Source organism: Pseudomonas sp. MONT-RG-20F-20-E-7-02 (genome assembly GCF_022662395.1).
Lineage (GTDB): Bacteria > Pseudomonadota > Gammaproteobacteria > Pseudomonadales > Pseudomonadaceae > Aquipseudomonas.
This window is the reverse complement of the sequence record NZ_JAKNQN010000004.1, coordinates 285,312-342,982: the sequence shown is the minus strand read 5'-3', so window position 1 is coordinate 342,982 and position 57,671 is coordinate 285,312. Positions and strand designations below refer to the sequence as shown.

Here is a 57,671-nt window from a genome sequence, read left to right as displayed (position 1 = left end):
GCCATGAACCTCCCAGCCCGAGGCCAGCAATTGGCTAGCCAGCCGACTACCCACATCGCCGCAACCGGCAATCACAACAGAAGGCGCAGACATCATAAAACTCCATTCTTAAAGGCGCAGATTAGCCGCCGAAGAGGACCAGCGACCAGCAAAAGGACAAATTAAGTAACTGTATTACTTTTGTTAACAAGAATTACTTGCAATAATAACCGCCCACTTGTCCTCGACCCATCAGGGTCTGGCAGGACAATCACTCATTTTTTTCTCTCAGGTCCGGCCAGCATGACACGTAATACAAACCCCGCTTCGCCAACCAAGCCTCACAGCCCATCCCGCGCCTGGCGTGCGATTGCTGCGTTGCTGTTCAGCGTAATGCTGGCACCGACCGCTGCGTTCGCTGACGCTACTGCCCCAGCCGCTCCGGCTGCCGCCGAGCACAATGCAGCAACTCCCGCTGCGCCTGCTGCCGCGCCCGTCGCTACCGACCCGGCCCAAGCTGCAACGCCAGCACCTGCCGACGACTCCGGCGTGGTGTTGGAAGAAGACAACAGCCTGGGCATGGCCCATGACCTGTCGCCATGGGGCATGTACCAGAATGCTGACGTGGTGGTGAAAGCCGTGATGATCGGCCTGGCCATCGCCTCGATCATCACCTGGACTATCTGGATCGCCAAGGGCTTCGAACTGCTGGGCGCCAAGCGTCGCCTGCGCACTGAAATCGTCCACCTGAAAAAAGCCACCACCCTCAAGGAAGCCAGCGACACTGCGACCAAGAAGGGCACCCTGGCCAACCTGCTGGTACACGACGCGCTGGAAGAAATGCGCCTGTCGGTCAACACCCGCGAGAAAGAAGGCATCAAGGAACGTGTCAGCTTCCGCCTGGAGCGCCTGGTTGCGGCCTGCGGCCGTAACATGAGCAGCGGCACCGGCGTACTCGCCACTATCGGTTCCACCGCGCCGTTCGTCGGTCTGTTCGGCACCGTGTGGGGCATCATGAACAGCTTCATCGGCATCGCCAAAACCCAGACCACCAACCTCGCCGTCGTTGCCCCAGGCATCGCCGAAGCCCTGCTGGCAACCGCCCTGGGCCTGGTTGCCGCCATTCCTGCGGTGGTGATCTACAACGTCTTCGCCCGTTCGATTGCCGGCTACAAGGCTCAGGTATCGGACGCGTCGGCAGAAGTCCTGCTGCTGGTCAGCCGCGACCTCGATCACCTGCCTACCGAGCGCAGCTCGCAACCGCACATGGTGAAAGTGGGGTAATCGGCCATGGGCCTGCATTTGAATCAAGGCGACGACGACCTCGTCGAGAACCACGAAATCAACGTCACGCCGTTTATCGACGTGATGCTGGTGCTGCTGATCATCTTCATGGTGGCGGCACCGCTGGCGACCGTGGACATCAAGGTCGACCTGCCCGCGTCCAGCGCCAAGCCTGCGCCGCGGCCAGAAAAACCGATCTTCCTCAGCGTCAAGGCGGACCAACGCCTGTTCCTGGGCGAAGAAGAAGTCAAAGCTGAAACCCTGGGGCCGGTGCTCGATGCCAAGACCCAAGGCAAGAAAGACACGACGATCTTCTTCCAGGCCGATAAAGGCGTGGACTACGGCGACCTGATGAGCGTGATGGATGCCTTGCGGGCAGCCGGCTACCTCAAGGTCGGCCTGGTCGGACTTGAGACGGCAGCCAAGAAATGATCACGACGCGCCACAAACTGACGCGTTATGGCACCAGCCTCGCCGTCGTGCTGGGCGTGCATGCCGTCGCGATCATCATCGCGCTTCAATGGTCCGCGCCGCACCAGGTGACGTTGCCACCGGCCGCCATGGTCATCGACCTGGCGCCGCTGCCGGCACCGCCGCCTCCGGCGCCGCCAAAGGTGGTCACGCCGCCGCAGCCGCCTGCCCCGGTGGAAGAGCTGCCCCTGCCGAAACTGGCCGAGGCACCCAAGCCAACGATCCAGGTGCCCAAGCCGGTCAAGCCCAAGCCCAAACCTCAGCCGCCAAAGCCTGTGGAGAAGAAGCCCGAGCCGCCCAAGGAAAAACCTTCCGAGGACCCGCCGAGCGAAACCCCGCAGACCAACGCACCAGCAGAAAAATCCGCCCAACCGGTGCCCGGCCCATCGCCAGCACAGGTCGCGGCCAAAGCATCCTGGGAAGGCACGCTGCTGGCGCACTTGCAGAAGTACAAAAAGTACCCGCCAGGCGCCCAACAGCGTGGCAAGGAAGGCTTGAACCGCCTGCGCTTTGTGGTCGATGCCGAAGGCAACGTGCTGTCCTACGAGCTGGTGGGCCGCTCCGGCAACGCCGACCTGGACCGTGCAACCCTGGACATGATTCGTCGTGCCCAGCCACTGCCCAAGCCACCGGCCGACATGTTGAAAGGCGGCAGCGTCGAAATCGTCGCGCCATTCGTTTACAACATCGAGAAGCGCCGCCGCTAAGCGGCAAACGGGAGCCGGCTCGTGTAGCAGCTGGCTTGCCTGCGATAGCATCACCACGGTCTGATGGATAGACCGAGGTGTCCGTATCGCGGGCAAACCCGCTCCCACATTTGATTTAATTGCCTCTAAAAACCCATCTTTCAGCTAAATCCTCCGCACTCCCCGCTCAATCCCCACCAAAGTTCTGATAACGTGCGTCTATCGATTGCAGCCGGTATGCTTGGCTCGCAACCTCATGGACGCCCGCTATGACTCTTACAGAATTACGCTACATCGTGACCCTCGCCCAAGAGCAGCACTTCGGCCACGCGGCCGAGCGTTGCCACGTCAGCCAGCCGACGCTGTCGGTGGGTGTGAAAAAGCTTGAAGACGAACTCGGTGTGCTGATTTTCGAGCGCAGCAAGAGCGCCGTGCGCCTCACGCCAGTGGGCGAAGGCATTGTCGCCCAGGCCCAAAAGGTGCTGGAACAAGCCCAAAGCATTCGCGAGCTGGCCCAGGCCGGCAAGAACCAGCTGACCGCACCGCTCAAAGTCGGCGCCATCTACACCGTTGGCCCGTACCTGTTCCCGCACTTGATTCCGCAACTGCACCGCGTCGCGCCGCAGATGCCGCTGTATATCGAAGAAAACTTCACCCACGTGCTGCGCGACAAACTGCGCAACGGTGAGCTGGACGCGATCATCATTGCCCTGCCGTTCAACGAGGCGGACGTGCTGACCCTGCCGCTCTACGACGAGCCGTTCTACGTATTGATGCCGGCCTCCCACCCGTGGACGCAGAAAGACACCATCGACGCCGGCCTGCTCAACGACAAGAGCCTGCTGCTGCTCGGCGAAGGCCACTGCTTCCGCGATCAGGTACTCGAAGCCTGCCCGACGCTGACCAAGGGCAACGACGGCGCCAAGCACACCACCGTGGAATCCAGCTCCCTGGAAACCATTCGCCATATGGTGGCTTCCGGCCTGGGTATTTCGATCCTGCCGCTGTCGGCCGTGGACAGCCATCACTACGCCCCCGGCGTGATCGAAGTGCGCCCACTCACGCCACCGGTGCCGTTCCGCACCGTGGCCATCGCCTGGCGCGCCAGCTTCCCACGCCCGAAAGCCATTGAAATCCTGGCCGACTCGATCCGCCTGTGTTCGGTGGCCAAGCCGCCTGCTGCGAGCTAAGTAAACGTATGACCGAGTTGTCGCAGGTGTCGGTAACCGCACTCAAGGGTGTCGGTGAGGCCATGGCCGAGAAATTGGCCAAGGTCGGCCTGGAGAACCTCCAGGACGTGCTGTTTCACCTGCCCCTGCGTTATCAGGACCGCACCCGCGTAGTGCCCATCGGCCATTTGCGCCCTGGGCAAGACGCGGTGGTCGAAGGCACCGTCAGTGGCGCTGACGTAGTGATGGGCAAGCGCCGCAGCCTGGTCGTGCGCCTGCAGGACGGCACCGGCGGCCTGAGCCTGCGCTTCTATCATTTCAGCAACGCACAAAAGGAAGGCCTCAAGCGCGGCACTCGCGTGCGTTGCTACGGTGAGGCCCGGCCTGGCGCGTCGGGCCTGGAGATTTACCACCCGGAATACCGCGCCATTACCGGCGACGAGCCGCCGCCGGTGGACACGACCCTCACGCCGATCTACCCACTGACCGAAGGCCTGACCCAACAACGCCTGCGCCAATTGTGCATGCAGACCCTGACGATGCTCGGCCCGAAAAGCCTGCCCGACTGGCTGCCGGTGGAGCTGGCCCGCGACTACCAACTGGCGCCGCTGGACGATGCAATCCGCTACTTGCATCACCCGCCCGCCGACGCCGATGTCGACGAACTCGCGCTGGGTCATCACTGGGCGCAGCATCGCCTGGCCTTCGAAGAACTGCTGACGCATCAACTGTCCCAACAGCGCCTGCGCGAAAGCATGCGCTCCCTGCGCGCGCCGGCAATGCCCAAGGCCACGCGCCTGCCTGCGCAATACCTGGCCAACCTCGGCTTCGCGCCGACCGGCGCCCAGCAGCGGGTTGGCAATGAAATCGCCTATGACCTGAGCCAGCACGAACCGATGCTGCGCCTGATCCAGGGCGACGTGGGCGCGGGCAAGACTGTGGTCGCCGCCCTCGCCGCCTTGCAAGCGCTGGAAGCCGGCTACCAAGTGGCGCTGATGGCGCCCACCGAAATTCTTGCCGAACAGCACTTCATCACCTTCAAGCGCTGGCTCGAACCCTTGGGCCTGGAAGTGGCGTGGCTGGCCGGCAAGCTCAAGGGCAAGGTCCGCGCGGCAGCGCTGGAACAAATCGCCGGTGGCGCACCGATGGTGGTCGGCACCCACGCACTGTTCCAGGACGAAGTGCAGTTCAAAAACCTCGCACTCGTGATCATCGACGAACAGCACCGTTTCGGCGTGCAGCAACGTTTGGCCCTGCGCCAGAAAGGCGTGGGCGGCCGGATGAATCCGCACCAGTTGATCATGACCGCCACGCCGATCCCGCGCACCCTGGCGATGAGCGCCTATGCCGACCTCGATACCTCGATCCTCGATGAACTGCCGCCCGGCCGTACCCCGGTCAACACCGTGCTGGTCACCGACACCCGCCGCGTGGAAGTGATCGAGCGCGTGCGTGGCGCCTGCGCAGAAGGCCGCCAGGCGTACTGGGTGTGCACGCTGATTGAAGAGTCCGAAGAGCTGACCTGCCAGGCCGCCGAAACCACCTTTGAAGACCTCACCAGTGCGCTGGGTGAGCTCAAGGTAGGGCTGATCCACGGCCGCATGAAGCCGGCAGAAAAAGCCGCCGTCATGGCCGAGTTCAAGGCCGGCAACCTGCAGCTGCTGGTGGCCACCACGGTGATCGAGGTCGGCGTGGACGTGCCGAATGCCAGCCTGATGATTATCGAAAACCCCGAGCGCCTGGGCCTCGCCCAGCTGCACCAATTGCGCGGCCGCGTCGGCCGGGGCAGTGCCGCCAGCCACTGCGTGCTGCTCTATCATCCGCCGCTGTCACAGATTGGCCGTCAGCGCCTGGGCATCATGCGTGAAACCAACGACGGCTTTGTCATCGCCGAAAAAGACCTGGAGCTGCGCGGCCCCGGCGAAATGCTCGGCACTCGCCAGACCGGGCTGCTGCAGTTCAAGGTTGCCGACCTGATGCGCGACGCCGACCTGTTGCCCGCCGTGCGTGACGCGGCGCAAGCACTGCTCGAGCGCTGGCCGGAACATGTCAGCCCGTTACTGGATCGCTGGCTACGGCATGGGCAGCAATACGGCCAAGTGTGACGCCTGACTCACTTAGTCGACCAACAGTTGTATCAAGCTGGTTATACTTCGTTGACTGTACGCAATTGGATCAGGCCATGTCAGAAGTAGCCCTCGCCACAGCCCCACTGACCGCCCCGCCGGTCATTCGGGCTCTGCTCGCAAAGCTCGCCATCCCCTACACGGAAGTCGCCGAACAGGCTGGCCTGAATCCCGCGCAAAAGGTCCAGGCGGTGCTGCTGGAAGATGCCGTTGGCGCACTCATGGTGCTGTTCCCGCAGAGCCAGTTGCTCGACCTCAACCGCCTCGCCGAACTGACGGGCCGCCGCCTCACAGCGGTGTCGCCGGACCGCGTCGAGCGCATGCTGGCCAAGCATGACCTGAGCCTGCTGCCGGGCCTCCCCGCGCTGACCAGCTCGCCGTGCCTGTACGAAGGCAGCCTGCTCAGCGAGCCGAGCCTGCTGGTGCATTCGGGTGAAGCCGGGCTGCTGCTCGAAATCGCCAGCGACGACTTCAAGACCATGCTCACCAAGGCCAGCGCCGGTCACTTCGGCGAGCCCTTGAGCAACATCCGTCCCAACCTCGACCGCCCGAATGATGACCGCGAGGAAATCACCCAGGCGATGCAGGCCTTCACCGCCCGCCGCATCCAGCAACGCCTGGAAGCAACCATCGAGATTCCACCGCTGGCGGACACCGCGCAGAAGATCATCAAGCTGCGCGTCGACCCCAACGCCACCATCGATGACATCACCGGCGTGGTGGAAACCGACCCGGCTCTGGCCGCCCAGGTGGTGAGTTGGGCCGCGTCGCCGTACTACGCCTCGCCCGGCAAAATTCGTTCAGTGGAAGACGCCATCGTGCGTGTGCTGGGCTTTGACCTGGTGATCAATTTGGCGCTGGGCCTGGCCCTGGGTAAAACCCTGAGCCTGCCCAAAGACCACCCGCACCAGTCCACGCCGTACTGGCACCAGTCGATCTACACCGCCGCCGTGATCGAAGGCCTGACCCGCGCCATGCCGCGCGCCCAGCGCCCGGAAGCCGGCCTGACTTACCTGGCCGGCCTGCTGCACAACTTCGGTTACCTGCTGCTGGCCCACGTGTTCCCGCCGCACTTCTCGCTGATCTGCCGCCACCTGGAGGTCAACCCGCACCTGTGCCACAGCTATGTCGAGCAACACTTGCTGGGCATCAGTCGCGAACAGATCGGCGCCTGGCTGATGCGCTACTGGGACATGCCGGACGAACTGTCCACCGCCCTGCGCTTCCAGCACGATCCGACCTACGACGGGCAATATGCCGAGTACCCGAACCTGGTGTGCCTGGCCGTGCGCCTGCTGCGCAGCCGTGGCATCGGCTCCGGGCCGGATGAAGCGATCCCGGACGCACTGCTTGAGCGTTTGGGCTTGAGCCGTGACAAGGCTGACGAAGTGGTCGGCAAGGTGCTGGATGCCGAGGTGCTGTTGCGTGAGCTGGCCTCGCAGTTCAGCCAGGGCTAACTGTTTCGCCTGATAAACCGTTATCGCAGGCAAGCCAGCTCCCACATTCGACCGAGTTCCACCTTTGGAATGCGGCTGAATGTGGGAGCTGGCTTGCCTGCGATGAATTCAACTCGGTACACCTGAAGAAACCCCTCAAACCTTCTTTTTTTCCGACTTCAGATATGTGGTCAGCACCGGACTGCCTTGGATCTGCATCAACTTTTCCCGAATCGCCGAAAAAACAAAGCACCCGATTGAACACTTCATCTGCCGCTAGGTGGAAGTGTATTTAGTCGAAATCTGAATACCGGCCATATCGAATAAATATAAAAACCTGCCAACTTTCACAGGTACTTATTTCAAGAGCACTTGGTAATATCAACACCTTCTTATAATAATTGGAGCACTTAAAATGAGTGACAACGACATAGATAAATTATCAATAACAAATATTACGATCTCTCGCGAGCCTAGGGAGCTACCAAAAAAACTGGAAGATCTGGATAATAAAAAATACCTAATTGTCTACGATACGCAGGGCCAATCACATGAGGGAACCAAGTTTAGATTAATATACAACCATCCCAATTGGGTTTTAACAATAAAACTGCTATCTACCGAACCCGAAAAATTCGAGTCATTCACCGATAGTGAAGTTTCCGCAATTACCAGATGCACCTGAGCCCGGTACATCCATACAGTATCATTAGGCGCCCGCACTCACGGCTGGGCGCCTAACTTGCTGCGGAGACTTTCGGAAAGGCCGACCTTGAGAATAAAATTTTATCTTCGCAGGCCAGCCCGGGACAATCCGACACATTTGCTCTTGATAGAGAACATCACTCGGCTCGCCTTCCGAGGCGAACACTGCCCCTGGCACCAGATCACCCGCTAGTTCTTAATCGGCTACAAGAGGGTGAAAGCAACTACGACACACATACGGCAACAAACTCGTGAAACCCTCATATCTTCGAAACAACAAGAAGCATATAGCGCGGAACCCTAGGGAGTTATCAACCCACATAAGGAATGCAAGTAAACTTTCCTACTAACACAGTTCCGGAATCGCTAAAATGAACTCTATTTCCAACATAGGCGTAAGTATTTATCCGCCACCAACAGCCACCGCACCGTCTATAAATGTGAACGGCACCCTCACCCCTAGAAGAGACGAATATTGGTCTGTACTGGTGGTAACGACTCCGGATCCGGGGGCGCCAGTTAATGCTGAAGGGCGTGATTACCATCCTGCCTCCGACATAAAGATTTATACAGGGCACGCGGATGATAGGATCGACATAAAAGTTATAAACAACCGAGTCGTTGCCGACATCAATGGCATCTCAGTCAAATTGGACATGGATGCGTCTTCCCTGGGTAAACTGCATATAGAAACCGGCGGCGGCAATGATAAAGTAACGATAGCCCCTGACGTAAAAGTGGCTGTAAATGTTGATACGGGGCCAGGTCAAGACACCGTTAATACGGGAGGTGGCTTTACTGAGGCACGTCTGGGTGACGGAAACGATAAAGCCCGTCTGGGCCCTGGCGGGGGTGTCTTATACGGTGAAGACGGTGACGACTTGCTAGAGGGCGGGACTGGCAATAACTTTCTTCTAGGTGGCGCGGGGACCAATACTATAAAAGGCGGTACACCAAGCGATTCATCTCATACCGCGATAGCCGCCGATGGAACAAGGGACAATATCGAGGTTCGCTCCAACGAAACGTCCATACAGATCAAGGCCCAATTTACATCAATACGGTTACACCGCGAGTTCGATGTTCTACTCGATATTTATGAAAGTGCCGGCAATACTGAACTCATCGAGGACAAGGATTCCACTGGATATGTGAACTACACACGTCGGAACGACCCCACTAAGGACCGTCGAATACGCGCAAACGCATCAGACTAAACGCCTCCGACACGACAGACCCTCGGGGCCTTCACAGCCCCGAGATTACAAGAACTACAACATCCGGAAATGAGTAAACCGGAACTCACCTCCTGCACTCAGACACACAGAGTGCGTGTGACTTCAGTCACTCATCGCCAAACCCTCTCTTCACTGGGTACTTACCCTGTTCCTACTTGGAGCCCTCGTATGACGCTCATTTCGCCTTCAATTCCTGCACCTATTCCTACAACCTACAATCCACCTGCACCCAAGCAGAAACCTGCCGTTAAGATTGTTCACGGTAGTGATTCAAAAGGCCCTATCGTCAGCATTATCGTTACCCATCAACAGGCCGATATCAGGATTAAAAAAGACGCTAATAACAACGTTGTCGCGTTTATTCACGGCAAACCGTATCCGTTAAATATCCCAAACTCCGACCTGAGTACCCTCAACATCACTACAGGCCGCTACCGGGATCATGTAAGGATTGATGACAACGTTAAGGTCTATGCCCGCATAGAAACAGGATCCGGTGACGATTTTGTACAGACGGGAGGCGGCGCGGCTAATGTGAAAGCAGGCCCTGGTGATGACCACGTACAACTCGGCACGGGTGGAGGACGGGCGCGCGGCGGCCCCGGCAACGATAAAATGTTCGGAGGCACTGGCCATAGCACGCTTCATGGCGACGACGGAGAAAACTATTTTTCCACCGACATCCCCAAATACTCACCAAAAGGGACTGCAATATACTCATCAGGAACCGAGGACACGATACGTGCTGCCGCCGGCGACGTGGATATTACGGTTTACAGTGGCAAGACCAACATTCAAGTAGATAAAACTGCATGGGCCAACGTTCGCCTTTATGGAAAATCTGAGCGTAGCAACATCACCATCGAGAGCCAGCCTGAAGAGAAAAAGGTCATCGTTGAGGGAGAATGGAAAAACGCTAATATGATTTATAAATAAAAATGCACTTCCTTGATATCAGGCGCCCGGGGCACGCGATGCCCCGAGAACCGAGAACAACTAACCCACCTTTTTCTTGCGCGGCTTCAAATACTTGGTCAGCCCCTGAAACCAGATCACCAGCGCCGGGTTGCCCTTGATCTGGATCGACTTGTCCTGAATCCCCGTCATGAACGCCAGTTGCTTGTTCTTCGCCTGCATCGTGGCGAAGCCGTAGGCGGCATCCTTGAAGGCGATAGCAAACGCGGGCGCTGGGTGAACACCCGAGCGGCTGGTGATGCGCTGGTCTTTGACGATGAAGTGACGGGCAACCTTGCCGTCGAGGGTCTGCAACTGGAACGCCAGGTCTTTGTCACCCAGCTGTTGCTGAAAGGCAGGATTGGTGCGGCTGGCTTTGCCCATCATCAGGCCCAGCACCCACAGCAGAAGACGAAATTTCATGCACACGGCCTCGGTGTAATTATTAAGTGGCCGCAGCAGTGTAACGATTTGCTTAAAGAACGCCACCGATCTCGCGCTTTAGCAGGAGATCGGCTGGCGTTTAACGCTTATAGCAACATGTTGCTTAAACGTTAGGGCAAGGCACCGGCGCCCAGTCGGCGAGGTTTGGATCGCGGCAGGTGCCTTCGATCTGCGCCTTACCGGCGCTGGCGACCTGCTTGCTTTCAGCTTGCTTGGCCTGCACGGTCTGGATGCTCTTCTCGGTGGTCACCGCTTCTTTCGGCACGGTTGGCAACACGGGCTTCTTCGCCGGTTTCACGGCTTTCTTGCCTTTGGCCGGCACCACTGGCGGCGTCGTGTCGGCGGTCGCTACCGTCACCACGTCGTTGCGCTGCACACCCACTTGTTGCAGGTCTTTCTCGTAAGCCTGGGTGTAGTTGTTCAGGTCTTCGCTGGCTTTGCCGTTGACCGCGACGATCAGGTCATTGGACTCCTTCAAGCCCGCTACGATTTCCGCCAGGCGCTTGCGGCCTTCGGTGTCGTTGACGGTCTTGGCCTTGCGATCATTCACCAGCTTGGTGAATGCGCTCTGGTAGCACTGCTGGGACGCTTTGGCGTACGCGGTGCTGCGGTCGATGTCGGCGGCGCTTTTGTTGAAGTCGGTGGAGTACGACGCGATGCGCTGGTTGTCATCGGTAATCTGCTTTTGACGCTCGGTGTAGTAACCCGCCGCGCCGCCGGCCAGGGCACCGCCCGCTGCACCGATGGCGGCGTTACGGCCGCGCTTGTCGGAGTCGCCGGTCAACGCGCCCAGCAGTGCACCGCCGGCAGCGCCGAGGGCCGCGCCGGTAACGACCGACTTGGTCATGTCCGAATCCGTCGCGCGCAGGTGCTGCACCGGCTCGTAGCAGTTCGGGTAGTACTCGACCTTGGTGCTCGACGCGACCTTGGAGGACGGCGACGTGGCGCAACCGGTCAACACGGTGCTGAAACCGGCCGCGATCAGCAGCAGGTGACGCTTGGAAACCGTCTTACGGGAAAAAAGCATAGGTGTGTTCTCTTTTAAGTTTGACTTGCCCAGCACGGCCCACCGCCGCCTGAGTCCCTTCCAAGCTCGCTATACAACCAGCGATCAAGACCGCTGACCGCTCGCTGCGAGCAATTCCTTCAAGATCGTTGCCGGGTCGGCCCGCTGTTGCTTGCGGTAGTTGCCGACATGGCGAACGAACAGTGTTGCGCGCGTCACCAGGCTCTTGCCGAGCACGGGCTTGCGATCCAACTCTTCCTTGATCCGTTGAAACTGCGCCTGGATCACCGCATCGGTGTAGCGCGTGCCGGTGGCCAGGTTGTCGATATAGATCGCCACCGCGCCATCCAGCGCGCTGCGGCCATTGGTGATGGCCATGTCAAACAGCTGCGCGCTGGCCGAGTCCTTGTTGTCCAGGGCTTGCTGACGACTTTTCTGCAGGTTGGCCAGGCGGATGTTGTAGTTGGCGATGGTCTCGGCCACCAACGCGGCTGACTGAATCAGGTTGCCCGCCGCTTCTTCGCGTTGCTGGGCGATCAGCGAAACGTTGCGCTTGAGCTCTTCGTTGACCAGCCCAAGCTCGGCTTGCAACTTGGGATCAACACTGGCGGCGATGATGCTGTCCAGGCGCTTGGTCGGGTCCTGGGCGTCGTCGATGGCGTCAGTCAGCGAGGCCAGGCGGCCTTCTTTCTGCCACTGCGCGAACAATTCCTTGTAGCGCGAACGCGGCGCCGACAGCGCGCCAATCGCCACGCGAAAACCGGTGGTCTCGTTGCTTTGCTCGGTGCCGTCGGCGGCAAACAACGGGTACTCGCGGCGCATGCCGGTAAACAGCGTGCCCTCGCCTTCCAGGTAGTTGCCGCCCTTGACTACAAAGCCGCCATAGGTGCCCTGGCGACGCCCGGCGTGCACCAGTTGGAACGATTCCTGGACCATTTCCGCTGCGTTGCCGATCACGTCGAACATGCCAATCGGGTTGGGCAGTTTGGTGCCAATCGGCATCAGCCGTGCTGCCTGGCCGGTGCCGCCAGCGACTTGGTTGAACACCGCGTAATCACCCAACGGGCCGTCGCTTTCACTGCCTTCGACGCGGCGCGGAAACAGCCGCCCTTCGAGGTCCTGACGGCTCACCGCCTGGCCACCGCGCGCGGCGAACTCCCATTCCACTTCCGTCGGCAAGCGCACAAAGCCCAGGCCGCCGTCTTCCGCCGAAGAACCGCGACCACTCACCGGCAGCAGGTCGCGGTGATATTTCATCAACCAGGCGCTGTACACCGCCGAGAAGCGCTCGGCCTCAAAGCGCGACAGTTTCACCTTGGGCAAACGCGCGGCCATGCCGGTGGGCGCATCGCACGCCGGCGCCGGCTCGCCACTGGCCAGCGACTGCGCCTGGGACATCACCTGGGCGTACTGGCGTGCGGTCACTTCGTACTTGCCGATGAAATACAGCATCGGCTTGAGCGGGGTTTTGGCATCGGTCTTCGGCATCAACGGCGCGATGACGGTGTTCCAGTCTTTGGGCAAATCCTTGAGGGTGAACTGGCCGTTGATAAAGTCGCGGCGGTAGCCGGAAATAAACGACTGCTGATAACCGGCCTCGCCTTCGCTGAACGGGTAGCCGAGGCTGATCTCGCGGTCATCCAGGGTGCCTTGGGCCAGCACGTAAGCGTAGCGGAACACCATGTTGCCGTCGCACGGCAGCGGCAGGCTCACGTCATCCGGCAACGGTTTGGGGTTGTCGAGTTTGTCGCTCGCCTCATCCGCCCACGCCAGCGAAGCCAAGCTCAGCGCCACGCAGGCGCCCAGTAACTTATACATCTCTGATTCCTTCAGAAGCCTGGATACGCGCCACTCGCCAACCGCCACAAGCCGCCGCCACGGCGCTGACGCCAAGGATTGCAACCAGGGCCAGGCCGTAGTGACGCGCCAGCAGGTGGCTGGCGTATTCGCCCGGTACCTGCACAAATAATTTATTCAAACCCGCCTCGGCCACGCCATACAACCCGGCACTGAGCACGGCGGCAACGCCTGCGCTGTAGAGCGCTTGCAGCATCACAAACAGCAACAGCCCGGCGGTGGAAAACCCCAACAACCGCAACACCGACAACTCTCGACGCTTGCGCGCCACGGCCGCCAACGCCCCGGCAAAGATCGCCGCAAACGCGCCAGCCAAGGCCAACCCGGCGATGATCCAGAACACGATCGACAGGTTGCGGCTCAACGACTGCACCTGGGCGATGGTGTTGGCCTGGGTCGACACCAACAGGTTCTGCCCGGCAAAAAACACCCGCAACGGCTCCACATCGGCGAGGCTGCGGGCGTACAGGCGAAACGCCGGGTACACCCGCTGCTCTGTCGCGCCGACCGCTTCACCTTCCCAACCCAACGCCGGCACTGCACGGCCATCGCGATAATCTTCCGCCGCTTCCAGCAAGCCCAAATCGGCAAACAAACCGTCACGCGCAAACGCCTCAAGCGGCAGCACCGCTACAACCTGCAACCGCGTGCGCTGGGCTTCGACGCGCCCCGCCACTTGCCGCGCAAAGTGGGTCTCCAGCCAATCGCCCGGCCGCGCCGCGAGTTTTTCCGCAGCGGTGTGGCTCAGCACGATCTGGTCCAGGCCGCGAGGCATCGGCAAATCCACGAGCAACGGATCACCCGGCGCGGTTGGTAGCATTTCCAGAGTCAGTGTGCCCACTTGCGCCGTCGCCGCAATTTGCCGTGTACGCGGCACGGCAAAAGCCACATCGCTACGCTGGGCAAGCTGTTCGATAAACGCCGCGTTGAATCGACCACCGCCCAACGGAATAATTTCACGGGTCGCGGGGTCGGTCTCCAAGCGTTCGGTCAAACTGCTAACCAGTCCAAATTTCAGCCCGAATAACACCAGCAACGGCGCGATGACGGCGACCAGCGCCAGCACCGAACAGGCCGACAGCCAGGCATCGTTGCGGTAATCCTGCCAGGCCAGCGACGCCACCAGGCCGATACGCATCAGCACACCTCCCCGAGCGTGGCGGTGACGCCGCCATCGGCGTCGCGCCGGCAACTGATGCGCCGCACCTGCAAGCCACTGGCGCGGGCCAAGGGTTCGTCATGGGTGGCGATCACACAGGCCGCGCGGTGCTCACGGGCCTGGGCCAACAGTGCCTGCATCACGCGCTCAGCATTCAGCGGGTCCAGCGACGCGGTCGGTTCGTCCGCCAATACCAATTGCGGCGCATGGGCCAAGGCGCGGGCGCAGCTCACGCGTTGGCGTTGGCCCACCGACAGCGCGGCCGGTTTCTTGGCCAACTGATCGCTGATTTCCAACTGCTCGGCCAGGCGCGCCACGCTGCCGTCGTCCTTCAAGCCCAACAACTGCCGGGACAACGCGATATTGCTGCGCACATCGAGAAACCCCAGCAGGCCGCCGGTTTGCAGCACATAGCCCAGGTGTTGGCTGCGCAACTCGGCCAAGGTGGATTGCCGATCAGCACGCCACAGCCCGCCGATATCAACCTGATCAAACTCAAACTGGCCAACCTGATCCGGCGCCAGCACCAGCGCCAGCACATCGAGCAAGGTACTTTTGCCGCAGCCACTGGGCCCGACAATCGCCAATTGTTCACCCGCGCGCAGCTGCAGCGCCGGAATCACCAAACTGTAGCGTTGGCTGCCGACGCCGCGGCTTTTGTGCACTGCGCTCAGGTTCAGCATTACGGCAGCGTCGACAAGGGCACGCGGTACAACGCATCGCCCGGCTCGGCATCGCCGAATCGGACCCAGTTGGCCACGTCATTGTGGAAGGTTTCGTAGAGACGGATTTTCGAATCCAGCTCGTCGATAAAGTCTTCCTGCTCGGCCACGCTCAACGACAACCACAAGTCCTGGGTCATGTTCAGCGACTTGCTGCGGTAAGGCAGGCCTTCCAGGTATTCGCCGAGAATGCCGCCATCGGCCAGGTTGCCGCCCTTGCGCAGGGCTTGCGGGTCGCGGCTCATGTACGCCGAAGCGCTGGCGATTTCCTGGAAGAAGTCCTTGGGCGAGGTCTGGGTTTTGCGTGCGGCGTCGACGATCAGCTTCAGCGATTGCTGCAGGTCATTGAGCTGCAACTTGGTCAGCATCACGCACACCTGGAACGCCGGCAATGCCGGGTTGGTCAGGTCACGGTCGGCGGTCCAGGCGCTGACCAGTTGCGGCGCCTGGCTGGCGGTTTTGCGGCCGAGGAAATCCATGTGCATGGCGTAACCGACGGCGGCGGACTTGTCGGCCAAGGTCGGCGCGGCGCTCAACAGCGGCACCGGCTGTGGCGTGTTGCTGCGCACCTGGTGCACGAGGTTGGCGAACACGCTGCCGATCTCGTCGACACGCTCACCCAATTTGCGCACGTCGCCACCCGGCACCGGCGTGTAGAGGTCGCCGATCTGCGGGTTGGCGTCGGCAGTCAGCACGCGGTACTGGGTTTCGGCACCGGCGTGGGTTTTCTTGCCGGCGTCGGTGCGCAGGTGCAAGGCGTAGATCTTGATCTGCTTGCCCAAGGCGGCCTGGCGCACTTCGGCTTCGTTCATTTGCGTGGCGGCGAACGGGTCGTTCTTGCGCAGCGCACCCGCGTCGGTGACCAGCAAAATGATACGCCCGCCGTAGCCGGACCAATCCATGCCATCCACCGCCTGCATCACTCCGGCAAACGCGTCTTCGTTGAACGAGTGGCTGGACACGGTGGAGGCTTTGACCTGGCGTGCCATGTCGAGGAAGCGTTGCGGATCGCGGCCTTGATCCAGCGTGATCAGCGTCTTGGCGACGTACTCCAGGCCGGGGGTTTTCTTGATGCTGTTGCGAAAGCCCACCAGGCCGAAACTGACGCTGTCCAACTCGCCGCGCTCTGCGATGCGGGTCTGCAACTCGTGCACCACATCGCGGACCTGGTCGATGTAAGGCTGCATCGACACGGTGGTGTCGACCACCAGCACCACGGCAGTGCGGAAGGCGTCGGCGCTGGTGTTGGCCGCGCGAGCAGTCGGCTTCGCAGCAGCGCTGCTGCCGGGATCGATAGAGGCCACATTCAGCAACTGCACCGGCTGGCCGTTTTCGTCGAAGCTCTCTTTGGAGTCGAAGATCGGCAGCAGGTAAAACTGGTTCTGCGGCACGGCGCTGGCCGTCGGTTCCAGCGCCAGCACTTGCTGATTGTCTTCGCTGTTCTTCTGCGCCTTGGCCAGCACGCCTTTGGCCGCCGCAGGATCAGCCAACAGCTTTTCCACCTCGCTGGATTGGCGCAGGAACATCACCGGCGCGCGGCCCGAGCGCTCGGTGAACTTGAGCACCAGACTCTGCTTCCAGTCGCTGACCTGGGCGGCCGGCAGCCAGCCATCGCTGCGCCCATCGGTGGCGGTGCCGACACGCACCCAGGGGCTGCCATCGACGTCTTTGCGCTGGTAAACATAGAGCACGGAAAACGCCGGCAGCCCCTCGCTGGCTGCAACACCGGCGTCATGGGACAGCTTGGCGCCCGGCTTGCTGAGCACGCGCTGGAACAGAGTCTTCTTGCCCGCCATCAGCAAGGGCCGCTGGCCGCCGTCCGCATCGGCCACAGCCGTTTTTACTTCAGGAGACGCGGGCGTTTTTGGCACCACCGCAGCGGGCGGTGCCGCCGGCGTATCGCTACCGCTCAGCCACCAATAACTCGCACCACCAATGGCCAGCGCGACAGCCACCGCGACCGCAGCCAGGGCCAGCACCGGCCCACGACGCTGCTCCGACACGGCGTTGTGTTGGGTTGGCGTCACCACCGGCTGGCGCACCGGTTGCGGCTGGGGCTTATCGGTGGGAATCTCGATAGACACCGGCGTCATGCCCGCCAGGTCAAAACTCAGCGGAATCGGCAACGGCCGCACCAGCGTAGCTTCCGGCGACTCCGCCGGCAGCTGGTCCAGCGCGCGCAGCAACGCCGCCGCATCCGGGAAACGTTCCGCCGGGTCTTTGGCCAACAGCTTGCGCAGCACGTCCTGATAACGGCCGTGGTGCACCGGCAATTCGGGCAGGGGTTCGGTCAAGTGCGCAAGCGCCGTGGAAAGCGCATCGGTGCCGGTGTAAGGCAGCTTGCCGACGAGAATTTCATACAGCACCACGCCCAATGCGTAGAGGTCGGCGCGGCCATCAATCTCCTGGCCCCGCGCCTGTTCCGGGCTCATGTAGCTCGGCGTTCCCACGGCGAATCCGGCTTGGGTGAACTGGGTGCGGTCATCCAGGGACTTGGCGATGCCAAAGTCCGACAACACCGCGGTGCCGTCGGCGCGGAACAAAATATTCGCCGGCTTGACGTCACGGTGCACCAAGCCTTGGGCATGCGCATAGCCCAGGGCCGAAGCGATCTGGCGGATCAGCGTCACGCCCTGCTCCGGCGTCAGCCCGGCGGCGATGCGCTCTTTGAGCGTGCCGTTGGGCAGGTATTCCATGGCCATGTAATACAGCTCACCGACATTGCCGATGTCATGGATGGTCACCGTGTGCGGGTGCGACAAGCGCGCCAGGGTCTTGCCCTCACGCAGGAAGCGCTCGCAAAAACTCGGGTCGGCCGCCAGCGCAGCGGCCATCACTTTCAAGGCCACCTTGCGCTCCAGCGAGCGCTGGGTCGCCAGGTACACGCTGGCCATGGCGCCTTCGCCGATCTCGCCTTCGATGTCATAACCCGGAATCACGATGTTCATGGCGAGACCTTCACGACAATGGCGGTGATATTGTCCGGCGCGCCTCGGTTGAGGCCCAGGTGCACCAGGCTGCGCACGATCTCGTCCGGCGCGTCATGGCCCAGCACCTCGCGGATTTCGTGATCTTCGACGGTTTTGTTCAAGCCATCGCTGCACAGCAGGTAGCTGTCACCGGGGGCGATCAGCAGGTCGACCACCGATAGCGCCAACTGGGCTTCCACGCCAATCGCGCGGGTGACGATATTGGCGCGCGGGTGCACGCGGGCATCGGCTTCGCTGAGCAGGCCGCTGTCTTGCAGGTCCTGCACGTAGCTGTGGTCGCGGGAAATGCCTTCGAGCACGCCGTCGCGCAGGCGGTACAGGCGGCTGTCGCCCGCCCACAAGCACACGCCGCGCAGGCCGCGTGCGGCCAATACCACAACCGTACTGCCCATCATGGTCACGCCACGGTTGGCGGTTTCTTCGCGCACGGCTGCGTTGATGCGGATCAGGTCATTGCGCAAGGCCGCCGAGTATTCGTCGAGGGAACGCCCCACCGGCACATTGCGCAGGCTGTCGACGATCAAACTGCTGACGTAGTCCCCCGCCGCATGCCCGCCCATGCCGTCGGCCACCACCCACAGGCGGTTCTCCGGCAGGTCCAGGCACGCGTCTTCATTGACCTGGCGGACCATGCCCACATGGCTTTTGCTCGCGGATTTGAACGTCGACCCCATCTACATCACACCTTCTTGTCCGAGCAAAAACTGCGCAAAATCGCCGGCGGCAGGCAAGCCCTGACACCGCAATAAACCAGGGGAAATCACCTGCGAGCCACGGCCCCACCACAGGCTCGCGCCCTCGCAGGCCTGTTCGGCGAGCGCGGTCATGCGGCTGTGGGGCACGGTGGCGGCCACCCGCTGCAGGCCGGCAAAACGGCTGTCCACCGCGCGTTGCTCACTGGCCGGAATGCCGAGTTTGTCGACGCCGTCGTTGAAGCCTTCAAAGGTTGCGCCGGCATTCAGGGTGCTGAGCAGCAGCTCTTCGGCCTGCTCGAACCAGGTGTCCGGCCCGCCGACCAGCGACGCCGGGTTGGTGTCGTGATCGAGCAACGCCACCACCGCCAGCGGGAAATACCGCCCGACCCGATCAATGCTCGGCATCACCACACCCGCCGCCGCATCCGGCCCGCACACACCCGGCGCCAGCACGAAGCGCCACAACGGGCTGACCAAATACACGTTGAGCCAGTCACCGCCGAGGCTGTTTTGGCTGGCAAGCAAACCTGCCGCCAGCCAGCTGTCCCACGGGCCGATAAAGCTCTGGGGCAAGGCGCGGCTGACAAAGTCACCGCGGCTGGCCAACTTGCCGTAGAAACCCAGCGTCGTCATAACCGCTCCGGCAGGCTGAAGCCGCTGAGCACGCGGCTCTTGAACGGGTTGAAAGCACTGTTGGCGCGCAACTCGTAAGCGATGCTCGCGCCGTCAACCCGCAGGCGCAGGTTGAAGCGGTCCGGCGAGTTGCCGGCGGTGAGGTCCGACTGTTCCAGCAAGCGGAACCAGGCCCACGGGCCGTCCAGGGTCACGCCGGAACGGCCACTGGCCGACGGCGGCATGATCGAAATGCGCACCACGCCAATGCTGCCGGGGTTCGGCCATTGCATGGCCACCGGGCGGCTTGGGCCGTGGTCATAGCTCAATTGCTGGCCGTCCAGGTCGAGCAGGAACTGGGTGATGGTCGGGTCCATCGACACCGGTTTAAGCTCGAAACGCACGATCGGCTGGGTACCGCCCGCGCGGAAGAACGCATCACGAATCGCCGCCGCGCGCTGAAAGGTTTGCAAAACGCCCGGCGCAATCCCGAGCTTCTGCGCGGCGCCCGGCTGCCAGCGCCAGGTCTGCGCGGAGGTGTCGACGTAAGGCTGCAGGTACTTGCGGAAGTAGTTGTCCATCACCCCGCCGACGCCGAAGAACTGGCCGAAGTCGTCCAGCGTGGCGTCACGCGCGCTGCCCGGCGCCATCGGGTAACGCCCGGCCAGGGACTGACGGTACACGTTGACCACTTCGCTGACCCACGCCGCGTTGAGTTGGTTGCGCACGCCGCCCATCATGCTGTTGGTGGTGGAATTGACCACCGACTTGACCATGCCCTGCACCAGCGGCGGCTGGCGTTCGGCGTTCAGGCTGACTCGCGTGGCCGCCGCCGCTGCCTGGTTCTTCGCCTCACCGAGCAAGGCATCGCCACTGGCGCCGACCATGGCGCTGACCTGCACATACAGCGCGTTCATGTCCGCCAGCAGGCCATCGATGGCAGCCGGCTCGCCTTCATTCTTGCTGACGATGCTATTGAGTTCGGCAAAGTGCGCAGTCACCGGATCGTCTGCCGCCTGCGGCGCGTTGGCAGTCGGTTGCTCCTGGCCAAGCAGGCTGCCAAGGCGCTCCTTGAGTTTGTCGACACCCCCTTCCACCGGCACGCCTTTGGCGGCCAATTGGCGTTCCTCGGCTTGCAGATCGGTTTCCTTGGAGACGGCCACCAGCAGCTTTTTCAACGGCGACGTAGGCCCGGAAATCACCCGCAGCACGTCCGCTGCCTGGGCCACGCTGGTGATCGGCACGAAGTCGATGTCGGCAAGCAGCGCGTCCCACTGGCGCTGGTAGTCCTGGAAGTACAGGCGACGCACATCGGCGGCAAGGCTGACCACGTTCTGCTGGTCGGCCTGCTCACGGCCCAGCACCCATTGCTCTTCGGCGAGGGTGCCGGTCTGGTTCAGGCTGCTGAGCAGGAATGCCTGGCGATAACCCTTGGCGGTGAAGAACCCACTCAGCGGCTCGCCCAACGGCTTGCCACTTTTGCGGCTGAACACCAGCGCAGCGTCGCGGCCGGCGGCTTCGTTAATGCGAAAGTCCGGCACGCCTTCGGGCAGTTTCTGGCGTTTTACCCGGTCATAGACGCGCTGGGCCACCGGCAGTTGTTGCAGTTGCCGACGCAGGTCGTCGATCAGCCGTGGGTCGAGGCGTGCGTTCGGCGGGTGGCGTTCGAACAGCGCCTGCAAGTGCCCGCTCAACGCCTGGCGCTGATCGGCCGGCAGGTCGCGCGGCAGGTTGCGGTCCCAGTCCAGGGCGATCCAGGCCTTGATGAAGTCCGGGTCGTAATGCTCGGCGTCGGCGAGCATCAAGTAGGCCTTGAGGCCTTCGTACAGGAAGTCGGAATTGCCGCCGCCGTGCAGTTGTTCCTCGATGCGCGTCACCAGGCGTGGCGCGAATACGGCGATCAACAGCTTGCGGTAAACACTCGCGGACTCGGCTTCAAGCATGTCGCCTTGGTACAGGCCCAAGCCTTCGGACCAGCTCGGCGAATCACCCGCGAGGTTCTTCACCGCATTCAGCAACGGCAGCACAGCCAATACTTCGCGCTGCGCCGGGCTGAGGTTCTGCACGGTCTGGCCCAGCGGCGCGACCTTCTGATCGACCTGGGCGATGTACGCCTGGTTGGCGCGGTAACTCACCCACCACAAACCGCTGACCACCACCACCAACGCCACGGTCGCCGCCAGCACGCCGCGTGCGATCCATTTGCGCCGACGCTCGACCTTCGGGTTCACACCCACCAGCCCACGCTCGGCAAAGGCCACGGCGGTGAACAGTTTTTCGATGAAATAACTGCGACCGGTGCCGCTCTGGCGCGCCAGGTGTTGGCGGTCCAGGTTCATGCTCTGGGCCATGGCGCCGATCAGGCGATCAATCGGGCTGCCTTCCTGGGTGCCGCTGGTGAAGTACACGCCGCGCAGCAACACGCGCTCTTCAAAGGCGTTGGGTTTGAACACACCTTCGAGGAAGCCTTGCAGGCAATCCTTCAAGGCGCCGAATTGCTGCGGGAAACCGTAGATCAGGTCGCGCCGGGCCGGGTCGCGCTCTTGTTGCAGGCGCTCCACCAAGCGTTCGTTGAGGCGCTGCTCCAAGCCGGCGAATTCGCTTTGCAGCGTCGCCAACGGGCTGTCGCTGTTTTTGCCGTCGTCCAGGGCAAAGGTCATGCCCCATACCTGGGCGCGGTCTTCCTTGCTCAGGTTGTCGAAGTACTCCATGAAGCCCGGCACCAGGTCGAGCTTGGTCAGCATCAGGTAGATCGGGAAACGCACGCCCAACTGGGTGTACAGCTCCTGGATACGCAGGCGAATCGCCGCGGCATGGGCGGCGCGTTCGGCATCCGTGCCGAGCAGCAGATCCGACAGGCTAATGGCGATAAACGCGCCATCGATCGGGCGGCGCGAACGCTGCTTTTTCAACAGATCAAGGAAGCCCAGCCACGCGGCTTTATCCACCGTGGAGTTGCTGTCCTGGGTGGTGTAGCGGCCCGCGGTGTCGAGCAAAACGGCTTGGTCGGTAAACCACCAATCACAGTTGCGCGTGCCGCCGACGCCGCGCACCGCACCGGCGCCCAGCTGCGCGGCCAGTGGGAAGTGCAGGCCGGAATTGACCAGCGCGGTGGTCTTGCCCGAACCCGGCGGGCCGATGATCACGTACCACGGCAGCTCGTAGAGGTTGCGACGCTCATCACCGCCGAGCTTGGCCTTTTTCAGCAGTGCCAGGGCTTCGTCCATGCGCTGGCGCAGGGTCGATAACTCTTCGGCAGTGGCGACGCTGTTGGGATCTACCGGGGTTTCGGCGGCCAGGCTGCGCATCACTTCGGCAGCCTGGCGCCGGGCCTGGATAATGCGGAACACGCGGTAAGCGATCCACCCCGCAAATACCAGGATGATCAGCGCCCAACGGCGCCCTTCCGGCACCAGGAAGTCGAGCAACGGCCCGACAAACCAGATGATCAGGCTCAGGGCAATCAGGCCCAGCACGGGGATCACCCAGCGAATCATGAAACTGAAAAACGCCTTCACTCGACGCCCTCCGCCAATACGGTGATTTCAACCCGACGATTGCGGGCACGGCCTTCGGCAGTGGCGTTGGTTGCCACAGGCTCAGTGTCGCTTCGGCCTTCGGCGCTGAAGCGCTCCGCCTGGCCGGTCTTGGCTGCCAGAATCTCCAGCACCGACTTGGCGCGGGCTTCGGACAGCGCCCAGTTGGACGGGAAGCGCAGCGTGGCAATCGGGCGGTTGTCACTGTGCCCGGTGACGCGCACCTGGCCCTTGACCTTGCGGATGGCGTCAGCGATGCGCAGCATCAACGGCTGGTAGTCATCGACGATGCTGGAGCTGGCGGACGCGAACAGCTCATCGCCACGGATCGTCACCACGGAACGGTCGACCTTGTCTTCCACGGCCACGCGGCCAGCCTTGATGTCTTCCACCAGGAAACCGGCCAAGCGTGGCCGCTCAATGACTTTCGGCTGCGCTACCGGCCGGTCGATGGCCTGCACCGGAATCTCGCCCAGGGCATGGATGTTCTTGAACACCGGCTCGGCGTCCGAGGCCAGCTTCATGCGCAAACCGAACAGCAACGCCAGCAGCAACGCCAGGCCGATGGCCACGGCGATCCACGGCGGCATGAATTGCGCCAGGCGATCACGCGCCACGGTCACGCCGCGCCAGTGCGGCGACAGCTCGCGCTCGTGTTCGCCACGCGCACTGCGAATGGCGGCGGCGGTGCGTTCACGCAAGGCTTCCAACTGGCTGCGACCGTCATTCATCACGCGGTAACGGCCCTCGAAACCCAGGCACATGCACAGGTACAACAGCTCCAGCAAATACAAACGCTCGCGCGGGCTTTGCAGGCAGTGGTCGAGCAACTGGAAGACTTTTTCGCCGCCCCAGGCTTCGTTGTGCACGGTGATCAACAGGCTCTGTTTGCCCCAGTCGCTGGTGCTGCCCCACGGCGTACTGAGCACCGCTTCATCGAGCGCGGTGCACAGCGCGTAACGCGCCAGCAGCACTTCATTGCGCGCCACGCCAGCGGCTTCGGCGCGCTCTTCGAACTGGCGCAAGTAAGCCAGCAACTGCGCGCGCAGGCTGGCCGGTGCCGGATGCGCGATGGTGTTGCGCAGGCGCGTCAACAGCGCCAACAGTGGGCCGGCAGCGCTTTCCAACGGGTTGAGGCCTTGGCTTTTGCCGGTCAGGATCGGCGCGGCCGGCATCGATAAAGGCGCCGGTTCTGCACGCGCAGGTTCCGGCGCACGGCCACCCGGGCGCGGCATGAACTGGGTGCGGTCATCATCATTGGGATGCATCGCGGATTATCCTCGGATCGCCCAGAAGGCCAGGTTCAAGCCCGGGAACTGCCCGGCGATGTGGAAGGCAAAGCCACCGGAGTTGTTTAGCTGTTGCCAGTGCTCGCTGCCACGGTCCAGTTCGTAATAGGTGCTGCCCGCGTGGTACGGGATCTGGCGTGGCGCCACCGGCAACGGCAACAGGCCAATGCCCGGCAGTTGCAGGTTGACCATGTCGCGGATGTGTTCCACCGAACCGACTTTGCTCTGCTGGCCGAAGCGCGCGCGCAGGGTTTCGCCGGGCACATCGGCGCGCACCACGAGGATGAAACTGGCGCTGTCGAGCAGGGTTTTGTCGGCGAGCATCGCCACGTGGATGCCGTAGGCTTTCTCCACAATCGGGATCGGCGTGGCTTTGCTGTCGATCAGCATCGACAGCGCTTCACGCAAGGCCGCCATCACCGGGGCGAAGCTCAAGGCCAGGTCGTCGTGCTGGTAGTGCGGATATTCCTGGGGGCGCCGACCCGAAGTCGAGAAGGTGGAAAACTCGCCGGCCAGGCTCACCAGTTCACTGAAGAAACGCTCCGGGTGCAGCGGGCTCAACTGGCTGAAATGTTGGAGCAGCGGCTGCGCGCGGTTGACCAGTTGCAGCAGCATGAAGTCGGCAATCTCCGACGCACCACCGGCGCCCGAGGCGACCACGCGGCCGGCCAGGGCTTCGCCACGCTGGTGCAGCAGGCCGAGCAGTTCGCTGCGAAAGGCGGTCAGCGGTTTGCTGGCGGCAACGTCGAGTACCGGTGGAATGTAAGTGTCGTCGAGCACCAGCGCGCGGTCGGCGCGTTTTTCCTTGATGCGCACCAGGCCAATAGCGGCGTAATCGCTGATGCCATCTTGTGCCGTCAACAGGCGCAGGGCGCGGGAGCCCACGGCCACCGGCGCGCGGTTTTCGAACGGGGCATTGTCATCACGGACTTCGCGCACCTGGCTGACATAACGCGCCGCGCCGAGGTCTTCGCCGTCATCTACCGTGTCACGCGCGCCTGCGCGCTTGAGCGGCAAGGCCAGGTAGACCAGGCCGTCGCGCAGGTTGTCGTCGATATTCAGCGGGCTCGGCGCCAGGTCATCCTGGGGAATATTGAACGGCGTGCCATCCGGCAACAGGCCGCGCGCCGACACGATGGCCAGCTTGCCCTGAGCCAGCAGGCCCTGGTCAATCAACAGCTCGGAAAAACCCCACGCACCGGCAGACAACGGGCGGCTGCGGGCGTCGATCAGGTTTTCCAGGTAACGGTCATGCTGCTGGAAGTGCTGCGTTCCGATGAACATGCCTTCCGACCAGACCACGCGATTGTTCCAGGACATGGGGGCTCCGATTGCTTCTTATTGGGCAGGGCTGGATGGGGGAACCACGACGTCAGCGCGCACCGCGCGCACATCGAGGCTGATCTGGTATTCGGTGTATTGGCGCGCCGGTACGGTGAGCACCGTGCGCCATTGCGCGCGGTCCAGTTCGCGGTAGCCCACCAGCAAGCCGATTTGGCGCGTGGACGGGTCGAGGTCGCGTTGGATACTCAGTTGCTGGCCGGGCTGGACCATCACTTCGTCCTGGTCGAGCAGGTCCAGGCCGAGGGTGGATTGCGCGCGATCAGCCAGTGCGAAGTAGTCGGAGCGGCTGAAGGTGGCGGCGTTTTTCAGCTCGAAGATGCGCACCCGCACCGGGGCGGCCTGGCCGTTGGCGCCGGGGTTGAGCCCGGCAATGGCGTGAAAGTGCAGCTCGACGGCGGCGGTGTCCGCCTCGGCTTGCGCGGCGGCCTCGGGTTTGACGGCATCCTTGGCACACGCCGTCAGCAGCAGCGCGGTGGCGGCTGCGAGTAAAAACCTGGGAATCATCCTGCGTCCTCAATGACGTACTTAGCTATCCGTTTTATCCATTACTGCGTCGCGCTTTAACGACGCTGTCGTGCGCTGTGTTCTTCGTAGGCGCGACTGAATTCGCGACCAAACAAGTCCTGGAAGTCCTCTTGGGCTTCGCGGGAAATATTGCTGTAAAGCTCGGTGAACTGCTGCCAGTACTGGGCCTGGCGCGAGCCGTTGAACAGGCTCGACAGCCCGGCGGGCTTGCCCATACGCTCTTCCAGTTGCGCCGGTTCAAAGCGCGTGAGCAGGTGTTTGATCGCCGCCTCCACACCAGCCATTACCGCCAACTGATGGGCGCGCAGGTCGTCGAAACTGTCGCGCACGGCGATGTCCGGCGCCATAAACGCTTGGTTTCCATGACGAAGCAACAGCAGTAAGGCTTCGTCGGCATTCGGTGCAAATTTCAACGGGTTGTTTTCGGCAGGCTGGATCATCGTCTGCTGCATGCGGAACTCGCCCTTGAGGCTGGCGCGGGCACGCAACACGTCGATCAGGCCTTCGACCATCAGCCGGTAGCTGCGGCCGATGCTTTCCATCTGTGCTTCCGCTTGGGCTTTGTCGAGCCGCAATTGGTCGAGGCCGGCGCCGCGCAGGAAGGCTTGCAAGAGGTCGGGCTGTTGGCTGTCGGCCACGGGGGGCACGGGCTCGACCACCGGTGGCGGCTGGACGACGGGCGGCGCAGGCGGCGGTGTGACGGGTGTCGGAATGCTGACAACGGGCGCTGGGGTGTCGCCAAACAGGTCCCAGTCTTCAGGAATGACTGAGCCCGACACCACCGGCTTCTCGACTACGGGCACGGCGACCGGGGTTGGCGGGCGGAAGTCGTGCTGCTCGGAGGGCACGTGGTCTGCCACGGTCGGTGGTGGCACGGCTGTCGGCGTGAGGAAGTCGAACAGGTCGGGCAGCGTGTCCATCGACGAAGCGCCCTGAAACTGCGGCGCGATCACCGGCACAGGCGCTGGCGTGTTCGCCACTGCGCCCATCAGCGCTTCAAAACTGTTCGGCGAATCACCGGTAAACGGCTGGCTATCAACGGCTTGCACGTTGAAGTCGATGCGCGCCTGGATTTCGTAATCGCCGATGCGGATCAGCTCGCCATCTTGCAGCAGCTCGCTGTTGCCTCGGCGCATACGAATGCCGGCGTTAACCAGTTCCACGCCGTTGGTGCTGTTATCGGTTAAATAATAACGGCCATCTTTGTATTGAATAACACAGTGTTGCGAGGAAACCAGGCGCTCCGGATCAGGCAATACCCAGTCATTATCCGAGCTGCGGCCGATAGCCATCGAGCCCTGATTCATGGACTTTTCGGGGCACTGCCCAGGGGTAATCTTGTGATAACTAGTGATAGTCAAACACAGCGACATCTTGCCTCCTTGCTGATACTTCGCGCGCAGTCGACTCCCGGGACGACGGTGCCCGAGAGATCCCCACCAGGTCGTGCAATCGACCTTCACAACCTGTTTTTGTCAGCATGATCGCTGATCTTAACGGGGCTCCATGACAAAAATCCTGTCCCGGTGCGCCACTCGACTCACCAGTCGCGCAGGTTGTTAAGCACCGCACATCTGTCACAGAGGGCGAATAGCTTACCTTGACAACGCGTAACTACTACACCAAAAATGCACAACTTCTTGAACATCAGTGATGGCGCATTAGTGGCATCCTGACTATATGACCAAGAAAACATGCAAAGTTCATTGCGCAACTAATGCATGCATTGCCCGGTATCTAACGGGCGGATAGGGAGATCAAATCAAGTGGATGTGCCGTTGCTGCTCGCCGCCGTTTCCGCGACTTCGCCGTGTGGCGAAGATATGGAATATGACGCGCAATTTCTCCAATTGGAGCGTGACGCCAAAGGCCAACCCGAGCGCAGCATGGGCGACTCTATCTTGCCCGCTGAACCGCCGGAATGGCGCAGCATCCAGCAGCAGAGCCTCGACCTGTTGCAGCGCAGCAAAGACCTGCGCATCACCCATTTCCTGTTGCAAAGCTCCCTCGCCCTGCAAGGCGTGGCCGGGCTGGCCGAAGTTCTGACGCTGATCAACGCGCTGCTGCGCGAATACTGGGCCGACCTGCACCCGCGCCTGGATACCGACGACGATAACGACCCTACCGTACGCATCAATGCGCTGTCCGGCCTGACCAGCGACGCGACCATTCGCCTGCTGCGCGAAAGTATTCTTACGCGCTCGCGCACGTTCGGGCCGGTGAGCCTGCGCGCCGCGCTGAACGCCAGCGGCTTGATGAGTTTCCCCGATGAACAGCTCGGCGCCCAGCAACTCAACGCCGCGTTCCTCGACAGCGACCCCGAACAACTGCAAGCCACCCGCGACGCCTTGAGCGCCGCGCGTGCCGCCTGCGAAGCCATCGAACAACAGGTCAGCGACCAGGTCGGCTCGGCCCAGGGCGTGGACCTCAGCCTGTTGAAGCAACCGCTCAAGCAGGCGCTGCAAGTCCTCAACCAATGCGTACCGAACAGCGATACCAGCAGCGAGCCCGAGGCCGTCAGTGACGACAATGCCCCCTCGGTTGAATACGCTGCTACCCCCGCCGCACCACGCCCGACGGGCGACATCGCCAGCCGCGATGACGTGCTGCGCAGCCTCGACAAGATCCTTGCGTACTACACCCGGCACGAGCCTTCGAGCCCGCTGCCGGTGCTGTTGAACCGGGCGAAGAATCTGGTGCACGCCGACTTTGCGGCCATCGTGCGCAATCTGATTCCCGACGGCATGTCCCAATTTGAAAACCTGCGCGGCCCGGACGACGAGTAAGCCGCCGGACTGTGCAGTAACAACACCGTCGCTCAAGCGACCAGGAGCAGCAACGTGGCGAAGCAAAGTTCTCAGAAATTCATCGCGCGCAACCGTGCGCCTCGAGTGCAGATCGAGTACGACGTCGAGCTTTACGGCGCCGAGAAAAAGGTCCAGCTGCCCTTCGTGATGGGTGTGATGGCCGACCTCGCCGGTAAGCCCGCCGAGCCTCTGGCGCCCGTGGCCGACCGCAAGTTCCTTGAAGTGGACGTCGACAACTTCGACTCGCGCCTCAAGGCCATGCAGCCGCGCGTGGCCTTCCACGTACCGAACGAGCTGACCGGCGAAGGCAACCTGAGCCTGGACATCACCTTCGAAAGCATGGACGACTTCAGCCCGGCCGCCGTGGCCCGCAAGGTCGACTCGCTGAACCAGCTGCTCGAGGCCCGCACCCAGCTGGCCAACCTGCTGACCTACATGGACGGCAAGACCGGCGCTGAAGAAATCATCATGAAAGCGATCAAGGACCCGGCACTGCTGCAGGCCCTTGCGAGCGCGCCGAAGCCTGCTGGGGATCAATAACCATGACCGACAATACCGCCCGCGAAGGCGCACAGAACCTGGGTGCCACCCAAGAAGCCAGCGAGTTCGCGAACCTGCTGCTGCAAGAATTCAAACCCAAGACCGAGCGTGCCCGCGAAGCCGTGGAAACCGCCGTGCGCACCCTGGCCGAACAGGCTCTGGCACAGACGGACCTGGTCTCGAATGACGCGATCAAGTCGATTGAATCGATCATCGCCGCCATCGACGCCAAGCTCACCGCCCAGGTCAACCAGATCATCCATCACCAGGATTTCCAGCAGCTGGAAAGCGCCTGGCGTGGCCTGCACTACCTGGTCAACAACACCGAAAGCGATGAGCAGCTGAAGATTCGCGTGCTCAACATCTCCAAGCCGGACCTGCACAAGACCCTGAAAAAATTCAAGGGCACCGCGTGGGACCAGAGCCCGATCTTCAAGAAGATGTACGAAGAAGAATACGGCCAGTTCGGCGGCGAACCCTACGGCTGCCTGGTCGGCGATTACTACTTCGACCAGTCGCCACCCGACGTGGAGCTGCTGGGCGAGCTGTCGAAAGTCTGCGCCGCCATGCACTCCCCGTTCATCGCTGCGGCCTCGCCGACCGTGATGGGCATGGGCTCGTGGCAGGAACTGTCGAACCCGCGCGACCTGACCAAGATCTTCACCACCCCGGAATACGCCGGCTGGCGTTCGCTGCGTGAATCGGAAGACTCGCGCTACATCGGCCTGACCATGCCGCGCTTCCTGGCGCGCCTGCCGTATGGCGCCAAGACCGACCCGGTGGAAGCCTTCGCCTTCGAAGAAAACACCGACGGTGCCGACAGCTCCAAGTACACCTGGGCCAACGCCGCGTACGCGATGGCGGTGAACATCAACCGTTCGTTCAAACACTACGGCTGGTGCTCGCGCATCCGTGGCGTGGAATCCGGCGGTGAAGTGGAAAACCTGCCAGCCCACACGTTCCCGACCGATGACGGCGGCGTGGACATGAAGTGCCCGACCGAAATCGCCATCAGCGACCGCCGTGAAGCGGAATTGGCGAAGAACGGTTTCATGCCGCTGCTGCACAAGAAAAACACCGACTTCGCGGCCTTCATCGGCGCCCAGTCGTTGCAGAAACCGGCCGAATACGACGACCCGGACGCTACCGCCAACGCCAACCTGGCCGCGCGCCTGCCGTACCTGTTCGCCACCTGCCGTTTCGCGCACTACTTGAAGTGCATCGTGCGCGACAAGATCGGTTCCTTCAAAGAGAAGGACGAGATGCAGCGCTGGTTGCAGGACTGGATCCTCAACTACGTCGACGGCGACCCGGCGCACTCCACCGAAACCACCAAGGCCCAGCATCCGTTGGCGGCTGCCGAAGTGATCGTGGAAGACGTCGAAGGCAACCCGGGTTACTACAACTCCAAGTTCTACCTACGCCCGCACTATCAACTCGAAGGGCTGACCGTGTCGCTGCGCCTGGTATCGAAGCTGCCTTCGGCTAAAAGCGCGTAACCACGAATGAGCCGGCTCTTCTGTGGGAGCCGGGCTTGCCCGCGATGCAGGCGGCGCGGTCTGCCAGTCAGACCGCGGTGATGCAATCGCAGGCAAGCCAGCTCCCACAGAACAGCATTGCCCATTGGGCTTAAACAAATATCGTGGCTGAGACCACACAGGGAGAAAACATGGCTGTTGATATTTTCATCAAGATCGGCGACATCAAGGGCGAGTCCATGGACAAGGCCCACAAGGACGAAATCGACGTGCTGAACTGGAGCTGGGGCATGGCTCAGTCCGGCAACATGCACGTTGGCGGTGGCGGTGGCGCGGGCAAGGTGAATATCCAGGACCTGTCGCTGACCAAGTACGTCGACAAAGCCTCGCCGAACCTGATGATGCACTGCGCCAGCGGCAAGCACATCGACAAGGTCAAGCTGACCGTGCGCAAGGCCGGTGGCGAAAGCCAGGTCGAGTACATGGTAATCAACCTGGAAGAAGTGCTGGTCACGTCCCTGAGCACCGGCGGCTCGGGTACTGATGATCGCCTGACCGAAAACGTCACCCTGAACTTTGCCCAAGTGATGGTCGACTACCAGCCGCAGAAAGCCGACGGCACCAAAGACGGCGGCGCGATCAAGTTTGGCTGGAACATCCGTTCCAACACCAAGCGCTGATAAACCCGGTGGCCGTGGCTCTCCGCCACGGCCCCAGGTATCTGCCCCTCGCAAAAACCGTCCCTCTCACAACCCGTCCGTGGAGCTGCTTTGGTGGTAACTGAAATCGCTTCCCGCGACCGTCTGCAACCGTCCCTGTTGGACCGGTTGACCGACGACGACCCAACCAACCCCAAGGAAAGCACCGACAAACGCGTGCTATCCCTGACCCAATTGAAAGCCTCGGTTCTGCGCGACCTGGCGTGGCTGCTCAACACCACGTCGTTGCTGGATGCCGATGCCACGCTGCACACCCCGGCCGGCACGTCGGTGGTCAATTACGGCCTGCCGGCACTGGCGGGCAACAGTGTTTCCAGTGTCGATATCAAGGCGCTGGAAGCGTTGATCTACCAGGCTATCGCCACCTTTGAGCCACGCATTTTGCGCCACACCTTGCGCGTCAAAGCCCGCGTCGGCCACGGCGAGATGAACCATAACGCGCTGAGTTTCGAGATTGAGGGCGACCTGTGGGCGCAGCCAGTGCCATTGCGCCTGCTGCTGCAAACCGACCTCGACCTGGAATCCGGCCACGTTCGCGTGGTAAATGCCGACCAGCGGAGGCGCCCATGAACCCGCGCCTGCTGGAGCTGTACAACCAGGAACTGCACCACGTGCGCGAAAGCGCCGCCGAGTTCGCCAAGGAATACCCGAAGATCGCCAGTCGGCTGACCCTGTCCGGTATGGACTGCGCCGACCCGTACGTCGAACGCTTGCTCGAAGGTTTTGCCTACCTGACTGCCCGCGTGCAGCTCAAGCTCGACGCCGAGTACCCGACCTTCACCCACAACCTGCTGGAAATCGCCTACCCGCATTACCTGGCGCCAACGCCGTCGATGACCGTGGTGCAATTGCAGACCGACCCCGATGAAGGCTCACTGGCCAGGGGTTTTGCGCTGCCGCGCGACACCGTGTTGCGCGCCGCCCTGGGCCGCGAAACCCAGACCTGCTGCGAGTACCGCACCGCGCACCCGGTGACGCTGTGGCCGTTGCAGGTCAGTGGCGCCGAGTACTTCGGCAACCCCGCCGCCGTGCTCGGGCGCCTGGCCGCCAGCGAGCCGAAAGCCAAGGCCGGTTTGCGCCTGACCTTGCGCACCGGCGCCGAATTGCCGTTCAACAGCCTCGACCTCGACAGCCTGCCGCTGTACCTCAGCGGCGCCGACGAGCAGCCGTTCCGTCTTTACGAACAATTGCTCGGCAATGCCTGCGCGGTGTTTGCACGCAAGCCCGGTGGCGATTGGGTTGAGCGCCTGCCGCAAGACGCGTTGCGCTCCCGTGGTTTTGACGACGCCGATGCCGCCATGCCGGTGGTGGCCCGTGCGTTTCAGGGCTATCGGCTGTTGCAGGAATACTTCGCCCTGCCCCACCGTTTCCTGTTCGTCGAATTCGCCGAACTGAGCCGCGCGGTCAAACGCTGCGACGGCCAGGAGCTGGAACTGATCGTGCTGTTCGACCGCCATGAGCCGAGCCTGGAAGGCAGCGTCGGCGCGGCGCAGTTCATGCCGTTCTGCACCCCGGCGATCAACCTGTTCCCCAAGCGCGTGGACCGTATCCACTTGTCCGACCGCGTCAACGAACACCATGTGATCGCCGACCGCACGCGGCCGATGGATTTCGAGATTCATTCGCTGAACGGCATCACCGGCCATGGCACCGGGCCGGAGCAGCCGTTTCTACCGTTCTACGCAGTGCGTGATCCGTCGCGCTATGGTCGTGACCAGGCTTACTACACGCTGCGCCGCGAGCCGCGCGTGTTGTCCAGCGACCAGCGCCGCAACGGTCCGCGCTCTACGTATGTGGGCAGTGAAACCTTCGTCAGCCTGGTCGACAGCCAGCAAGCGCCGTACCGCCATGACCTGCGCCAACTCGGCGTGACCGCGCTGTGCACCAATCGCGATCTGCCGTTGTTCATGAGCGTGGGCAACGGCAAGACTGACTTCACCCTGGCCGACAGCGCGCCGGTATTGTCGGTGCGCTGCGTCGCCGGCCCGAGCCGCCCACGCGCCAGCCATGCGCATGACGCCAAGGCCTGGCGCCTGATCAGCCAGTTGTCGCTCAATTACCTGTCGCTGAGCGAACAGGGCCAGGGCGCTGGTGCCTTGCGCGAACTGCTGCGCCTGTACGGCGACAGCAACGACGCGGCGCTGCAATTGCAGATCGAGGGCCTGCGCGAAGTCAGCAGCAAAGCCGTGACCCGGCGCCTGCCGATGCCCGGCCCGATCGTGTTTGGCCGTGGTTTGGAAATTACCCTGGAATTCGATGAAAACGCGTTTCGTGGCACCGGTGTGTTTCTGCTCGGTGCGGTGCTGGAGCGCTTCCTGGCACGTTACGTGTCGATCAACAGCTTTACCGAGACGGTGATCCGTACCACCGAACGCGGCGAGATCATGCGATGGAAAGCCAAGCCCGGGCGGCGTCCGACCCTGTGAACACACTGGATGCGATGCATCAGAAGCCCTGGGAATACGATTTCTTCCAGGCGCTGCGGCGTATCGAGTGCGAATCGCCGGACCTGCCGCGCCTGGGCCATTCCCTGCGCCTGGCGGATGACCCGCTGCGCCTGGGGCAACAGGCGGATTGCACCTTCGCCCCGGCGACCTTGGCTTCGGTCGACCCCGGCGGCGACGGCAAGCCCGCGCGCCTGGAGCAGTTTTTCTTCGGCCTCGGCGGCCCCAACGGCCCGTTGCCGCTGCACATCACCGAGTACGTGCGCGAGCGTCAGCGCAACAACGCCGACAGCACCAGCAAACAGTTTTTGGACGTGTTCCACCATCGCCTGCTCAGCCTGTTTTACCGGGCCTGGGCCGAGGCGCGGCCGACGGTCAGCCACGACCGCCCGGACGACGATTACTGGTCCGCACGCCTGGCGGCGCTGAGTGGCCGGGGCATGCCGAGCCTGCTCAACCAGGGATTGATCCCCGACACGGCGAAGCTGCATTACAGCGGCCACCTGTCGGCGCAAACCCGCTACCCGGACGGCTTGAAGGCGATTCTCAGCGAGTACTTCGGCCTGCCGGTGGAGATCGAAGAATACGTCGGCCAATGGCTGGAGCTGCCCGAGCGCAGCCGCGTAAGCGTCAGCGCCAACAGGCTGGGCGTGGACTTCTGCCTGGGCAGCCATGTGTGGGACCGCCAGCATAAATTCCGCATCCGCCTCGGCCCGCTCACGCTCGATGACTACATGGGCATGTTGCCCGGCAGCCAGCCGTTCAACGAGCTGGTGGCGTGGGTGGCCGAGTACCTGGGCCATGAATTGGACTGGGACCTGAACCTGATTTTGCAACAACCCGAAGTACCGGCGCTGCAGCTCAATGGCCAGTTCCGCCTGGGCTTCAACACCTGGCTCGGCCAACCCGAGCACGACGCCAACGACCTAATCCTGGCCCGGCATTACGCCGATCACGCCACCACCTCAAGGAATCCAGAGCATGGGTGAAATCAGTCGCGCCGCACTGTTCGGCAAACTCAACAGCGTGGCCTACAAGGCCATCGAAGCCGCCACCGTGTTCTGCAAACTGCGGGGCAACCCGTATGTGGAACTGGCCCACTGGTTTCACCAGTTGCTGCAACTGCAGGACTCGGACCTGCACCGCATCATTCGCCAGTTCAACGTCGAGCCCGCACGCCTGGCCCGTGACCTGACCGAAGCGCTGGACCGCCTGCCGCGCGGCTCGACCTCGATCACTGACCTGTCCTCCCATGTGGAAGAAGCCGTGGAACGCGGTTGGGTTTACGGCAGCCTGATGTTCGGCGAGAGCCAGGTGCGCACCGGTTATCTGGTGTTGGGCATTTTGAAGACCCCAAGCCTGCGTCATGCATTGCTGGGCTTGTCGTCCGAGTTCGACAAAATCAAAGCTGAAGCCCTGAGCGAACGTTTTGATGAATACGTCGGTGATTCGCCCGAGAATGCCTTGAGTGCCAGCGATGGTTTCAACGCAGGCGCCGTTCCAGGCGAAGCCAGCGGGGCGATGGCGCCGAGTGCGATGGGCAAGCAGGAAGCACTCAAGCGCTTTACGGTCGACCTGACCGAACAGGCGCGCAGCGGCAAGCTCGACCCCATCGTCGGCCGTGATGAAGAGATCCGCCAACTGGTGGATATCCTGATGCGTCGGCGCCAGAACAACCCGATCCTCACCGGTGAGGCCGGTGTGGGCAAGACCGCCGTGGTCGAAGGTTTCGCCCTGCGCATCGTCGCCGGTGACGTGCCGCCTGCGCTCAAGGACGTGGAGCTGCGCAGCCTCGATGTGGGCCTGCTGCAAGCCGGCGCCAGCATGAAAGGCGAGTTCGAACAGCGTCTGCGCCAGGTCATTGAAGACGTGCAGGCCTCACCCAAGCCGATCATCCTGTTTATCGACGAAGCCCACACGCTGGTGGGTGCCGGTGGCGCCGCCGGGACGGGGGATGCGGCCAACCTGCTCAAGCCGGCTTTGGCACGCGGCACCTTGCGCACCGTGGCCGCCACTACGTGGGCCGAGTACAAAAAACACATCGAAAAAGACCCGGCCCTGACCCGCCGCTTCCAGGTGGTGCAAGTTGCCGAACCGTCGGAAGACAAAGCGCTGCTGATGATGCGCGGCGTGGCCTCGACCATGGAAAAACACCACCAGGTGCAGATCCTTGATGAAGCCCTGGAAGCCTCGGTGAAGCTGTCGCACCGCTACATTCCGGCGCGCCAGCTGCCGGATAAATCCGTAAGTTTGCTGGACACCGCCTGCGCCCGCGTCGCCATCAGCCTGCACGCGGTGCCAGCCGAAGTGGACGACAGCCGCCGGCGTATCGAAGCGCTGGAAACCGAGCTGCAAATCATCGCCCGCGAGCATGCCATCGGCATCGCGATTGGTGCCCGCCAAACCCATAGCGAAGCCTTGCTGACGGCCGAACGCGAGCGTCTGGCAACCTTGGAAAGCCGTTGGGCTGAAGAAAAAACCCTCGTCGACGAACTGTTGGCTACTCGCGCAACGTTGCGTGAAAAAGCGGGCGTGGTGGACAGCGGCAACGATGAATTACGCGCACAGCTTGTGGACCTGCAACAACGCCTCACCGCCCTGCAAGGCGAAACCCCGCTGATTCTGCCGACCGTGGATTACCAGGCCGTGGCCTCGGTGGTCGCCGACTGGACCGGCATTCCGGTGGGCCGCATGGCGCGCAACGAACTGGAGACGGTGCTCAACCTCGACCAGCACCTGAAAAAACGCATCATCGGCCAGGACCACGCCCTGCAGATGATCGCCAAGCGCATCCAGACTTCCCGCGCCGGCCTCGACAACCCGAGCAAGCCGATTGGTGTGTTCATGCTCGCCGGCACCTCGGGTGTGGGCAAGACCGAAACCGCCCTGGCCCTGGCCGAAGCGATGTACGGCGGTGAGCAGAACGTGATCACCATCAACATGAGCGAGTTCCAGGAAGCCCATACCGTGTCGACGCTCAAGGGCGCACCACCGGGCTATATCGGCTACGGCGAAGGCGGCGTACTGACCGAAGCGGTACGGCGCAAACCCTACAGCGTGGTGCTGCTGGACGAGGTGGAAAAAGCCCACCCGGATGTGCACGAGATCTTCTTCCAGGTGTTCGACAAGGGCGTGATGGAAGACGGCGAAGGCCGCGTGATCGACTTCAAGAACACGCTGATTCTGCTGACTACTAACGCCGGCACCGAGCTGATTTCCCAAGTCTGCAAAGACCCGGCGAACATTCCCGAGCCGGAAGAAATCGCCAAGGCGTTGCGCCAGCCGTTGCTGGAGATATTCCCACCGGCATTGCTCGGCCGGTTGGTGACGATTCCGTACTACCCGCTCAGCGATGAAATGCTCAAGGCGATCACTCGCCTGCAACTTAACCGCATCAAAAAGCGCGTGGAAACTACGCACAAAGTCGCTTTCGACTACGACGATGCGGTGGTCGATTTAATCGTTTCGCGCTGCACCGAAACCGAAAGCGGTGGCCGCATGATCGACACCATCCTGACCAACAGCCTGCTGCCGGACATGAGCCGTGAGTTCCTCACGCGCATGCTCGAAGGCAAGGCGCTGGCGGGTGTGCGGATCAGCAGCCGGGATAATGAATTGCACTACGACTTCAGCGACGCCGAATAACGACTGTTGGAATAGGGTCAATGTGGGAGCTGGCTTGCCTGCGATAGCATCACCTCGGTGTCATTGATAAACCGAGGTGCCTGCATCGCGGGCAAGCCCGGCTCCCACACAGTTCAGCTCCCACAGCTGAACCAGTTTGTGCAGTTATTAAGTCATTTACGAGACGCCCGATGCTATTCAACCAAGCCTCACGCCTGGCCAAGATCACCAGCCCGCTCGGGCCGGATGTGCTGTTGCTCAATGAAATGGGCGGCGGCGAAGAGCTGGGCAGGCTGTTCAACTATGAGCTGCAACTGACCTCGCTGGACGCCAACATTGACCTCAACCAGTTGCTCGGCAAGCCCATGAGCGTCGGCCTGCAACTGGCGGACGGTGGCGAGCGGCACTTCCACGGTATCGTCGCCCGTTGCAGCCAGAACATCGACCAGGGCCAGTTCGCCAGTTATCAGGTGACGCTGCGCCCGTGGTTCTGGCTGCTCAGCCGCACCTCCGATTGCCGGATTTTCCAGAACCTGAGCATCCCGCAGATCATCAAGCAGGTGTTCCGCGACCTGGGGTTTTCCGACTTCGAAGATGCCCTGAGCCGCCCGTACCGCGAGTGGGAATACTGCGTGCAGTACCGCGAGACCAGCTTCGATTTCGTCAGCCGCTTGATGGAGCAGGAAGGCATTTACTACTTCTTCCGCCATGAACAGGACCGCCATGTGCTGGTGCTGGCCGACGCCTACGGCGCCCACACCACGGTGCCGGGCTATGCGTCGATTCCGTACTACCCCAAGGACGAGCAGCAGCGCGAACGCGACCATATGCACAACTGGCACCTGGCGCACGAAGTACAGCCGGGCTCGCTGGAGCTCAACGACTACGACTTCCAACGCCCCAGCGCCAGCATCGATGTGCGCTCAGCGATGCCACGCCCGCACACCGCCGGCGACTACCCGCTGTACGACTACCCCGGCACCTACGTGCAAAGTGAAGACGGCGAACACTACGCGCGTACGCGCATCGAAGCCTTGCAAACCCTGCATGAGCAAATCGAGTTCAGCGGCAACGCCCGTGGCCTGGGCTCGGGTCATTTGTTCAGCCTCACCGGCTTCAGTCGCCAGGACCAGAACCGCGAATACCTGATCGTCGGCTGCCGCTATTACATCACCCAGGAAAGCCTGGAGAGCGGCGGCGGTTCGGGTTCGGCGCAGTTCGAAAGCAGCCTCACCTGCATCGACGCGCAACAGAGCTTCCGCCCGTTGGCGAACACCCATCGCCCCATCGTCAAAGGCCCGCAGACTGCGTTGGTGGTCGGCCCCAAAGGCGAAGAAATCTGGACCGACCAGTACGGCCGCGTCAAGGTGCACTTCTACTGGGACCGCCACGACCAATCCAACGAAAACAGCTCGTGCTGGATTCGTGTGTCGCAATCCTGGGCCGGTAAAAATTGGGGCTCGATGCAGATACCACGCATCGGTCAGGAAGTGATTGTGAGCTTCCTTGAGGGTGACCCGGACCGGCCGATCATCACTGGCCGCGTCTACAACGCCGAGCAAACGGTGCCTTACGACCTGCCGGAAAACGCCACCCAGAGCGGCATGAAAAGCCGCTCAAGCAAGGGCGGCACGCCGGCGAACTTCAATGAAATCCGCATGGAGGACAAGAAGGGGTTGGAGCAGTTGTACATCCATGCCGAGAGGAATCAGGACATCGTGGTGGAGGTGGATGAAAGCCACTCGGTGGGGCATGACCGCAATAAGAGCATTGGGCACAACGAGACGGTGACGATTGGGAATAATCGCCTGCGCGTCGTACGCAACAACGACACTGTGCTGGTGGGCGGAGCCAAGTCTGACAGCGCTGCCACAACCTATACCGTCGAGGCAGGAGACAGTATTCGCCTGGTATGCGGCGACAGCGTGATTGAGCTGAAAGCTGGTGGAGACATCAACCTGACCTGCACTTCGTTCAACCTGTTTTCCTCGGGCAGCAGCAAGATCCAGACAAAAGGCAAACTGGATATCAACCTGGGCAGTGACAAGGGCACCTCACCCGGTAATCAGGGCAAGCAAGCCACGATCCACAACGCCGTCGAATCCAAATTCCCCGGCAAGCCCGGCGCTGGTCAATAAAGAGATTTTTTCAGCATGAATTACCTGATCAACGAAGCCCAATTCACTCTGCCTGATGCTGAGGTACAGGACACTTCGATCAATATTCTCAAGTTCGCCACGCTGGGCACTACGTTGGTGGTCAGCCGCAGCCCTCTGGCGGAAGGCGAGGACTTGCAAAGCAACTTTGAGGGCCAGCTAAAGAAACTCGAACAGCAGGTCAAAGACCTTCGCTATTCGCCCGCGCAAGCCGTCAAGGTCGGCCCGGCGCAGGATATCGACGCCTTTGAAGTGCAGAACCGCTTCAACAAAGGCAGCGACAACATTTACCAGTATCAGCTGGCGATGCAGATACCCGGCACCCGCCGCTTGATCGCCTTGAGTTACGTCAAGACCCAGCCCTTGGGCCCTGCCGAAGCAGCGCATTGGGCCACGCTCAAAAGCACGCTCAACTTCTTCGCCGCGCCGTGAGTCGAGGCTGAGCAATGAGTGAAGACCTCTGGGCTGCCCGCGAAGGCGACGCACTGCTGCACACGTCGGTGATGGCCGATATTCTCGGCGGCGTACTGGAAGTGGCGGCCTATGCGGCGATCACCACTGTGGGCTGCCTGGCGGTGGCTGCGGCTGTTGCCATAACGACAGGTGCAACCATCGCCACCGGTGGCGTCGCTCTGGTTTTGGTCGTAGGTGCGGTCGTAGGTATTACTGCGGGGCTCACAGGGGCTGATCTGAAAATATCCAGTTGGTGCGAATCCGCCGCCAACTGGGTCTTCCCGCCGGTGATCGATGCCTTTATCACCAGCGGTTCAGACGACGTTTTCATCAACGGGAAAAAGGCTGCACGCGCGGCTGGCAAGATGACCGCTGTGCCGGTAGCCCCCAGCGAGCCGCCGGAGCCCAGCTTTCTGGACATGGCCGGGGAGTTTTTTTCGCAGATGTGGCGACCGACCGTCGCCTCACCCGCCCCCGGCACAGAGCCTTGCCTGCTGGATACCGTCGCGTGTAACAAGCACCCGCCCATGCCTCTGCAGTTCATTGCAGAGGGTTCCAGCTCGGTATTCATCAATGGCCAGCCTGCGGCGCGCAGTGGCGATCGCAGTACGTGCGACGCCAAAATTGGTACCGCCAAGGGCCTGATCTCGCCGGATGTGCGCATCGGTGGCGAGACCATCGTGGTGCAAGAGATTCGCAGCGGGAAAACGCCGGGCGTAGGCCTGGCAATTGCCGTGGTGATGGCGTTGCGGGGCAACGTGAAATGTTTCTGGACCAAGCTGCCGTGCCTGGTCGGTGGTTTGCTGGTGGGGGGCGCCGTCTCTTACGCAACCAGCAAGGTCACCTCTGCGCTCAAGAGCGCCATAAATAGCTCGCCCAATCCGGTGCACAGTGCCACCGGGGCCAAGATCCTGGGTGGGGACGAAGAGTTGGACTTCATATTGCCGGGCCTGCTCCCGATAGATTGGCAGCGTTTCTACAGCAGCCTCGACACACGTCAGGACAGCCTCTTTGGCGCGGGCTGGAGCGTTGCGTATGAAGTGTCGATCGAGGTAGATGCAGACGAAAACCTGTTCTACATCGATGAGCAAGGGCGCCGGCTCGAGATCGGCTACATCCCTTTGTCCGGCGGAGCGTTCGACCCAGGCGAAGGCCTTGCGGTCAGGCGCAGCAGTGACGGCGCGGTGCTGATTGAGAGCATCGACGGCCTGTACCGGCTATTCGAGCCCGACCCGCTGAACAGCTCGCGGATGCGCCTGCATCTGCTGGGTGATCGTAATGAAGGGCGGATCTTTCTCGACTACGACACTCAAGGGCGGCTGTATCGCCTGCGTGACACCCATGACTTAATGCACGTCGAGCTGACCTACTCGGCCGAGCACCCACGGCGCGTGAGCCTCATCGAGCGGCGTTACCTGCGCCAGGAACATTTCGATGCGCGCAGCGATGTACTCGTCAGTTATCGCTACGACAGCAATGGCGACCTGGTTGAAGTGTTGGATGTGCAAGGTACAACCCTGCGACGCTTTGCTTATGACAGTTGCCGGCGAATGGTCGAACACCAGTTGCCGAGTGGCCTGCGCTGCTTCTACCAATGGGCTGCAGTGTCTGGCCCGCAAGGTGAGGAGTGGCGGGTTAGCCGCCACTGGACAGATGCAGGCGATGAATACACCTTCGACTACGACCTGGAAGCCGGCATAACGCGCGTGACCGACGGCATGATGCGGGTCAGCACACGGCACTGGAACCCGCAGTACCAGATCACTCGCTACGTCGATAACCTGGGCCATACGTGGCAGTTCGAGTGGAGCGAAGATCGCCAGCTGCTCGGCGCAATTGACCCGCAAAATGGCCAGTGGCGCTTCAGCTATGACGAATCCGGCAACCTGAGCGCGGTGATCGACCCACTGGCCAGAACCAGCGGTACACAGTGGCTGGCGCATTGGGCATTGCCCCAAGTGGAAACCGACCCGGCGGGTAACAGTTGGCATTATCGCTATGACCAGCGTGGCAATTGCATCGAGGAAGTCGACCCCCTGGGAAACCGTACCCGTTATGTCTATGACGGTTTCGGTCAGCCGGTGCGCATTATCGACGCCACGGAAAAAACCCGGACACTGCATTGGAACGAGTGGAGCCAGTTGGTTGAGGAAGTGGATTGCTCGGGTTATCCCACCCGTTATCAGTACGATGCGTTTGGCAATCTTGTTGTACAGACCAATGCCGAAAGCGAGTCGATACGCTATCAGTACAACCCTCAGGGGCTGTTGCTGGAATGCCAACTCCCGGATGGTCGCGTGGAACAGTTCCAGCGCAGTGCCAGTGGTTATCTGACAGCCCATGTTGACCCGGCTGGCAGCACCACGCGCTATGCCTACGACCTGCGTGGCTTAGTCAGACAACGCTGGGATGCGCATAACCGCACGGTCATGTTTGACCATGACGCCTACGGGCGACTGCGCAAGCTGACCAATGAGAACGGCGAAAGCTATCGCTTTGAGTGGGACGCAGCCGACCGCATGGTGCAACAGCAAGACCTCGATCAGAGCCGGCGCTGCTACACCTACGATCGGCTGGATGATGTCATCGCCGTAGACTATCTGCCGGGGGCGGAAGGTGAACCGGTAGCGCCGCTGTTACACCAGTTTCAGCGAGATCCCGTTGGACGTCTGGTCAGTAAAGTCACCGCCGACGGCACCACCGTTTACGAGCACGATCTGAACGACCAACTGGTCGGTGTCACGTTCACGACGCCTGACGGCAGTGAGCAATCACTGGGTTTCAGCTATGACGCCCTGGGGCAGCTCCTCGAGGAGCAAAGCTCGGCAGGGTCTGTACAGCATCGTTACGACGAACTCGGAAACCTGATTCAAACCGGCTTGCCCGACGGCCGCTGGCTGAACCGCCTCTACTACGGCAGCGGTCACCTGCATCAGCTGAATATCGACGGGCAGGTCATCAGCGACTTCGAACGCGACCGACTGCACCGCGAGGTACAACGTACTCAGGGTCAGCTCAAGACGAGTACCGCCTATGATCGCAGTGGACGGGTTCGCTCGCGTCAGCGTCGCGGCGTTGACCAACCGTGGCAATTACCGCCGTTGGTCGAGACCGATTACAGCTATGACCCCAGCGATAATCTGATCGGGCGTCGCCGTACTGACCGCCAAGAGCACCTTGGCTACGACAGTACGGGGCGCATCCTCGTCAGCCATCAGATGGGTCACAGCGAAACCTATGCCTATGATGCCGCTGCCAATTTGCTCGACGGCCCAGGCCAAGGCGGCCTGGTACGACATAACCGGCTGCTCACGTATCAAGACAAGCGTTACAAGTACGACGCTCTTGGGCGAATGATTGAAAAGCGCAGTGCCGCGCGGGGTTTGCAGCGTTTTGCCTACGATGCCGAAAGCCGGCTGGTGCAAGTGCGCAATGAAAACGGCAGCGTAGTCAGGATGACCTACGATCCGCTTGGTCGGCGAATTGAAAAAACGGAACTTGGCAGCGATGGTTATCCAATCAGCGCAACCCGCTTCACTTGGGATTGCCTGCGTCTGCTACAGGAACAAAAACACAGCCAGACCAGCCTTTACATCTATGAAGGCGAAGGTTATGAACCGATCGCTCGTGTCGACGGTATTGGCTCGTCGCAAAAAATCCGCTACTACCACAATGACCTCAATGGTCTGCCGGAGCAACTAACCGATTCCGATGGCCATAATGTCTGGCGCGCAACTTATCGGGTGTGGGGTAACACGCTCACCGAAGAGCGCGAGTCATCCTATATCGAAGAGCAGAATTTGCGGTTTCAGGGACAATACCTAGATCGAGAGATTGGGCTGCACTACAACACGTTTCGTTTTTATGACCCTGATATAGGTCGCTTCACAACAACGGACCCCATTGATTTGAAAGGTGGGCTCAACCTTTATCAGTACTCCCCTAACCCGTTTACGTGGATCGATCCTTTTGGCTGGGCATGTGGTCACCATGGGCATCACTCCGATCCCAAATTCATGGGTGGGAAACACAATCAAAAGCTTACAAAGCTCACGGATACTGATCACAAACAGCTTCACCGTGACATGAATGATTTCTTGGTTGGAAAAACAAAAATCGCCAATGGAAAACCCGTGCATATGCGACCTCAACGAGGCAACAGCGGTGCAAAAATACGGCAAAATTTCACTAGGACTGAAAGGCTCCAAGCGCTTGCTGACTTCTATAAAGGTAAAGGTGCACAATACAAAGACGCTGTTATTGACTTCTTCACACAACACCCGGGGCTAAAGTAATGACTCAATTTATAACCATTGCTTATGACTTAAGCGCTATCGATAATCACGCCTACTTTTTAGAAGGCGCCCCTGATAGGATTTTCTGCAAGACCTGTGGTTGCTGTATCGACTCCAGCTACTATCCTAGAGAACTGAAAACGCCAAATAAAGCTGATATTGGCGCCACCTATGATCGGCGCTTCATCGTCTCATTACGCTTCAAGGAATATATTGATAGCTTAAAATTAAGTGTTGATTTTTTATTGGTAAACGAAAAAAAACAGCTATTTTTCATGCAGCCTCAAAAGGTTATCAAATACAGCGCTCAGCAGCAGGAAAACCTTTGCGGTACCTGCGACCAGTATTATGACAGTGTAGTACCCATCCCGAGCTTCTACGAGGAAACTGGCAAACCTCTTGAACATGGAATATTTTTCACCAGTATTGGCTTCGGTAGCGGCAAGGAAAAGAGCCCTTCCATTATTCTCGGCCTGGAAACGGCACTAGAGCTTAAAAGCGCGATAAAGTCATTAAAGTTTAGAGGACCCGATATCAGCGAGATTACTTCATCTTAATACTAAGAGAGCAGTGTCTGCCTCCTAAGAGCTTAGAAACCCTGAAGAAACTGCTATGAGTAAGCTGACTGATTTTCACGTTTTCTGGGGCGCGGCCATGACTGCTGCCGAGAAAAAATCCGCGTCGATGGAAGAAGAGTGCGCCGAGGATTTTGCGCGAACGCTTTACGATGAATATGTAGAGCAAGGCTCGCCTAAAAATAAAAAGAAATGGTTAACAGAGCGACTGGATGGAGAATTCCTTTGTTTAAAGGAAAAACCTGTTTGGGTAGGTGAACCCGCCTGGCTATACCACCAAGGCCGACCGATGGTCTTTTTACATCAATTTTCAGTTCCACCCTCGGCACAGCACATCAAGGAAAGAATATCGCTGGGCGAGACCGTTTATGTGTTTGGCTCAAAAAGCCTAGTTACAAGACCAACAGGGGATATCTGGACCGACATCTACAGAATGGCTGTTCAAACTTACGAAGGAGAAACCACAGTGGAAATCTTTAAGTAGGTAAAACACGTCATATTCCTGGCCAGCACGGATTAACTGGCTGAAATCCGAAGTTTGGGCCAAGACCACCTGGATGTCCCCACAAAAAATGGGCACCCAACCCAGTCGGCGTGCCCATTTTCTTACCAACCCGCCTCCCTTCAGACGGTCCCGCGATTACGGGTTGACGCTGTCTTTGAGAAACTTGCCCGGCTTGAACGCAACGGTGTTGCTGGCCTTGATTTTTACCGGCTCACCGGTTTGCGGGTTTTTGCCGGTGCGGGCGCCACGGTGGCGCTGCAGGAAGGTGCCGAAGCCAACCAGGGTGACGCTGTCCTTGCGGTGCAGGGCGCCGGTGATTTCTTCGAGAACGGCGTTGAGTACGCGGTTGGCCTGTTCTTTGGTGAGATCTGCTTTTTCAGCAATGGCGGCTGCGAGTTCTGGTTTACGCATAAGTGAAGCCTCTTTGACGGTTTTTTGTTGTTATGTCCGTGCTGCTCTCTTGTGGAGCAGCGCCCAAGGCGCCGCAGGCTCTACTCTGCGGCAGACGGGAGTGAGGATGGCATGCCCTCGCACGCTCCGCCAGTCTCGCGGCGACCTTTCTGGCGGTAAGAACGTGCTGATTCCGACAGAACGACCAGTATTTACGCCAGTAACGGCGGGAGTTCCTTGTTCAGGGCCAGTTTTTCCATCACGGCGCTGCCGGTCAGCGCATAACCCAGCAGGCGGCCGCTGGCGTCGCGGCACAAGGCCTTGATGTCGGCGCCCTGCCCTTCGACGCTCCATACGCCTTCGGTGCCGCGTGGCGGTGGCGAGACCACCAGCGGGCAGATCGGGGTTTTCACGGTGATCGGCATCGGCCCGTAGCTGACCGCCGTGGCGTTGCCCGCCAGGGTCTGGGCCAGGGCGCGGGCGCAGCTCATCAATGGCATGACGTACAGCAGGTTCAACCCATCGACCTCGGCGCAATCGCCCAGGGCGTAGATGTTGGCGTGGGAGGTCTTGAGGTGGCGGTCCACCATAATCCCTCGGTTGATCTGCAGGCCTGCGGCCGCGGCGAGGTCCACGCGCGGACGCAGGCCGATGGCCGAGACCACCAGGTCGCAGTGGATCACTTCACCGTCCGACAGGTGCGCTTCCAGGCCGTCAGCCGTGCGCTGCAGGCGGTTGAGCACCGGGCCGAGGTGGAAGCGCGCGCCGAGGCCTTCCAGCCCGGCTTGCACCGCTGCGGCGGCTGCCGGGTGCAGCAGGGTCGGCATGACTTGCTCGCACGGCGCCACCAGGTCGATTTCATAGCCGCCAAGGATCAGGTCGTTGGCAAACTCACAGCCGATCAGGCCGGCACCGAGCAGCAGCACGCGGCGTTTGCCGGCTGCAGCGGCACGAAAGCGTGCGTAATCTTCAAGGTCGTTGATCGGGAAAATCAGTTCAGCCGCGTCGCCTTCGACCGGAACACGCACAGTCTCTGCGCCCCAGGCCAGGATCAGGTCGCGATAAGCCACCGCTTCTTCTCCGATCCACAGGCGCTTATGGCCTGGGTCGATGCCGCTGATGCGCGTGTGGGTGCGCACTTCGGCCTTGAGTTGCTCGGCCATGGCGCCCGGTTCGGCCATGCTCAGGCCGTCAGCTTCCTTGTTCTTGCCAAAGCCGGTGGAGAGCATGGGCTTGGAGTAGGAGCGCCCGTCATCTGCGGTGATCAGCAGCAATGGGGTCTCGCTGTCGAGCTTGCGAAACTCCCGGGCCACGTTGTAACCGGCCAATCCTGTGCCGATGATCACGACAGGTGCGTTCATTCCTTTCTCCTTGTAGTACGGTTCTTAAACTTCGAATTAGCCGATTTCGATCATTTCGAAATCCATTTTGCCCACGCCGCAATCCGGGCACAGCCAGTCTTCCGGAACGTCCTGCCAGAGAGTGCCCGGCGCGATACCATCATCCGGCCAGCCGTCTTTTTCGTCATAGATCAGGCCGCAGACTACACATTGCCACTTCTTCATTACTTGCTTCCTCAGGGTCCAGGCATCTTGGCCGACGGTCGATAGATCAACATTGCCGTGCGGCTCAGGGCGTTTTGTACTGATCGGGGCCGGCAGATGCAAGCGTGATCGACGCATGGGGCCGGTTCAGCCCGGCAAAAGTCCGGGGCGCCATGGTAAGCTCGCCGCCTCTTTTGCTGCCGATACTGACTCACCGTGCCGCACTCAATCGACTTTCCCGATGCTTGCCAATGGCTGACCCAGAGCCTTCTGAGCCCCCTGCCCGCGCCTTTGACCCTCAATTGGCTGTTCGACGAAGGCTCGCTGACGCGCCGGCTCACGTGGCTGTCCAACGACGGCTTCAGCGTGACGCCGTTGTTCGAAGGCTGGCAACCATTGCGTGACGATGAATGCGCCGCGCTGGGTCTGGACCCGGCAACTGTCGGTTGGGTGCGCGAAGTGTATTTGCGTGGGCACGGCCAGCCGTGGGTATTTGCGCGCAGCGTGGCGGCGCGCAGTGCCTTGCAGGGCGACGGCTTGCACATGGATGAGCTGGGCCGCCGATCATTGGGCGAGCTGCTGTTCTGCGATCGCGCCTTCACCCGCCAGGCCATCGAGGTGTGCCACTACCCACGGCAATGGCTGCCGCCTGCGGACCAGGCCGACGGTTTGTGGGCCCGCCGCTCGCGTTTTGATCGCGGGTCACTGAGCGTGCTGGTGGCGGAAATCTTCCTGCCGAGCCTGTGGCAAGCGGTGCATGAACACCCGGAGAACTGCTGATGTATCAACGTCTGCTCAAATCCCTGAACCACCTGAACCCCAGGGCCTGGGATTTCATTCAGCTGACCCGCATGGACAAGCCCATCGGCATCTACCTGCTGTTGTGGCCGACGCTGTGGGCGCTGTGGATCGCCGGCAAAGGCTCGCCTTCTTTTATCAACATCGTGATTTTCGTCTTGGGCGTGGTGCTGACCCGCGCCGGCGGCTGCGTGATCAATGACTGGGCCGACCGCAAAGTCGACGGCCATGTGAAACGCACCGAGCAACGCCCGTTGGTGAGCGGCAAGATCAGCTCGAAAGAGGCGCTGGTGTTTTTTGCGGTGCTGATGGGCATCAGCTTCCTGCTGGTGCTGCTGACCAATGCCACCACCATCCTGCTGTCGCTCGGCGGCCTGGCCCTGGCGGCGAGCTACCCGTTCATGAAGCGCTACACCTATTACCCGCAGGTGGTGCTGGGCGCGGCGTTTTCCTGGGGCATGCCGATGGCGTTCACCGCCGAGACCGGCCACCTGCCTGCCACGGCGTGGCTGCTGTACATCGCCAACTTGCTCTGGACGGTGGGTTACGACACGTATTACGCCATGACCGACCGCGATGACGACTTGAAGATCGGCGTGAAATCCACGGCTATTTTGTTTGGCGATGCAGACCGCGTGATCATCCTCACCCTGCAAGGGTTGTCGCTGGTGTGCCTGTGGTTGGCGGGCCTGCGGTTTGAGTTGGGCGGCTGGTTTCACCTGGGGCTGCTGGCGGCGGCAGGCTGTTTTGCCTGGGAGTTCTGGTACACCCGGGACAAGGATCGGATGAAATGCTTCAAGGCGTTTTTGCACAACCACTGGGCGGGGTTGGCGATTTTTGTCGGGATTGTGGCGGATTACGGGTTTCGGTGATTCAGTGCTGACGCCATCGCGGGCAAGCCCGCTCCCACATTTGGACCGCGTCCTCCTGTGGGAGCGGGCTTGCCCGCGATTATTTCAGCGGCACCTCGAAATCAGGGCTTGGCGACTTTCCAGGCTCCGTCCATTTTGCCTTCACCGGTCATGTCACCGGCCTTCTTGTCAATGACGAAGGTGTAAAGCGGCTTGCCGCTGTAGGCCCATTGGCTTTTTTGATCATCACGGGTGATGACGGTCCACTTGCCCATCGGCTTGTCGGTGGATTCGGCCATCAACGGCGGCCAGTTGGTGGCGCACTTATCGTTGCACATGGATTTGCCATCGGCGTCCTTGGCGAATGTGTAGAGCGTCATGCCCTTGTGGTCCACCAACATGCCGTCTTTGGTCATTGCCGGGTCGGCGGCAAATGCCAGTGTCGGCAGCGTCAACGCGGCCGTTACCAGCAGGGCTTTCCAGGAAACATTGCAGTTAGTCATCGGAACCTTCCTTTTGTGGTTGTCAGGATTCGGACCCAAAGGGTAGTTCAGAGTGCCGTTAATTGCCCAAGCGACTAAATTACTGTCACACGACTGCAATAATTCCGTTATCTAATGCGGCGCAAGACAGTTAAATGACAAGAGGATTTTGAGCATGGTTGGCAGGAGCATTCTGATCGTTGACGACGAAGCGCCCATTCGCGAGATGATCGCCGTTGCGTTGGAAATGGCCGGCTATGACTGCCTGGAGGCGGAGAACTCCCAGCAGGCCCATGCCATTATCGTCGACCGCAAGCCGGACCTGATCCTGCTGGACTGGATGCTGCCCGGCACCTCCGGCATCGAACTGGCCCGCCGCCTCAAGCGCGATGAGCTGACCGGGGACATCCCGATCATCATGCTCACCGCCAAGGGCGAAGAGGACAACAAGATCCAGGGCCTGGAAGTCGGCGCTGATGACTACATCACCAAGCCATTTTCCCCACGTGAGCTGGTCGCTCGTCTGAAAGCCGTACTGCGCCGCGCCGGGCCGACTGATGGCGAAGCCCCGATCGAAGTCGACGGCCTGATTCTGGACCCGATCAGCCACCGCGTAACCATCGACGGCAAGCCGGCCGAGATGGGCCCGACTGAATACCGCCTGCTGCAATTCTTCATGACTCACCAGGAACGCGCCTACACCCGCGGCCAGTTGCTCGACCAAGTGTGGGGCGGCAACGTGTACGTGGAAGAGCGCACCGTGGATGTGCACATACGCCGCCTGCGCAAAGCCTTGGGCGATGCCTACGAGAATCTGGTACAAACCGTGCGCGGCACCGGCTACCGCTTTTCCACCAAAGGCTGAGCCAGCCCTTCCCTTTCCTTAACAGCTGACAAGGACGCATGTTTAAGTGAACCAGAACTGGCATGGCACCCTGATCCGCCACATGCTGCTGTTGATCACTGGCTGCCTGGTGGTGGGTTTGGTCAGCGGCCAATACGGCTGGAGCCTGGCCGTTGGTATCGGCCTGTATCTGGGCTGGACCCTCAAACAGCTGCTGCGCCTGCATGAATGGCTGCGCCAGCACAAACCCGATGAAGCGCCACCCGACGGCTACGGCCTGTGGGGCGAGGTGTTCGACAGCATCTACCACCTGCAACGCCGCGACCAACGTGTACGCGGGCGCTTGCAAGCGGTGATCGACCGCGTACAGGAATCCACCGCCGCGCTCAAAGACGCGGTGATCATGCTCGACAGCGATGGCAACCTGGAATGGTGGAACCGCGCCGCCGAGACCCTGCTGGGCCTCAAGACGCCCCAGGACAGCGGCCAGCCAGTCACCAACCTGGTGCGCCACCCGCGCTTCAAGGAGTACTTCGAACAGGAGAACTACGAAGAAGCGCTGGAAATCCCCTCGCCCACCAACGACCGCGTGCGCATCCAGCTGTACCTGACGCGCTACGGCAACAACGAGCACCTGATGCTGGTGCGCGACGTGACCCGCATCCACCAGTTGGAACAGATGCGCAAAGACTTCGTCGCCAATGTCTCACACGAACTGCGCACACCGTTGACGGTGATCTGCGGCTACCTGGAGACGCTGCTGGACAATGTCGACGAGATCAACCCGCGCTGGAGCCGTGCCCTGCAGCAGATGCAGCAGCAAGGTTCGCGCATGCAAACCCTGCTCAACGACCTGCTGTTGCTGGCCAAACTTGAAGCCACCGATTACCCGTCGGATAACCACCCGGTGGCGGTGCAGAGCCTGTTGCAGACCATCAAGAACGACGCCCAGGCGCTTTCCGGCGAGCGCGGGCAACAGATCACCCTGGAAGCCGACCCGCTGGTGCTGCTCAAAGGCAGCGAAGGCGAGTTGCGCAGTGCGTTTTCCAACCTGGTGTTCAACGCGGTGAAGTACACCCAGGACAAGGGCAATATCCGCATCCGCTGGTGGGCCGACGAACACGGTGCGCACCTGAGCGTGCAGGACTCAGGCATCGGCATCGACGCCAAGCATCTGCCGCGCCTGACCGAGCGCTTCTACCGCGTCGACTCCAGCCGCAACTCCAACACCGGCGGCACCGGGCTGGGCCTGGCCATCGTCAAGCATGTGCTGTTGCGCCATCGCGCACGGCTGGAAATCAGCAGCGTGCTGGGGCATGGCAGCACGTTTACCTGCCACTTTCCGCCTGTGCAGGTGACCCGCTCACGGGTGATCGGCACAGATGAATAACCCGAAAACAACACCGGATTAAGTGTGGGAGCTGGCTTGCCTGCGATAGCGGTGGGTCAGCTGAAAACAGGTCAACCGACCGTCCGCTATCGCAGGCAAGCCAGCTCCCACATTGGATTTGCATCGTCTCCAGGAATGTATTCCAGGCCCCACCCGGCAGCGGGCACTAGGCAAGCGCCCCGTCAGCCGCTACATTGGCCGACTTGCGCCTGCCTTTCAGGCCCTTCTGTCACCCCTTATTGAACACACGGAACCTGCAAAACCCCATCATGGACCCTTCCCCTGGTATCACCCTCGCCACACTCTTCGCCGACTTCGGCATGATTCTTTTTGCACTGATCCTGGTACTGCTCAACGGTTTCTTCGTTGCGGCGGAATTTGCCATGGTCAAACTGCGCGCCACCCGGGTCGAGGCCATCGCCCACAAGAACGGCTGGCGTGGGCAGATCCTGCGCACCGTGCACAGCCAGCTCGACGCCTACCTGTCGGCCTGTCAGCTGGGTATCACCCTCGCCTCCCTGGGCCTGGGTTGGGTCGGTGAGCCGGCGTTTGCGCATATCCTCGAGCCGTTGCTGGGCGCCGTGGGCGTGCAATCGCCGGAAGTGATCAAGGGCGTGTCGTTCTTTGCCGCCTTCTTCGTGATTTCCTACCTGCACATTGTGGTCGGTGAATTGGCGCCTAAATCCTGGGCGATTCGCAAACCCGAGCTGCTGTCGCTGTGGACGGCGGTGCCGCTGTACCTGTTCTACTGGGCGATGTACCCGGCGATCTACCTGCTCAACGCCAGCGCCAACGCCATCTTGCGTATCGCCGGCCAAGGCGAGCCTGGCCCACACCATGAGCACCATTACAGCCGCGAAGAGCTCAAGCTGATCCTGCACTCCAGCCGTGGCCAGGACCCGAGCGACCAAGGCATGCGCGTACTCGCCTCCGCCGTGGAAATGGGCGAGCTGGAAGTGGTCGACTGGGCCAACTCCCGCGAAGACCTGGTGACCCTGGACTTCAACGCCCCGCTCAAGGAAATCCTCGCGCTGTTCCGCCGCCATAAATTCAGCCGCTATCCGGTGTATGACGCGGTGCGTAACGAGTTTGTCGGCCTGCTGCACATCAAGGACCTGCTGCTGGAACTGGCGGCGCTGGACCACATCCCCGAGTCGTTCAACCTGGCCGAGCTGACCCGCCCGCTGGAGCGCGTGTCGCGGCACATGCCGCTGTCGCAACTGCTGGAGCAGTTCCGCAAAGGCGGCGCGCACTTCGCCCTGGTGGAGGAAGCCGATGGCAAGATCATCGGCTACCTGACCATGGAAGACGTGCTGGAAGTGCTGGTCGGCGATATCCAGGACGAACACCGCAAGGCCGAGCGCGGCATCCTCGCCTACCAGCCGGGCAAACTGCTGGTGCGTGGCGACACGCCGCTGTTCAAGGTGGAGCGCCTGCTGGGCGTCGACCTGGACCACATCGAAGCCGAAACCCTGGCCGGGCTGATCTACGACACCCTCAAACGCGTGCCGGAAGAGGAAGAAGTGCTGGAAGTTGAGGGCTTGCGCATCATCATCAAGAAGATGAAAGGGCCGAAGATCGTGTTGGCCAAGGTGTTGTTGCTGGATTGATCAGAAAACGCGCGGGAGCGAGCAACTTGCTCCCGCGCTGTCGATTACGCCGGCAGCGGCGAGAAGCAGATATCGACCTCCAAATGCGCTGCGGCAGACAAGTTGACCAGTGCGTCCAGTGAGAACTTGTCGATCTTGCCATTGAGCATGTCATTGAGCCGAGGCTGACTGATACTGAGCCGTTCAGCGGCCGCTTTTTGCGACAACTCCCAACTGCGGATGGTGTTGCACAGTTCCAGCAGCAACTTTGAGCGCAGGCGCATATTGGCAGCTTGCTGGGGAGTGTCTTCCAACGCATCCCAGACGCAGCTGAAACGTTCGGTGTGAATTTTGGGGTCCGTCATAGGCTTAATCTAACTCCTGCAATCTGGCACGTGCCAGTTCGATATCCCGCCCTTCGGTTTTCTGTGTGGTCTTGTGCAGCGCGTGCAGCACATAAACGGCTTCCGGCCGATTGACTACGTAGAACACTCGGAAAGCGCCTGATGCCTCAGCGATCCGAATCTCACTGACACCCCGCCCAATGGTTTTCATCGACTTGCAATCAAAAGGCTGTTCGCCCTGTTGCAAGAGATCCAACTGAAAACCTGCCGCCCTGCGGGCATCGAGAGGAAACGCTTTGAAATCCTTGAGCGAGCTCCCTAAAAACACCACATCCTTGTGCCTTGGCATTGGCCTCTCCTTTCCTGGAAAGAAGAAGCGTAATTGACGATTCAGCCAGAGGCGATGGTGCTTTGTTTCAAGGCATACCAAAGGCTCGATAACACTGAAGCGTTATCGAGAGCCTATATCGAAACAGATATAAATCAAGCCAGCTTACGGGAATCAGACGGTCGGTTGATTCCCGCAATTGAGGCGATCACGCACCCGGCACAAAGTGCTTCTGCGCCGTACCGCGTGCGATCAGGCGGGAGATGTAGTCGAGCTTCTGGGCGTCCTGGTCGATGAACCGGAAGGTCAATTGCAGCCAGTCGCTGTCGGGCTTGGGCTCGTAGGCGACGATGGCGTGCAGGTAGCCGTTGAGGCGCGCGACTTCGGCGTTGTCGCCTTGCTCAAGGTCGAGTACCGCGCTTTCCAGCACTTGGGGCAGGACTTCACCGCGACGCACTACCAGCAGCGCCTCCTTAATGCTCAGCGCCTTGATCACGCACTGCTGGGTGCCGCTGGACAGGCGCAGTTGGCCCTGGCCACGACCACCCGCCGGCGAGGCGGCCGGCGCTGCCTGCACGGGCGGGCTGTTGAGCAGGCCTTTGCTTGGCGCGGCCGCCACCGCTGCCGGTTTAACGGCTTCAGGCTTGCCGCCGGTCAGGGCGCTCAGGGAATCGTTGCCGAAAGCCGAGTTCATCTTGGTCGGCGCGCTGGCGATCAGGGCGTCGAGACGGCCGATCTTGTGCAGGGCCTGCTTGACCTTGTTCAGCAACTGCTCGTTGGTGAACGGCTTGCTGACGTAACCGGAAACTCCGGCCTGGATCGCCTGGACCACGTTTTCCTTGTCGCCACGGCTGGTCACCATCACGAACGGCATGGCCTTCAGATGCGGTTGCTCACGGCACCAGGTCAGCAGTTCCAGGCCTGACATTTCGGGCATTTCCCAGTCGCACAGCACCAGGTCGAAGGTCTCGCGCATCAGGATGGATTGCGCCTTTTTGCCGTTCACCGCATCTTCAATCTTGATCCCGGGGAAGTAGTTACGCAGGCACTTCTTCACCAGGTCGCGGATAAACGAGGCGTCATCCACCACCAACACACTGACTTTACTCATCGACCCTTCATCCTATAAAAACTTCGGCACGCAAAACGCCTGACTGATGGCATTTTGCCAAAACTCGCTGGTCACAGAAGGACTTTATTGCTCCTGCTGCGCAAAAAATTCAGATGCCGCAAACGAAAACGCCCGACCAATGGCCGGGCGTTAATTTCTCGGGCAACTTACTTATCGTCAGGTACGCCCGGAACATTAGGGATTTGATCGGCTGTGCCTTCAACTTCGGCTTTCATGCGCTTGAGGCCCATGTGCCGTACGTCGGTGCCGCGCACCAGGTAAATGACCAGCTCGGAGATATTGCGCGCGTGGTCGCCGATACGCTCCAGCGAACGCAGCACCCAGATAATGTTCAAGACCCGCGAGATAGAGCGTGGGTCTTCCATCATGTAGGTGGCCAGCTCGCGCAGCGCGGTTTTGTATTCGCGGTCGATGGTCTTGTCGTACTGCGCCACCGACAGCGCCAACTCAGCGTCGAAGCGGGCAAAGGCGTCCAGCGCATCGCGCACCATGTTGCGCACTTGGTCGCCGATGTGGCGCACTTCCACATAACCACGCGGCGCTTCGCCTTCTTCGCACAGCTGGATGGCGCGGCGTGCGATCTTGGTGGCTTCGTCGCCGATGCGCTCCAGGTCGATCACCGACTTGGAAATGCTGATGATCAAACGCAGGTCGGAGGCCGCCGGCTGGCGACGCGCCAGAATGCGCAGGCATTCTTCGTCGATGTTGCGTTCCATCTGGTTGATCTGGTCATCGATTTCACGCACTTGCTGGGCCAGGCCCGAGTCGGCCTCGATCAGCGCGGTGACGGCGTCGTTGACTTGCTTCTCCACCAGCCCGCCCATCGCCAGGAGGTGGCTGCGCACTTCCTCAAGCTCGGCGTTGAACTGCGCGGAGATGTGATGGGTAAGGCCTTCTTTGCTAATCATGTTGGCGTCCTTGGAACGTCCGGTAAGGTGCGGAGAACCGCAGCATTCAGTGCAATCAGAATCACCGCGTTCTAGCCGTAACGACCGGTGATGTAGTCTTCGGTCTGCTTCTTCGCCGGATTGGTGAACAGGGTATCGGTATCGCCGAATTCCACCAGTTTGCCCATGTACATGAACGCGGTGTAGTCGGAAACCCGCGCCGCCTGTTGCATGTTGTGGGTCACGATAACGATGGTGAACTTGGACTTGAGCTCGTAGATCAGCTCTTCGACTTTCAACGTCGAGATCGGGTCGAGTGCCGAGCACGGTTCGTCGAGCAGCAGCACTTCCGGCTCCACGGCGATGGTACGGGCGATCACCAGCCGTTGCTGCTGGCCGCCGGACAGGCCGAGTGCCGAGTCGTGCAGGCGGTCTTTGACCTCATCCCACAGTGCCGCGCCTTTGAGGGCCCACTCAACGGCTTCGTCGAGGATGCGTTTTTTGTTGATGCCCTGGATGCGCAGGCCGTAGACCACGTTTTCGTAGATGGTCTTGGGGAACGGGTTGGGCTTCTGGAACACCATGCCCACACGGCGACGCAGCTCGGCTACGTCCTCGCCCTTGCGGTAGATATTGGTGCCGTAGAGGTTGATCGCACCTTCTACGCGGCAGCCGTCAACCAGGTCGTTCATGCGGTTGAAGGTACGCAGCAACGTGGACTTACCGCAGCCGGACGGGCCGATGAAGGCGGTCACGCGCTGTTTCGGGATGTTCATGCTGACGTCGAACAGCGCCTGCTTTTCACCGTAGTACAGGCTAAGGCCCGGCACTTCGATGGCCACGGTTTCCTGGGCCAGGCTCAGGCTCTGCTTGTCGCGCCCCAGGGCCGACATGTTGATGCCGTGGGTGTGGGTTTCGTGCTGCATGGGATGCTCCCTGTGCTACCAATTCGTTTCATTGAACCGCAGTTTTAGCGGTTTACTTGATCTCAATATCCTGCGCGGTCTCCTGTGGGAGCTGGCTTGCCTGCGATGGCATCAATGCGGTTTTCCTGAAACACCGCGTCGTCTGCATCGCAGGCAAGCCAGCTCCTACAGGGGTCCAATTAGCTGTCCAGCGCCTTGTATTTCTCGCGCAGGTGGTTACGAATCCATACCGCCGACAAGTTCAGCGTGGCGATCACCAGCACCAGCAGCAAGGCAGTGGCGTACACCAATGGCCGTGCAGCTTCGACGTTGGGGCTCTGGAAGCCGACGTCATAAATATGGA

Annotated in this window: 50 protein-coding genes (2 of these 50 cut by a window edge); 26 read left to right on the top strand and 24 right to left on the bottom strand. The window is 61.0% G+C overall.

Annotation, left to right across the window (positions count from 1 at the left end):
• On the bottom strand, window positions 1–93 hold the start of the coding sequence (locus tag L8I05_RS14470; RefSeq protein ID WP_242169724.1) for an SDR family oxidoreductase. The gene continues 759 nt to the left of window position 1, outside the view; the window shows 93 of its 852 coding nt (coding positions 1–93); the start codon lies at window positions 91–93; its stop codon lies off the left edge, out of view.
• A gap of 189 nt (window positions 94–282) precedes the next feature.
• Here L8I05_RS14470 and exbB point away from each other — a divergent pair, with 189 nt between their 5' ends.
• From exbB to L8I05_RS14430, 8 genes are all read left to right on the top strand, one after another.
• Complete coding sequence (gene exbB, locus L8I05_RS14465; RefSeq protein ID WP_177016695.1) at window positions 283–1,263, top strand: tonB-system energizer ExbB; 981 nt, start codon at window positions 283–285, stop codon at window positions 1,261–1,263.
• Between the two features lie 6 nt (window positions 1,264–1,269).
• Window positions 1,270–1,695 carry a TonB system transport protein ExbD gene (gene exbD, locus L8I05_RS14460; protein WP_083356107.1) on the top strand — a complete coding sequence of 142 codons (426 nt, stop codon included), beginning with the start codon at window positions 1,270–1,272 and terminating at the stop codon, window positions 1,693–1,695.
• The gene (locus tag L8I05_RS14455; protein WP_159961024.1) at window positions 1,692–2,441 is read left to right on the top strand and encodes an energy transducer TonB; all 750 of its coding nucleotides are present in this window, start codon (window positions 1,692–1,694) and stop codon (window positions 2,439–2,441) included. Before exbD ends, L8I05_RS14455 begins: the two co-directional genes overlap by 4 nt.
• A 248-nt stretch (window positions 2,442–2,689) precedes the next feature.
• Complete coding sequence (locus L8I05_RS14450) at window positions 2,690–3,610, top strand: hydrogen peroxide-inducible genes activator (RefSeq protein ID WP_015886540.1); 921 nt, start codon at window positions 2,690–2,692, stop codon at window positions 3,608–3,610.
• 8 nt (window positions 3,611–3,618) lie between these two features.
• Complete coding sequence (recG, locus tag L8I05_RS14445; RefSeq protein ID WP_159961026.1) at window positions 3,619–5,694, top strand: ATP-dependent DNA helicase RecG; 2,076 nt, start codon at window positions 3,619–3,621, stop codon at window positions 5,692–5,694.
• A 77-nt stretch (window positions 5,695–5,771) separates the two neighbouring features.
• The gene (locus tag L8I05_RS14440) at window positions 5,772–7,172 is read left to right on the top strand and encodes an aminoacyl-tRNA deacylase and HDOD domain-containing protein (RefSeq protein WP_177016697.1); all 1,401 of its coding nucleotides are present in this window, start codon (window positions 5,772–5,774) and stop codon (window positions 7,170–7,172) included.
• Window positions 7,173–8,227: 1,055 nt separating this feature from the next.
• Window positions 8,228–9,073, top strand: coding sequence for a hypothetical protein (locus L8I05_RS14435; protein ID WP_242169722.1), 846 nt, complete (start codon window positions 8,228–8,230; stop codon window positions 9,071–9,073).
• A 189-nt stretch (window positions 9,074–9,262) separates the two neighbouring features.
• Window positions 9,263–10,030: a hypothetical protein gene (locus tag L8I05_RS14430; RefSeq protein ID WP_242169720.1), complete on the top strand. Its 768-nt coding sequence runs from the start codon at window positions 9,263–9,265 to the stop codon at window positions 10,028–10,030.
• A 60-nt stretch (window positions 10,031–10,090) separates the two neighbouring features.
• Here L8I05_RS14430 and L8I05_RS14425 read toward each other — a convergent pair whose 3' ends face one another.
• The 13 genes from L8I05_RS14425 to tagH form a co-directional block, all read right to left on the bottom strand.
• Window positions 10,091–10,471, bottom strand: a complete 381-nt coding sequence (locus L8I05_RS14425) for a helicase (protein ID WP_159961033.1) — start codon at window positions 10,469–10,471, stop codon at window positions 10,091–10,093.
• A 124-nt stretch (window positions 10,472–10,595) separates the two neighbouring features.
• Window positions 10,596–11,519: a type VI secretion system-associated lipoprotein TagQ gene (tagQ, locus tag L8I05_RS14420; RefSeq protein ID WP_242169718.1), complete on the bottom strand. Its 924-nt coding sequence runs from the start codon at window positions 11,517–11,519 to the stop codon at window positions 10,596–10,598.
• Between the two features lie 84 nt (window positions 11,520–11,603).
• On the bottom strand, window positions 11,604–13,316 hold the full coding sequence (locus L8I05_RS14415; protein WP_242169716.1) for an SUMF1/EgtB/PvdO family nonheme iron enzyme: 1,713 nt from the start codon (window positions 13,314–13,316) through the stop codon (window positions 11,604–11,606).
• Window positions 13,309–14,493: an ABC transporter permease gene (locus L8I05_RS14410; protein WP_242169714.1), complete on the bottom strand. Its 1,185-nt coding sequence runs from the start codon at window positions 14,491–14,493 to the stop codon at window positions 13,309–13,311. The genes L8I05_RS14415 and L8I05_RS14410 overlap by 8 nt, the downstream gene beginning before the upstream one ends.
• Complete coding sequence (locus tag L8I05_RS14405; RefSeq protein WP_242169712.1) at window positions 14,493–15,197, bottom strand: ABC transporter ATP-binding protein; 705 nt, start codon at window positions 15,195–15,197, stop codon at window positions 14,493–14,495. Before L8I05_RS14405 ends, L8I05_RS14410 begins: the two co-directional genes overlap by 1 nt.
• Complete coding sequence (locus L8I05_RS14400; RefSeq protein ID WP_242169710.1) at window positions 15,197–18,184, bottom strand: serine/threonine-protein kinase; 2,988 nt, start codon at window positions 18,182–18,184, stop codon at window positions 15,197–15,199. Before L8I05_RS14400 ends, L8I05_RS14405 begins: the two co-directional genes overlap by 1 nt.
• Entirely contained in the window at window positions 18,181–18,900 is a 720-nt protein-coding gene (locus tag L8I05_RS14395) for a protein phosphatase 2C domain-containing protein (RefSeq protein ID WP_242169708.1), read from the bottom strand. Before L8I05_RS14395 ends, L8I05_RS14400 begins: the two co-directional genes overlap by 4 nt.
• A complete protein-coding gene (gene tagF / locus L8I05_RS14390) occupies window positions 18,901–19,554 on the bottom strand; it encodes a type VI secretion system-associated protein TagF (protein WP_242169705.1) in 654 nt (217 codons plus the stop codon).
• The gene (gene tssM, locus L8I05_RS14385; protein ID WP_242169703.1) at window positions 19,551–23,051 is read right to left on the bottom strand and encodes a type VI secretion system membrane subunit TssM; all 3,501 of its coding nucleotides are present in this window, start codon (window positions 23,049–23,051) and stop codon (window positions 19,551–19,553) included. The genes tagF and tssM overlap by 4 nt, the downstream gene beginning before the upstream one ends.
• A complete protein-coding gene (locus tag L8I05_RS14380) occupies window positions 23,048–24,337 on the bottom strand; it encodes a DotU family type VI secretion system protein (RefSeq protein ID WP_159961059.1) in 1,290 nt (429 codons plus the stop codon). Before L8I05_RS14380 ends, tssM begins: the two co-directional genes overlap by 4 nt.
• A 6-nt stretch (window positions 24,338–24,343) precedes the next feature.
• Complete coding sequence (tssK, locus tag L8I05_RS14375; protein WP_242169701.1) at window positions 24,344–25,678, bottom strand: type VI secretion system baseplate subunit TssK; 1,335 nt, start codon at window positions 25,676–25,678, stop codon at window positions 24,344–24,346.
• 18 nt (window positions 25,679–25,696) lie between these two features.
• Window positions 25,697–26,206, bottom strand: a complete 510-nt coding sequence (tssJ, locus tag L8I05_RS14370) for a type VI secretion system lipoprotein TssJ (RefSeq protein WP_159961064.1) — start codon at window positions 26,204–26,206, stop codon at window positions 25,697–25,699.
• 56 nt (window positions 26,207–26,262) lie between these two features.
• Window positions 26,263–27,600 carry a type VI secretion system-associated FHA domain protein TagH gene (gene tagH / locus L8I05_RS14365; RefSeq protein ID WP_242169698.1) on the bottom strand — a complete coding sequence of 446 codons (1,338 nt, stop codon included), beginning with the start codon at window positions 27,598–27,600 and terminating at the stop codon, window positions 26,263–26,265.
• A 393-nt stretch (window positions 27,601–27,993) separates the two neighbouring features.
• Here tagH and tssA point away from each other — a divergent pair, with 393 nt between their 5' ends.
• From tssA to L8I05_RS14300, 13 genes are all read left to right on the top strand, one after another.
• Window positions 27,994–29,013, top strand: a complete 1,020-nt coding sequence (tssA, locus tag L8I05_RS14360) for a type VI secretion system protein TssA (RefSeq protein ID WP_242169696.1) — start codon at window positions 27,994–27,996, stop codon at window positions 29,011–29,013.
• Window positions 29,014–29,067: 54 nt separating this feature from the next.
• Window positions 29,068–29,574 (top strand): type VI secretion system contractile sheath small subunit, encoded by a 507-nt coding sequence (gene tssB / locus L8I05_RS14355; RefSeq protein ID WP_010207547.1) that lies wholly within the window; start codon window positions 29,068–29,070, stop codon window positions 29,572–29,574.
• A gap of 2 nt (window positions 29,575–29,576) precedes the next feature.
• A complete protein-coding gene (tssC, locus tag L8I05_RS14350; RefSeq protein WP_177016711.1) occupies window positions 29,577–31,073 on the top strand; it encodes a type VI secretion system contractile sheath large subunit in 1,497 nt (498 codons plus the stop codon).
• A gap of 170 nt (window positions 31,074–31,243) precedes the next feature.
• On the top strand, window positions 31,244–31,732 hold the full coding sequence (locus L8I05_RS14345; protein ID WP_005792512.1) for a type VI secretion system tube protein Hcp: 489 nt from the start codon (window positions 31,244–31,246) through the stop codon (window positions 31,730–31,732).
• 93 nt (window positions 31,733–31,825) lie between these two features.
• Complete coding sequence (gene tssE, locus L8I05_RS14340; RefSeq protein WP_242169694.1) at window positions 31,826–32,341, top strand: type VI secretion system baseplate subunit TssE; 516 nt, start codon at window positions 31,826–31,828, stop codon at window positions 32,339–32,341.
• Complete coding sequence (tssF, locus tag L8I05_RS14335; RefSeq protein WP_242169692.1) at window positions 32,338–34,197, top strand: type VI secretion system baseplate subunit TssF; 1,860 nt, start codon at window positions 32,338–32,340, stop codon at window positions 34,195–34,197. The genes tssE and tssF overlap by 4 nt, the downstream gene beginning before the upstream one ends.
• The gene (gene tssG, locus L8I05_RS14330; protein ID WP_242169691.1) at window positions 34,161–35,204 is read left to right on the top strand and encodes a type VI secretion system baseplate subunit TssG; all 1,044 of its coding nucleotides are present in this window, start codon (window positions 34,161–34,163) and stop codon (window positions 35,202–35,204) included. Before tssF ends, tssG begins: the two co-directional genes overlap by 37 nt.
• Window positions 35,197–37,860 (top strand): type VI secretion system ATPase TssH, encoded by a 2,664-nt coding sequence (gene tssH / locus L8I05_RS14325; protein ID WP_242169689.1) that lies wholly within the window; start codon window positions 35,197–35,199, stop codon window positions 37,858–37,860. The genes tssG and tssH overlap by 8 nt, the downstream gene beginning before the upstream one ends.
• A gap of 170 nt (window positions 37,861–38,030) precedes the next feature.
• A complete protein-coding gene (locus L8I05_RS14320) occupies window positions 38,031–39,977 on the top strand; it encodes a type VI secretion system Vgr family protein (protein WP_242169687.1) in 1,947 nt (648 codons plus the stop codon).
• A gap of 15 nt (window positions 39,978–39,992) precedes the next feature.
• Window positions 39,993–40,427, top strand: a complete 435-nt coding sequence (locus tag L8I05_RS14315) for a DcrB-related protein (RefSeq protein WP_242169685.1) — start codon at window positions 39,993–39,995, stop codon at window positions 40,425–40,427.
• Between the two features lie 14 nt (window positions 40,428–40,441).
• Window positions 40,442–44,743: an RHS repeat-associated core domain-containing protein gene (locus L8I05_RS14310; protein WP_242169683.1), complete on the top strand. Its 4,302-nt coding sequence runs from the start codon at window positions 40,442–40,444 to the stop codon at window positions 44,741–44,743.
• The gene (locus tag L8I05_RS14305) at window positions 44,743–45,300 is read left to right on the top strand and encodes a hypothetical protein (protein WP_242169681.1); all 558 of its coding nucleotides are present in this window, start codon (window positions 44,743–44,745) and stop codon (window positions 45,298–45,300) included. Before L8I05_RS14310 ends, L8I05_RS14305 begins: the two co-directional genes overlap by 1 nt.
• A 55-nt stretch (window positions 45,301–45,355) precedes the next feature.
• Entirely contained in the window at window positions 45,356–45,802 is a 447-nt protein-coding gene (locus L8I05_RS14300; RefSeq protein ID WP_242169679.1) for a hypothetical protein, read from the top strand.
• A 156-nt stretch (window positions 45,803–45,958) separates the two neighbouring features.
• Here the strand turns inward: L8I05_RS14300 and L8I05_RS14295 are convergent, their stop codons facing one another.
• The 3 genes from L8I05_RS14295 to L8I05_RS14285 all read right to left on the bottom strand — a co-directional run bounded on the left by L8I05_RS14295 (window position 45,959) and on the right by L8I05_RS14285 (window position 47,778).
• Window positions 45,959–46,234 (bottom strand): HU family DNA-binding protein, encoded by a 276-nt coding sequence (locus tag L8I05_RS14295; RefSeq protein WP_003177201.1) that lies wholly within the window; start codon window positions 46,232–46,234, stop codon window positions 45,959–45,961.
• 191 nt (window positions 46,235–46,425) lie between these two features.
• A complete protein-coding gene (locus L8I05_RS14290; protein WP_058421114.1) occupies window positions 46,426–47,574 on the bottom strand; it encodes an FAD-dependent oxidoreductase in 1,149 nt (382 codons plus the stop codon).
• Window positions 47,575–47,610: 36 nt separating this feature from the next.
• The gene (locus L8I05_RS14285; protein WP_003213373.1) at window positions 47,611–47,778 is read right to left on the bottom strand and encodes a rubredoxin; all 168 of its coding nucleotides are present in this window, start codon (window positions 47,776–47,778) and stop codon (window positions 47,611–47,613) included.
• A gap of 195 nt (window positions 47,779–47,973) precedes the next feature.
• Between L8I05_RS14285 and L8I05_RS14280 the strand changes: the two genes are divergently transcribed.
• Both L8I05_RS14280 and ubiA read left to right on the top strand, forming a co-directional pair.
• The gene (locus tag L8I05_RS14280; RefSeq protein WP_242169677.1) at window positions 47,974–48,537 is read left to right on the top strand and encodes a chorismate lyase; all 564 of its coding nucleotides are present in this window, start codon (window positions 47,974–47,976) and stop codon (window positions 48,535–48,537) included.
• Complete coding sequence (gene ubiA / locus L8I05_RS14275) at window positions 48,537–49,427, top strand: 4-hydroxybenzoate octaprenyltransferase (RefSeq protein WP_159961103.1); 891 nt, start codon at window positions 48,537–48,539, stop codon at window positions 49,425–49,427. Before L8I05_RS14280 ends, ubiA begins: the two co-directional genes overlap by 1 nt.
• A 101-nt stretch (window positions 49,428–49,528) precedes the next feature.
• Here the strand turns inward: ubiA and L8I05_RS14270 are convergent, their stop codons facing one another.
• Window positions 49,529–49,909 (bottom strand): hypothetical protein, encoded by a 381-nt coding sequence (locus tag L8I05_RS14270; protein ID WP_242169675.1) that lies wholly within the window; start codon window positions 49,907–49,909, stop codon window positions 49,529–49,531.
• Between the two features lie 154 nt (window positions 49,910–50,063).
• On the opposite strand from L8I05_RS14270, the gene phoB reads away from it, so the two are divergent.
• From phoB to L8I05_RS14255, 3 genes are all read left to right on the top strand, one after another.
• Window positions 50,064–50,753, top strand: coding sequence for a phosphate regulon transcriptional regulator PhoB (gene phoB, locus L8I05_RS14265; protein WP_003195617.1), 690 nt, complete (start codon window positions 50,064–50,066; stop codon window positions 50,751–50,753).
• Window positions 50,754–50,835: 82 nt separating this feature from the next.
• Complete coding sequence (gene phoR, locus L8I05_RS14260) at window positions 50,836–52,122, top strand: phosphate regulon sensor histidine kinase PhoR (protein ID WP_242170034.1); 1,287 nt, start codon at window positions 50,836–50,838, stop codon at window positions 52,120–52,122.
• Between the two features lie 269 nt (window positions 52,123–52,391).
• Window positions 52,392–53,732, top strand: a complete 1,341-nt coding sequence (locus L8I05_RS14255; protein WP_053258701.1) for a hemolysin family protein — start codon at window positions 52,392–52,394, stop codon at window positions 53,730–53,732.
• A 44-nt stretch (window positions 53,733–53,776) separates the two neighbouring features.
• On the opposite strand, the gene L8I05_RS14250 is transcribed toward L8I05_RS14255, so the two are convergent.
• From L8I05_RS14250 to pstA, 6 genes are all read right to left on the bottom strand, one after another.
• A complete protein-coding gene (locus tag L8I05_RS14250; RefSeq protein ID WP_242169672.1) occupies window positions 53,777–54,076 on the bottom strand; it encodes an XRE family transcriptional regulator in 300 nt (99 codons plus the stop codon).
• 4 nt (window positions 54,077–54,080) lie between these two features.
• Entirely contained in the window at window positions 54,081–54,404 is a 324-nt protein-coding gene (locus L8I05_RS14245) for a type II toxin-antitoxin system RelE/ParE family toxin (RefSeq protein ID WP_242169670.1), read from the bottom strand.
• A 187-nt stretch (window positions 54,405–54,591) separates the two neighbouring features.
• Window positions 54,592–55,494 carry a response regulator gene (locus L8I05_RS14240; protein ID WP_197626338.1) on the bottom strand — a complete coding sequence of 301 codons (903 nt, stop codon included), beginning with the start codon at window positions 55,492–55,494 and terminating at the stop codon, window positions 54,592–54,594.
• A 167-nt stretch (window positions 55,495–55,661) separates the two neighbouring features.
• The gene (phoU, locus tag L8I05_RS14235; RefSeq protein ID WP_159961118.1) at window positions 55,662–56,423 is read right to left on the bottom strand and encodes a phosphate signaling complex protein PhoU; all 762 of its coding nucleotides are present in this window, start codon (window positions 56,421–56,423) and stop codon (window positions 55,662–55,664) included.
• A gap of 71 nt (window positions 56,424–56,494) precedes the next feature.
• Window positions 56,495–57,328 carry a phosphate ABC transporter ATP-binding protein PstB gene (gene pstB / locus L8I05_RS14230; protein WP_017135801.1) on the bottom strand — a complete coding sequence of 278 codons (834 nt, stop codon included), beginning with the start codon at window positions 57,326–57,328 and terminating at the stop codon, window positions 56,495–56,497.
• Window positions 57,329–57,507: 179 nt separating this feature from the next.
• Window positions 57,508–57,671, bottom strand: partial view of a phosphate ABC transporter permease PstA gene (gene pstA / locus L8I05_RS14225; protein WP_242169668.1) — the 3' end only. The gene runs 1,507 nt beyond the window's last position; only the last 164 of its 1,671 coding nucleotides appear in the window; its start codon lies off the right edge, out of view; its stop codon occupies window positions 57,508–57,510.

Excerpts from the sequence above, each read along its gene's own strand:
- L8I05_RS14455 (WP_159961024.1), top strand. The coding sequence starts at position 1,692 with ATGATCACGACGCGCCACAAACTGACGCGTTATGGCACCAGCCTCGCC.
- tagF (WP_242169705.1), bottom strand. The coding sequence starts at position 19,554 with ATGACGACGCTGGGTTTCTACGGCAAGTTGGCCAGCCGCGGTGACTTT.
- tagH (WP_242169698.1), bottom strand. The coding sequence starts at position 27,600 with ATGTCGCTGTGTTTGACTATCACTAGTTATCACAAGATTACCCCTGGG.
- phoB (WP_003195617.1), top strand. The coding sequence starts at position 50,064 with ATGGTTGGCAGGAGCATTCTGATCGTTGACGACGAAGCGCCCATTCGC.
- tssJ (WP_159961064.1), bottom strand. The coding sequence starts at position 26,206 with ATGATTCCCAGGTTTTTACTCGCAGCCGCCACCGCGCTGCTGCTGACG.
- L8I05_RS14405 (WP_242169712.1), bottom strand. The coding sequence starts at position 15,197 with ATGCTGAACCTGAGCGCAGTGCACAAAAGCCGCGGCGTCGGCAGCCAA.
- L8I05_RS14450 (WP_015886540.1), top strand. The coding sequence starts at position 2,690 with ATGACTCTTACAGAATTACGCTACATCGTGACCCTCGCCCAAGAGCAG.
- L8I05_RS14305 (WP_242169681.1), top strand. The coding sequence starts at position 44,743 with ATGACTCAATTTATAACCATTGCTTATGACTTAAGCGCTATCGATAAT.
- L8I05_RS14250 (WP_242169672.1), bottom strand. The coding sequence starts at position 54,076 with ATGACGGACCCCAAAATTCACACCGAACGTTTCAGCTGCGTCTGGGAT.
- tagQ (WP_242169718.1), bottom strand. The coding sequence starts at position 11,519 with ATGCTTTTTTCCCGTAAGACGGTTTCCAAGCGTCACCTGCTGCTGATC.
- tssG (WP_242169691.1), top strand. The coding sequence starts at position 34,161 with ATGGAAAGCCAAGCCCGGGCGGCGTCCGACCCTGTGAACACACTGGAT.
- L8I05_RS14285 (WP_003213373.1), bottom strand. The coding sequence starts at position 47,778 with ATGAAGAAGTGGCAATGTGTAGTCTGCGGCCTGATCTATGACGAAAAA.
- L8I05_RS14400 (WP_242169710.1), bottom strand. The coding sequence starts at position 18,184 with ATGAACATCGTGATTCCGGGTTATGACATCGAAGGCGAGATCGGCGAA.
- L8I05_RS14415 (WP_242169716.1), bottom strand. The coding sequence starts at position 13,316 with ATGTATAAGTTACTGGGCGCCTGCGTGGCGCTGAGCTTGGCTTCGCTG.
- phoR (WP_242170034.1), top strand. The coding sequence starts at position 50,836 with ATGCTGCTGTTGATCACTGGCTGCCTGGTGGTGGGTTTGGTCAGCGGC.
- L8I05_RS14435 (WP_242169722.1), top strand. The coding sequence starts at position 8,228 with ATGAACTCTATTTCCAACATAGGCGTAAGTATTTATCCGCCACCAACA.
- L8I05_RS14270 (WP_242169675.1), bottom strand. The coding sequence starts at position 49,909 with ATGACTAACTGCAATGTTTCCTGGAAAGCCCTGCTGGTAACGGCCGCG.
- tssF (WP_242169692.1), top strand. The coding sequence starts at position 32,338 with ATGAACCCGCGCCTGCTGGAGCTGTACAACCAGGAACTGCACCACGTG.
- L8I05_RS14315 (WP_242169685.1), top strand. The coding sequence starts at position 39,993 with ATGAATTACCTGATCAACGAAGCCCAATTCACTCTGCCTGATGCTGAG.
- L8I05_RS14440 (WP_177016697.1), top strand. The coding sequence starts at position 5,772 with ATGTCAGAAGTAGCCCTCGCCACAGCCCCACTGACCGCCCCGCCGGTC.
- L8I05_RS14295 (WP_003177201.1), bottom strand. The coding sequence starts at position 46,234 with ATGCGTAAACCAGAACTCGCAGCCGCCATTGCTGAAAAAGCAGATCTC.
- L8I05_RS14345 (WP_005792512.1), top strand. The coding sequence starts at position 31,244 with ATGGCTGTTGATATTTTCATCAAGATCGGCGACATCAAGGGCGAGTCC.
- L8I05_RS14425 (WP_159961033.1), bottom strand. The coding sequence starts at position 10,471 with ATGAAATTTCGTCTTCTGCTGTGGGTGCTGGGCCTGATGATGGGCAAA.
- pstB (WP_017135801.1), bottom strand. The coding sequence starts at position 57,328 with ATGCAGCACGAAACCCACACCCACGGCATCAACATGTCGGCCCTGGGG.
- exbD (WP_083356107.1), top strand. The coding sequence starts at position 1,270 with ATGGGCCTGCATTTGAATCAAGGCGACGACGACCTCGTCGAGAACCAC.
- L8I05_RS14310 (WP_242169683.1), top strand. The coding sequence starts at position 40,442 with ATGAGTGAAGACCTCTGGGCTGCCCGCGAAGGCGACGCACTGCTGCAC.
- tssH (WP_242169689.1), top strand. The coding sequence starts at position 35,197 with ATGGGTGAAATCAGTCGCGCCGCACTGTTCGGCAAACTCAACAGCGTG.
- L8I05_RS14245 (WP_242169670.1), bottom strand. The coding sequence starts at position 54,404 with ATGCCAAGGCACAAGGATGTGGTGTTTTTAGGGAGCTCGCTCAAGGAT.
- L8I05_RS14300 (WP_242169679.1), top strand. The coding sequence starts at position 45,356 with ATGAGTAAGCTGACTGATTTTCACGTTTTCTGGGGCGCGGCCATGACT.
- L8I05_RS14395 (WP_242169708.1), bottom strand. The coding sequence starts at position 18,900 with ATGGGGTCGACGTTCAAATCCGCGAGCAAAAGCCATGTGGGCATGGTC.
- tssK (WP_242169701.1), bottom strand. The coding sequence starts at position 25,678 with ATGTCCTGGAACAATCGCGTGGTCTGGTCGGAAGGCATGTTCATCGGA.
- ubiA (WP_159961103.1), top strand. The coding sequence starts at position 48,537 with ATGTATCAACGTCTGCTCAAATCCCTGAACCACCTGAACCCCAGGGCC.
- L8I05_RS14290 (WP_058421114.1), bottom strand. The coding sequence starts at position 47,574 with ATGAACGCACCTGTCGTGATCATCGGCACAGGATTGGCCGGTTACAAC.
- L8I05_RS14430 (WP_242169720.1), top strand. The coding sequence starts at position 9,263 with ATGACGCTCATTTCGCCTTCAATTCCTGCACCTATTCCTACAACCTAC.
- exbB (WP_177016695.1), top strand. The coding sequence starts at position 283 with ATGACACGTAATACAAACCCCGCTTCGCCAACCAAGCCTCACAGCCCA.
- L8I05_RS14380 (WP_159961059.1), bottom strand. The coding sequence starts at position 24,337 with ATGCATCCCAATGATGATGACCGCACCCAGTTCATGCCGCGCCCGGGT.
- L8I05_RS14410 (WP_242169714.1), bottom strand. The coding sequence starts at position 14,493 with ATGCGTATCGGCCTGGTGGCGTCGCTGGCCTGGCAGGATTACCGCAAC.
- L8I05_RS14255 (WP_053258701.1), top strand. The coding sequence starts at position 52,392 with ATGGACCCTTCCCCTGGTATCACCCTCGCCACACTCTTCGCCGACTTC.
- recG (WP_159961026.1), top strand. The coding sequence starts at position 3,619 with ATGACCGAGTTGTCGCAGGTGTCGGTAACCGCACTCAAGGGTGTCGGT.
- L8I05_RS14320 (WP_242169687.1), top strand. The coding sequence starts at position 38,031 with ATGCTATTCAACCAAGCCTCACGCCTGGCCAAGATCACCAGCCCGCTC.
- tssC (WP_177016711.1), top strand. The coding sequence starts at position 29,577 with ATGACCGACAATACCGCCCGCGAAGGCGCACAGAACCTGGGTGCCACC.
- L8I05_RS14240 (WP_197626338.1), bottom strand. The coding sequence starts at position 55,494 with ATGAGTAAAGTCAGTGTGTTGGTGGTGGATGACGCCTCGTTTATCCGC.
- phoU (WP_159961118.1), bottom strand. The coding sequence starts at position 56,423 with ATGATTAGCAAAGAAGGCCTTACCCATCACATCTCCGCGCAGTTCAAC.